The sequence below is a fragment of the Serratia sp. OS31 genome (assembly GCF_014164835.1).
GTDB classification, from domain to species: domain Bacteria; phylum Pseudomonadota; class Gammaproteobacteria; order Enterobacterales; family Enterobacteriaceae; genus Serratia; species Serratia liquefaciens_A.
Genome location: NZ_JACJFQ010000014.1, coordinates 55,834 through 113,504, shown reverse-complemented (window position 1 = coordinate 113,504; position 57,671 = coordinate 55,834). Strand labels below are relative to the sequence as shown.

At 56.1% G+C, this 57,671-nt stretch carries 48 protein-coding genes and 6 tRNA genes (1 of these 54 running past the window's edge); 24 read left to right on the top strand and 30 right to left on the bottom strand.

Annotation, left to right across the window (positions count from 1 at the left end):
• Nucleotides 1-666: 666 nt before the first annotated feature.
• The 8 genes from sucD to sdhC form a co-directional block, all read right to left on the bottom strand.
• Entirely contained in the window at nucleotides 667-1,539 is an 873-nt protein-coding gene (sucD, locus tag H5P17_RS13855) for a succinate--CoA ligase subunit alpha (RefSeq protein WP_020825678.1), read from the bottom strand.
• Nucleotides 1,539-2,705 (bottom strand): ADP-forming succinate--CoA ligase subunit beta, encoded by a 1,167-nt coding sequence (gene sucC, locus H5P17_RS13850; protein ID WP_020825677.1) that lies wholly within the window; start codon nucleotides 2,703-2,705, stop codon nucleotides 1,539-1,541. The genes sucD and sucC overlap by 1 nt, the downstream gene beginning before the upstream one ends.
• Nucleotides 2,706-2,822: 117 nt before the next feature.
• On the bottom strand, nucleotides 2,823-4,037 hold the full coding sequence (gene odhB, locus H5P17_RS13845) for a 2-oxoglutarate dehydrogenase complex dihydrolipoyllysine-residue succinyltransferase (RefSeq protein ID WP_044548916.1): 1,215 nt from the start codon (nucleotides 4,035-4,037) through the stop codon (nucleotides 2,823-2,825).
• Nucleotides 4,038-4,048: 11 nt separating this feature from the next.
• Nucleotides 4,049-6,862 (bottom strand): 2-oxoglutarate dehydrogenase E1 component, encoded by a 2,814-nt coding sequence (gene sucA / locus H5P17_RS13840; RefSeq protein WP_044548914.1) that lies wholly within the window; start codon nucleotides 6,860-6,862, stop codon nucleotides 4,049-4,051.
• A gap of 261 nt (nucleotides 6,863-7,123) precedes the next feature.
• A complete protein-coding gene (locus H5P17_RS13835) occupies nucleotides 7,124-7,840 on the bottom strand; it encodes a succinate dehydrogenase iron-sulfur subunit (RefSeq protein WP_020825674.1) in 717 nt (238 codons plus the stop codon).
• A 16-nt stretch (nucleotides 7,841-7,856) separates the two neighbouring features.
• A complete protein-coding gene (gene sdhA / locus H5P17_RS13830) occupies nucleotides 7,857-9,623 on the bottom strand; it encodes a succinate dehydrogenase flavoprotein subunit (RefSeq protein WP_020825673.1) in 1,767 nt (588 codons plus the stop codon).
• Between the two features lies 1 nt (nucleotide 9,624).
• On the bottom strand, nucleotides 9,625-9,972 hold the full coding sequence (gene sdhD / locus H5P17_RS13825; protein ID WP_020825672.1) for a succinate dehydrogenase membrane anchor subunit: 348 nt from the start codon (nucleotides 9,970-9,972) through the stop codon (nucleotides 9,625-9,627).
• Entirely contained in the window at nucleotides 9,966-10,355 is a 390-nt protein-coding gene (gene sdhC / locus H5P17_RS13820) for a succinate dehydrogenase cytochrome b556 subunit (RefSeq protein WP_020825671.1), read from the bottom strand. The genes sdhD and sdhC overlap by 7 nt, the downstream gene beginning before the upstream one ends.
• A 733-nt stretch (nucleotides 10,356-11,088) precedes the next feature.
• On the opposite strand from sdhC, the gene H5P17_RS13815 reads away from it, so the two are divergent.
• Nucleotides 11,089-12,381 (top strand): citrate synthase, encoded by a 1,293-nt coding sequence (locus H5P17_RS13815; RefSeq protein ID WP_020825670.1) that lies wholly within the window; start codon nucleotides 11,089-11,091, stop codon nucleotides 12,379-12,381.
• A gap of 56 nt (nucleotides 12,382-12,437) precedes the next feature.
• On the opposite strand, the gene nei is transcribed toward H5P17_RS13815, so the two are convergent.
• The 12 genes from nei to H5P17_RS13755 form a co-directional block, all read right to left on the bottom strand.
• The gene (gene nei, locus H5P17_RS13810) at nucleotides 12,438-13,229 is read right to left on the bottom strand and encodes an endonuclease VIII (RefSeq protein ID WP_182823500.1); all 792 of its coding nucleotides are present in this window, start codon (nucleotides 13,227-13,229) and stop codon (nucleotides 12,438-12,440) included.
• 56 nt (nucleotides 13,230-13,285) lie between these two features.
• Nucleotides 13,286-13,930 (bottom strand): pyroglutamyl-peptidase I, encoded by a 645-nt coding sequence (gene pcp, locus H5P17_RS13805; protein ID WP_182823498.1) that lies wholly within the window; start codon nucleotides 13,928-13,930, stop codon nucleotides 13,286-13,288.
• A gap of 9 nt (nucleotides 13,931-13,939) precedes the next feature.
• Nucleotides 13,940-14,959 (bottom strand): DUF979 domain-containing protein, encoded by a 1,020-nt coding sequence (locus tag H5P17_RS13800; protein WP_044548911.1) that lies wholly within the window; start codon nucleotides 14,957-14,959, stop codon nucleotides 13,940-13,942.
• Nucleotides 14,956-15,687 carry a DUF969 domain-containing protein gene (locus H5P17_RS13795; protein WP_044548910.1) on the bottom strand — a complete coding sequence of 244 codons (732 nt, stop codon included), beginning with the start codon at nucleotides 15,685-15,687 and terminating at the stop codon, nucleotides 14,956-14,958. The genes H5P17_RS13800 and H5P17_RS13795 overlap by 4 nt, the downstream gene beginning before the upstream one ends.
• 58 nt (nucleotides 15,688-15,745) lie before the next feature.
• Nucleotides 15,746-16,483: a 5-oxoprolinase subunit PxpA gene (pxpA, locus tag H5P17_RS13790; RefSeq protein ID WP_044548909.1), complete on the bottom strand. Its 738-nt coding sequence runs from the start codon at nucleotides 16,481-16,483 to the stop codon at nucleotides 15,746-15,748.
• On the bottom strand, nucleotides 16,473-17,405 hold the full coding sequence (gene pxpC / locus H5P17_RS13785) for a 5-oxoprolinase subunit PxpC (RefSeq protein ID WP_182823496.1): 933 nt from the start codon (nucleotides 17,403-17,405) through the stop codon (nucleotides 16,473-16,475). Before pxpC ends, pxpA begins: the two co-directional genes overlap by 11 nt.
• Nucleotides 17,399-18,055 (bottom strand): 5-oxoprolinase subunit PxpB, encoded by a 657-nt coding sequence (pxpB, locus tag H5P17_RS13780; RefSeq protein WP_063205875.1) that lies wholly within the window; start codon nucleotides 18,053-18,055, stop codon nucleotides 17,399-17,401. Before pxpB ends, pxpC begins: the two co-directional genes overlap by 7 nt.
• Nucleotides 18,056-18,207: 152 nt before the next feature.
• On the bottom strand, nucleotides 18,208-18,951 hold the full coding sequence (locus H5P17_RS13775; protein ID WP_044548905.1) for a type 2 GTP cyclohydrolase I: 744 nt from the start codon (nucleotides 18,949-18,951) through the stop codon (nucleotides 18,208-18,210).
• An 18-nt stretch (nucleotides 18,952-18,969) separates the two neighbouring features.
• A complete protein-coding gene (locus tag H5P17_RS13770) occupies nucleotides 18,970-19,950 on the bottom strand; it encodes an MBL fold metallo-hydrolase (protein ID WP_044548903.1) in 981 nt (326 codons plus the stop codon).
• Between the two features lie 22 nt (nucleotides 19,951-19,972).
• Nucleotides 19,973-21,403, bottom strand: coding sequence for a deoxyribodipyrimidine photo-lyase (gene phrB / locus H5P17_RS13765; RefSeq protein ID WP_182823494.1), 1,431 nt, complete (start codon nucleotides 21,401-21,403; stop codon nucleotides 19,973-19,975).
• A gap of 15 nt (nucleotides 21,404-21,418) precedes the next feature.
• Nucleotides 21,419-22,372, bottom strand: a complete 954-nt coding sequence (locus H5P17_RS13760; RefSeq protein ID WP_182823492.1) for a 2-thiouracil desulfurase family protein — start codon at nucleotides 22,370-22,372, stop codon at nucleotides 21,419-21,421.
• 143 nt (nucleotides 22,373-22,515) lie between these two features.
• Nucleotides 22,516-22,722 carry a YbfA family protein gene (locus tag H5P17_RS13755; RefSeq protein WP_182823489.1) on the bottom strand — a complete coding sequence of 69 codons (207 nt, stop codon included), beginning with the start codon at nucleotides 22,720-22,722 and terminating at the stop codon, nucleotides 22,516-22,518.
• 444 nt (nucleotides 22,723-23,166) lie between these two features.
• Between H5P17_RS13755 and H5P17_RS13750 the strand changes: the two genes are divergently transcribed.
• The 6 genes from H5P17_RS13750 (at nucleotide 23,167) to kdpE (ending at nucleotide 31,106) form a co-directional block, all read left to right on the top strand.
• Nucleotides 23,167-23,256 carry a K(+)-transporting ATPase subunit F gene (locus H5P17_RS13750; protein ID WP_004949718.1) on the top strand — a complete coding sequence of 30 codons (90 nt, stop codon included), beginning with the start codon at nucleotides 23,167-23,169 and terminating at the stop codon, nucleotides 23,254-23,256.
• A complete protein-coding gene (kdpA, locus tag H5P17_RS13745; protein WP_182823487.1) occupies nucleotides 23,256-24,944 on the top strand; it encodes a potassium-transporting ATPase subunit KdpA in 1,689 nt (562 codons plus the stop codon). The genes H5P17_RS13750 and kdpA overlap by 1 nt, the downstream gene beginning before the upstream one ends.
• Before the next feature lie 26 nt (nucleotides 24,945-24,970).
• Nucleotides 24,971-27,040 carry a potassium-transporting ATPase subunit KdpB gene (gene kdpB / locus H5P17_RS13740; protein ID WP_182823484.1) on the top strand — a complete coding sequence of 690 codons (2,070 nt, stop codon included), beginning with the start codon at nucleotides 24,971-24,973 and terminating at the stop codon, nucleotides 27,038-27,040.
• Nucleotides 27,041-27,059: 19 nt separating this feature from the next.
• On the top strand, nucleotides 27,060-27,629 hold the full coding sequence (gene kdpC / locus H5P17_RS13735) for a potassium-transporting ATPase subunit KdpC (protein WP_182823482.1): 570 nt from the start codon (nucleotides 27,060-27,062) through the stop codon (nucleotides 27,627-27,629).
• A gap of 75 nt (nucleotides 27,630-27,704) precedes the next feature.
• Nucleotides 27,705-30,398 carry a two-component system sensor histidine kinase KdpD gene (kdpD, locus tag H5P17_RS13730; RefSeq protein WP_182823481.1) on the top strand — a complete coding sequence of 898 codons (2,694 nt, stop codon included), beginning with the start codon at nucleotides 27,705-27,707 and terminating at the stop codon, nucleotides 30,396-30,398.
• 18 nt (nucleotides 30,399-30,416) lie between these two features.
• Complete coding sequence (gene kdpE / locus H5P17_RS13725) at nucleotides 30,417-31,106, top strand: two-component system response regulator KdpE (RefSeq protein ID WP_182823479.1); 690 nt, start codon at nucleotides 30,417-30,419, stop codon at nucleotides 31,104-31,106.
• Between the two features lie 69 nt (nucleotides 31,107-31,175).
• Here kdpE and H5P17_RS13720 read toward each other — a convergent pair whose 3' ends face one another.
• The 4 genes from H5P17_RS13720 to seqA all read right to left on the bottom strand — a co-directional run bounded on the left by H5P17_RS13720 (nucleotide 31,176) and on the right by seqA (nucleotide 34,586).
• Nucleotides 31,176-31,475, bottom strand: coding sequence for a DUF3861 domain-containing protein (locus tag H5P17_RS13720; protein WP_044548893.1), 300 nt, complete (start codon nucleotides 31,473-31,475; stop codon nucleotides 31,176-31,178).
• A complete protein-coding gene (locus H5P17_RS13715) occupies nucleotides 31,475-32,137 on the bottom strand; it encodes a PadR family transcriptional regulator (protein ID WP_044548892.1) in 663 nt (220 codons plus the stop codon). Before H5P17_RS13715 ends, H5P17_RS13720 begins: the two co-directional genes overlap by 1 nt.
• Nucleotides 32,138-32,325: 188 nt before the next feature.
• On the bottom strand, nucleotides 32,326-33,969 hold the full coding sequence (gene pgm / locus H5P17_RS13710) for a phosphoglucomutase (alpha-D-glucose-1,6-bisphosphate-dependent) (RefSeq protein ID WP_044552836.1): 1,644 nt from the start codon (nucleotides 33,967-33,969) through the stop codon (nucleotides 32,326-32,328).
• Between the two features lie 77 nt (nucleotides 33,970-34,046).
• On the bottom strand, nucleotides 34,047-34,586 hold the full coding sequence (gene seqA / locus H5P17_RS13705; protein WP_044548891.1) for a replication initiation negative regulator SeqA: 540 nt from the start codon (nucleotides 34,584-34,586) through the stop codon (nucleotides 34,047-34,049).
• Nucleotides 34,587-34,895: 309 nt separating this feature from the next.
• Here seqA and ybfF point away from each other — a divergent pair, with 309 nt between their 5' ends.
• The 4 genes from ybfF (at nucleotide 34,896) to fur (ending at nucleotide 37,784) form a co-directional block, all read left to right on the top strand.
• Complete coding sequence (gene ybfF / locus H5P17_RS13700) at nucleotides 34,896-35,669, top strand: esterase (protein ID WP_081835835.1); 774 nt, start codon at nucleotides 34,896-34,898, stop codon at nucleotides 35,667-35,669.
• 292 nt (nucleotides 35,670-35,961) lie between these two features.
• Nucleotides 35,962-36,249, top strand: coding sequence for a LexA regulated protein (gene ybfE / locus H5P17_RS13695; RefSeq protein WP_004949692.1), 288 nt, complete (start codon nucleotides 35,962-35,964; stop codon nucleotides 36,247-36,249).
• Between the two features lie 229 nt (nucleotides 36,250-36,478).
• Nucleotides 36,479-37,018 (top strand): flavodoxin FldA, encoded by a 540-nt coding sequence (gene fldA / locus H5P17_RS13690; RefSeq protein WP_044548890.1) that lies wholly within the window; start codon nucleotides 36,479-36,481, stop codon nucleotides 37,016-37,018.
• Nucleotides 37,019-37,337: 319 nt separating this feature from the next.
• Entirely contained in the window at nucleotides 37,338-37,784 is a 447-nt protein-coding gene (gene fur / locus H5P17_RS13685; protein ID WP_020825646.1) for a ferric iron uptake transcriptional regulator, read from the top strand.
• Nucleotides 37,785-38,131: 347 nt separating this feature from the next.
• On the opposite strand, the gene H5P17_RS13680 is transcribed toward fur, so the two are convergent.
• The 5 genes from H5P17_RS13680 to nagE all read right to left on the bottom strand — a co-directional run bounded on the left by H5P17_RS13680 (nucleotide 38,132) and on the right by nagE (nucleotide 47,086).
• Nucleotides 38,132-40,789, bottom strand: a complete 2,658-nt coding sequence (locus tag H5P17_RS13680) for a family 20 glycosylhydrolase (protein WP_182823476.1) — start codon at nucleotides 40,787-40,789, stop codon at nucleotides 38,132-38,134.
• 14 nt (nucleotides 40,790-40,803) lie between these two features.
• The gene (chiQ, locus tag H5P17_RS13675; protein ID WP_020825644.1) at nucleotides 40,804-41,130 is read right to left on the bottom strand and encodes a ChiQ/YbfN family lipoprotein; all 327 of its coding nucleotides are present in this window, start codon (nucleotides 41,128-41,130) and stop codon (nucleotides 40,804-40,806) included.
• A gap of 115 nt (nucleotides 41,131-41,245) precedes the next feature.
• On the bottom strand, nucleotides 41,246-42,649 hold the full coding sequence (locus tag H5P17_RS13670) for an OprD family outer membrane porin (protein ID WP_020825643.1): 1,404 nt from the start codon (nucleotides 42,647-42,649) through the stop codon (nucleotides 41,246-41,248).
• Nucleotides 42,650-43,223: 574 nt separating this feature from the next.
• On the bottom strand, nucleotides 43,224-44,888 hold the full coding sequence (gene glnS, locus H5P17_RS13665; RefSeq protein ID WP_182823474.1) for a glutamine--tRNA ligase: 1,665 nt from the start codon (nucleotides 44,886-44,888) through the stop codon (nucleotides 43,224-43,226).
• 251 nt (nucleotides 44,889-45,139) lie between these two features.
• Nucleotides 45,140-47,086: a PTS N-acetyl glucosamine transporter subunit IIABC gene (gene nagE, locus H5P17_RS13660; protein ID WP_182823472.1), complete on the bottom strand. Its 1,947-nt coding sequence runs from the start codon at nucleotides 47,084-47,086 to the stop codon at nucleotides 45,140-45,142.
• 335 nt (nucleotides 47,087-47,421) lie between these two features.
• On the opposite strand from nagE, the gene nagB reads away from it, so the two are divergent.
• The 12 genes from nagB (at nucleotide 47,422) to H5P17_RS13600 (ending at nucleotide 55,859) form a co-directional block, all read left to right on the top strand.
• Nucleotides 47,422-48,222: a glucosamine-6-phosphate deaminase gene (nagB, locus tag H5P17_RS13655; RefSeq protein WP_020825640.1), complete on the top strand. Its 801-nt coding sequence runs from the start codon at nucleotides 47,422-47,424 to the stop codon at nucleotides 48,220-48,222.
• Nucleotides 48,223-48,240: 18 nt separating this feature from the next.
• Nucleotides 48,241-49,380 (top strand): N-acetylglucosamine-6-phosphate deacetylase, encoded by a 1,140-nt coding sequence (gene nagA / locus H5P17_RS13650; RefSeq protein WP_182823470.1) that lies wholly within the window; start codon nucleotides 48,241-48,243, stop codon nucleotides 49,378-49,380.
• A gap of 27 nt (nucleotides 49,381-49,407) precedes the next feature.
• Complete coding sequence (locus H5P17_RS13645; protein WP_020825638.1) at nucleotides 49,408-50,628, top strand: N-acetylglucosamine repressor; 1,221 nt, start codon at nucleotides 49,408-49,410, stop codon at nucleotides 50,626-50,628.
• Nucleotides 50,629-50,695: 67 nt separating this feature from the next.
• Nucleotides 50,696-51,448: an HAD-IIA family hydrolase gene (locus H5P17_RS13640; RefSeq protein ID WP_020825637.1), complete on the top strand. Its 753-nt coding sequence runs from the start codon at nucleotides 50,696-50,698 to the stop codon at nucleotides 51,446-51,448.
• Between the two features lie 180 nt (nucleotides 51,449-51,628).
• Nucleotides 51,629-53,083 carry a glycosyl hydrolase family 18 protein gene (locus H5P17_RS13635; RefSeq protein WP_182823468.1) on the top strand — a complete coding sequence of 485 codons (1,455 nt, stop codon included), beginning with the start codon at nucleotides 51,629-51,631 and terminating at the stop codon, nucleotides 53,081-53,083.
• 289 nt (nucleotides 53,084-53,372) lie between these two features.
• A complete protein-coding gene (gene asnB / locus H5P17_RS13630; protein WP_182823466.1) occupies nucleotides 53,373-55,037 on the top strand; it encodes an asparagine synthase B in 1,665 nt (554 codons plus the stop codon).
• A 220-nt stretch (nucleotides 55,038-55,257) separates the two neighbouring features.
• Nucleotides 55,258-55,334 (top strand) — tRNA-Met (locus tag H5P17_RS13625).
• An 8-nt stretch (nucleotides 55,335-55,342) separates the two neighbouring features.
• Nucleotides 55,343-55,427: transfer RNA gene (locus H5P17_RS13620), tRNA-Leu, on the top strand.
• A 29-nt stretch (nucleotides 55,428-55,456) separates the two neighbouring features.
• A tRNA-Gln gene (locus H5P17_RS13615) sits at nucleotides 55,457-55,531 on the top strand.
• A 45-nt stretch (nucleotides 55,532-55,576) separates the two neighbouring features.
• Nucleotides 55,577-55,651: transfer RNA gene (locus H5P17_RS13610), tRNA-Gln, on the top strand.
• A gap of 37 nt (nucleotides 55,652-55,688) precedes the next feature.
• Nucleotides 55,689-55,765 (top strand) — tRNA-Met (locus tag H5P17_RS13605).
• 19 nt (nucleotides 55,766-55,784) lie between these two features.
• Nucleotides 55,785-55,859: transfer RNA gene (locus H5P17_RS13600), tRNA-Gln, on the top strand.
• 106 nt (nucleotides 55,860-55,965) lie between these two features.
• On the opposite strand, the gene ubiF is transcribed toward H5P17_RS13600, so the two are convergent.
• Complete coding sequence (gene ubiF, locus H5P17_RS13595; RefSeq protein WP_182823464.1) at nucleotides 55,966-57,147, bottom strand: 3-demethoxyubiquinol 3-hydroxylase; 1,182 nt, start codon at nucleotides 57,145-57,147, stop codon at nucleotides 55,966-55,968.
• 196 nt (nucleotides 57,148-57,343) lie between these two features.
• Here ubiF and miaB point away from each other — a divergent pair, with 196 nt between their 5' ends.
• On the top strand, nucleotides 57,344-57,671 hold the 5' portion of the coding sequence (gene miaB, locus H5P17_RS13590; RefSeq protein WP_182823462.1) for a tRNA (N6-isopentenyl adenosine(37)-C2)-methylthiotransferase MiaB. The gene runs 1,097 nt beyond the window's last position; only the first 328 of its 1,425 coding nucleotides appear in the window; its start codon is at nucleotides 57,344-57,346; its stop codon lies off the right edge, out of view.

Here is a 57,671-nt window from a genome sequence, read left to right as displayed (position 1 = left end):
ATCCAGCTTCTCCGCTTTCAACCATGCATTCGACGCGGGCCGCACTGGCCAGTGCACTAAACACACCACTGAAAACCGACAACGGGTAACAAATGCAACAAGATCAACCATCCATATTCACCATGGATGATACTCGCCCAATCCCACACAATAAATAGGTTTTTACGTGATATGGGTTAGACTTTTGGTTACAGGTCAAATTTTAGCCCAAAGAGGTACTCAGCCGTAATTTGATCTGGAACAATTTAAGCCTATCTGAATTTTATTTCCAGATTCAGCTCACAATTTCTCATAATTATCTTGTGGTTATGTTACATAATGGTTTCGTAGTCTATGTAGGTACTTTTTGTGTTAAATAGATGTGATATTTAATGGTTATCTGTATTTAAATGAAGTCTTGAGTGTGAATGATGTTAACGCTTATTAACCTGCCAATAGGACAAGCTTAGCTTATTTTTTTACTCTGATAATTGTAGGCAATAAAAAGAATAATTATCGATAAAGCCGCGCTTAAATACCCCTGCCCCATCCCCTTTTCCACTTAATTGACGCCGTTAATCCCCACCGCCACCACACTGATGCCCGGCAGCCCTTCCAGCAGGCAAAAAAAAACAGGGCCAGACGCTTGGTCTGACCCTGCTTGGATACGGACTACCGCAGGTTAAATTAGCGGTTCAGAACTGCTTTGACAGCTTCGCCGATATCGGCCAGGCTGCGCACGGTTTTAACCCCTGCCGCTTCCAGCGCTGCGAATTTCTCGTCTGCAGTGCCTTTGCCGCCGGCAATGATGGCACCGGCATGGCCCATACGCTTGCCTTTAGGCGCGGTAACGCCCGCGATGTAGCCCACGACGGGTTTGGTCACGTGTTCTTTGATGTAAGCCGCAGCTTCTTCTTCCGCGCTGCCGCCGATCTCACCGATCATGACGATCGCTTCAGTTTGCGGATCTTCCTGGAACAATTTCAGGATATCGATGAAGTTGGAGCCTGGGATCGGGTCACCGCCGATGCCCACACAGGTAGACTGGCCCAAACCGGTATCGGTGGTTTGCTTCACCGCTTCGTAGGTCAGGGTGCCGGAGCGGGATACGATGCCCACTTTGCCTGGCAGGTGGATGTGGCCTGGCATGATGCCGATTTTGCACTCGCCCGGGGTGATAACGCCTGGGCAGTTCGGGCCAATCATTCGCACGCCTGCTTCATCCAGCTTCACCTTGACGGTCAGCATATCCAGCGTCGGGATGCCTTCGGTAATAGTGATGATCAGTTTGATGCCTGCATCGATAGCTTCCAGAATGGAATCTTTACAGAACGGTGCAGGTACGTAGATCACGGACGCCGTGGCGCCGGTCGCTTCAACCGCTTCACGCACGGTGTTGAACACCGGCAGGCCCAGGTGCTGAGTGCCGCCTTTGCCCGGCGTCACGCCACCGACCATTTTGGTGCCGTAAGCGATAGCTTGTTCGGAGTGGAAGGTCCCCTGGCTACCGGTGAAACCCTGACAGATAACTTTGGTGTTCTTATCGATTAAAATGGACATTATTTACCCTCCACTGCCGCAACAACTTGCTGAGCCGCATCAGTCAGGCTGGTCGCAGCAATGATATTCAGACCGCTGTCCGCCAGTTTCTTGGCGCCCAGTTCGGCGTTATTCCCTTCCAGACGCACCACCACCGGGACGTTAACGCCCACTTCGGCTACTGCGCCGATGATACCGTCAGCGATCAGGTCGCAGCGCACGATACCACCGAAAATGTTAACCAATACCGCTTTCACCTTGTCGTCGGACAGGATGATTTTGAAGGCTTCGGTCACGCGCTCTTTGGTTGCACCGCCGCCTACGTCGAGGAAGTTGGCTGGCTCACCGCCGTGCAGTTTAACGATGTCCATGGTCCCCATCGCCAGGCCTGCGCCGTTAACCATGCAGCCGATGTTGCCGTCGAGAGCAACGTAGTTCAGCTCCCACTGTGCCGCACGGGATTCACGCTCGTCTTCCTGAGACAGGTCGCGCATTTCACGCAGCTCAGGTTGACGGAACAGTGCGTTACCGTCAGCGCCCAGTTTGCCGTCCAGACAGATCAGATCGCCCTGCTTGGTCACCACCAGCGGGTTAATCTCAACCATCGCCAGGTCGCGCTCCAGGAACAGGGTCGCCAGGCCCATGAAGATCTTGGCGAATTGGCCAACCTGCTTACCGGTCAGGCCCAGTTTGAAGGCCAGTTCACGGCCCTGGTAAGGCTGCGGGCCTGCCAGTGGGTCGATGGTCATTTTGTGGATCAGTTCCGGCGTTTCTTCCGCAACTTTCTCAATCTCAACGCCACCCTCGGTGGATGCCATGAACACCACGCGACGGCTTGCACGGTCAACTACCGCACCCAGGTACAGTTCTTTATCGATGTCGGTTGCGGCTTCTACCAGGATCTGGTGAACCGGCTGGCCCAGCGCGTCAGTCTGGTAGGTCACCAGACGCTTGCCCAGCCAGGCTTCAGCGAAAGCACGGATGTCTTCTTTGCTGTTAACGACTTTAACGCCGCCAGCTTTACCGCGGCCGCCAGCATGAACCTGACATTTAACCACCCACGGGCCGGAGCCGATTTTGGATGCGGCTTCTTCCGCTTCACGCGGTGTGGTACAGGCGTAACCGGTTGGTGCCGGCATGCCATACCGAGCAAACAGCTGTTTTGCCTGATATTCGTGTAAATTCATGATGTTCTATCCATTCAGTTCTGAAGGTTTTAGCCGAGTCATTTTGGCGGAAAACCGCATGACTTTCGTCGGCCACATAGCACAGAGTGTGGGCGCGGCGTACCGCGCCCATCAGGGTTATACGTCCAGCAGCAGACGAGCCGGATCTTCCAGCATCTCTTTAACAGTCACCAGGTAACCGACGGATTCTTTACCGTCGATCAGGCGGTGATCGTAAGACAGTGCCAGATACATCATTGGCTGGATCACAACCTGGCCTTTAACCGCCATTGGGCGATCTTTAATGGCGTGCATGCCCAGGATGGCGCTCTGCGGTGGGTTGATGATCGGGGTAGACATCAGTGAACCGAATACGCCGCCGTTGGTAATGGTGAAGTTACCGCCGGTCAGCTCTTCCACAGTCAGTTTGCCATCACGGCCCTTGACTGCCAGCTCTTTGATTTTCTTCTCGATGTCCGCCATGCTCATGGTGTCTACGTCGCGCAGAACTGGGGTCACCAGGCCACGTGGGGTAGATACCGCAATGCTGATATCGAAGTAGTTGTGGTAGACCACATCGGTGCCGTCGATGGAAGCGTTCACTTCCGGGAAGCGTTTCAGTGCTTCAACAACCGCCTTGATGTAGAAGGACATGAAGCCCAGACGTACACCGTGACGTTTTTCGAAAGCTTCACCGTACTGCTTGCGCAGGTCCATGATCGGCTGCATGTTGATTTCGTTGAAGGTAGTCAGCATCGCAGTGCTGTTCTTCGCTTCCAACAGGCGCTCGGCCACGCGTTTGCGCAGGCGGGTCATCGGCACGCGTTTTTCGCTGCGGCTGCTCAGAGCAGGCTGCGGTGCGGCTTCGACGGCGGCTGGTTTGTCGGCTTTTTTGCCGTTAGCCAGGTGCGCTTCCACGTCTTCACGGGTGATACGGCCACCCACGCCGCTGCCTTTGATGGCGGCAGCATCGAGATCGTGTTCGGCGATCAGGCGGCGGATCGCCGGGCTGAGCGCGTCATTGCTCTCTTCTTCCAGGCTGGCAGTCGCGCGCTGTGCAGGCGTGGCTTCTTTCTCCTGGCTCTTCTCAGCGGTCGGTTTGCCGGAGCTGTCGCCCGGACGGATGCGGCCTAGCAGCTGGCGAGACAGCACGGTTGCGCCCTCTTCTTCCACGATCGCATCGAGGATCCCGGCTTCACTTGCCGGAACTTCCAGAACCACTTTGTCAGTTTCGATTTCAACCAGAACTTCGTCACGCTGGACGCTGTCACCTGGTTTCTTGTGCCAGGTGGCTACGGTCGCATCCGCAACCGATTCAGGAAGGTCAGGTACCAGAATATCTACGCTACTCATTTAGCTTTCCCTTAATCTTTAACAATATTCAGCGCGTCATTAACCAGAGCCTGTTGCTGCTTCTGGTGTACGGACATATAACCGACTGCCGGTGAGGCAGAGGCTGGACGTCCGGCGTAACGTAAAGAAGCCCCGAACGGCACCACTTCACGGAAGTTGTGTTGGCTGCAGTACCAGGCGCCCTGGTTCAGCGGCTCTTCCTGACACCAGACGAAATCATGCACGTGAGCATACTTCTCCAGCACCGCCTGAACGGCCTGATGCGGGAACGGGTACAGCTGTTCGATGCGGATGATAGCCACGTCTTTCTGGTCGTTCTTGCGGCGTTGTTCCAGCAGATCGTAATAGACCTTACCGGAGCACATGACCACGCGTTTGACCGCTTTCGGATCCAGCTCGTCGATCTCACCGATCGCCGGCAGGAAGGTACCGTTAGCCAGCTCATCCAGGGATGAAGTCGCCAGCGGATGACGCAGCAGAGATTTCGGCGACATCACCACCAACGGACGACGCATACCGCGCAGCGCCTGACGACGCAGCATATGGTAAACCTGCGCCGGGGTGGACGGGATGCACACCTGCATGTTCTGCTCAGCACACAGCTGCAGGTAACGTTCCAGACGCGCAGAGGAGTGCTCTGGGCCCTGGCCTTCGTAACCGTGCGGCAGCAGCATCACCAGGCCGCACATACGACCCCATTTCTGCTCGCCGGAGCTGATGAACTGGTCGATCACCACCTGAGCGCCGTTGGCGAAGTCACCGAACTGCGCTTCCCAAATGGTCAGGGTGCGCGGTTCTGCGGTGGCATAACCATATTCGAACGCCAATACGGCTTCTTCTGACAGCACGGAGTCCCAAACTTTGAACTCGCCCTGCCCGCTGTGAACATTGGCCAGCGGAACGTAGACCGAACCGTTTTTCTGGTTGTGCACCACAGCATGACGGTGGAAGAAGGTACCGCGACCGGCGTCTTCGCCGGAAAGGCGAATCGGGATGCCTTCATCGACCATGGTGGCGTAGGCCAGCGTTTCCGCCGCGCCCCAGTCGAACGCTTTGTTACCTGCCGCCATCTCTGCCCGGTCTGCGTAGATTTTGGCTACGCGTGACTGCATTTCGATCGCTTCCGGCACGGTGCTGATGCGACGGGCCAGTTCCTGCAGGCGCTTCATCTCAACCTTGCTTGGGTACTCTTCATCCCATTCGTGGTTAAGGTACGGCGACCAGGTAAAGCTATGCAGGTTCATCGGACGCCACTCTTCAACCACGCAATCGCCGCGGTCGAGTGCATCACGATACAGGTTGACCATTTCCGTGGCATCTTCCAGGCTGGCGACTTTTTGTTCGGTCAGCACGTCAGCATAAAGCTTGCGCGGCGTTGGGTGTTTTTTGATCTTCTGGTACATCACCGGCTGGGTTGCACTTGGCTCATCGGCCTCGTTATGCCCATGGCGACGGTAGCAGACCAGATCGATCATCACGTCACGTTTGAAGGTGTTACGGAAATCCAACGCCAAGCGGGTCACAAAGGCCACCGCTTCCGGATCGTCAGCATTTACGTGGAAGATCGGCGACTGCACCATCTTGGCGATGTCAGTACAATATTCGGTAGAACGCGCATCCAACGGGTTGGAGGTAGTGAAACCAACCTGGTTGTTGATCACGATACGCACCGTGCCGCCCACTTCGTAGCCGCGAGCCTGCGACATGTTCAGGGTTTCCTGAACCACGCCCTGGCCGGTAATGGCGGCGTCACCGTGGATGGTGATTGGCAGTACCATATTGCTGCGCGCTTCGTCCAGACGGTCACGACGAGCACGAACTGAGCCCATGACCACCGGGCTGACGATCTCCAGGTGCGACGGGTTAAACGCCAGCGCCAGGTGAACCATGCCGCCTTCGGTTTCTACGTCGGAGGAGAAGCCCTGGTGATATTTAACGTCACCGGTGCCGAGGTGTTCTTTATGCTTGCCGGCAAACTCGTCGAACAGATCGGCAGGTTTTTTGCCCAGTACGTTGATCAACACGTTCAGACGGCCGCGGTGGGCCATGCCCAATACCACTTCGCGCGTACCGTTCTTACCGGCGTGACGCACCATCTCTTTGAGCATCGGTACCAGCGCATCGCCACCTTCCAGCGAGAAGCGTTTCGCCCCTGGGAATTTGGCACCGAGGTAACGCTCCAGACCTTCCGCTGCGGTCAGTTCGTTCAGGAAGCGGCGTTTCTCGTCATCGGTAAAGCTGGCGTGCCCCACCACCGATTCAATACGCTGCTGGATCCAACGTTTCTCTTCAGTGTTGGTAATGTGCATGTATTCCGCACCGATCGAGCCGCAGTAAGTCTGCTTCAGCGCGGCATACAGGTCACCCAGCTTCATGGTTTCTTTGCCGATAGCGAAAGAACCCACGTTGAAGGTTTCCTGGAAGTCGGCTTCGGTCAGGTTGTGATAGGCGGGTTCAAGGTCAGGAACTTGCTCACGCTGCCACAGACCGAGCGGATCGAGGTTGGCATGCTGATGTCCGCGGAAACGGAAGGCGTTAATCAGCTGCAGTACCTTGACCTGTTTGGCATCGGTGTCTGGGTCGTTGATGGTGGTGTTGTAACGCGCGGAGTCTTTCGCCAGGCGGCGGAAGTAGTCACGCGTTTGAGAGTGAAGCTGATCGGGTTTTACACCCGCGGTTGGTAGCTGTTGAAAAATGGAACGCCAGCTATCTTCAACGGAGCCCGGATCGGTTAAGAAGTCTTCATAGAGCTGTTCTATGTAAGACTGGTTCGCGCCCGCCAGATAGGAGGAATCCAGCCAGGCCTTCATTGCGCCGTTCTGCATCATGATCCCTTAAGCTTTGAAGCTTTAGTTTTCGCCGTGGTTAACATAATTACCGTGATGGATACGGTTTGCCGTAGAAACGGTTCACTCGACGTACTTTTACGGTACGTTCTGCTATGGACCTTGCGGTCCCTTACAAGGAACCTCTAAAAACCGGCGGGCGAACCTGGCTGCATAGTGCCGCAGCCACGGGGCAGTTTTTAGAGGCTCCCTCCTTTGTGATGTGCGCCGGAAGCTGCCCGGCGCAGCATCTCATTCCACTTATGCGCCGCGTTGCAGCAGCATAGACTTGATATGACCGATAGCACGCGTCGGGTTCAAGCCTTTAGGACATACACTGACACAATTCATAATGCTATGGCAGCGGAAAACACTGAAAGCGTCGTCTAGATCGTCTAAACGTTCTTCCGTTTCCGTGTCACGGCTGTCAATCAGGAAGCGGTATGCCGCCAGCAGGCCAGCCGGGCCAATGAATTTGTCCGGGTTCCACCAGAATGATGGGCAAGAGGTCGAACAACAAGCGCATAAAATGCACTCATAAAGTCCGTCCAGCTTGGCACGTTGCTCCGGCGATTGCAGGTGCTCACGCGCCGGCGGATTCTTGCCGTCGTTCTGCAGGTAAGGTTTGATCTTTTCATACTGGGTGTAGAACTGACCCATATCCACCACCAGATCGCGCACTACCGGCAAGCCAGGCAGCGGGCGGATCACAATCTTGTTGTTGCCTTTGCGCAGCGACGAGATCGGGGTGATGCAAGCCAGGCCGTTTTTGCCGTTCATGTTGATCCCGTCGGAACCACACACGCCTTCACGGCAGGAACGACGGAACGACAGGCTGGGATCTTTTTCTTTCAGCAGGATCAAGGCATCCAGCAACATCATGTCGCGACCTTCTTCCGCTTCCAGGCTGTAGTCCTGCATATGCGGGGCGTCATCAACATCCGGATTGTAGCGATAAATTGAAAATTCGAGTTTCATCAATCGATCTCCGCAATTAGTAAGAACGCACTTTCGGCGGGAATGCCGGGCGCAGCTTCGGTTGCATGTTCACTTCACGACGCGTCATGCTTTCCGATTGCGGCTGATACAGCGAGTGACACAGCCAGTTGGCGTCATCACGTTCCGGGAAGTCGAAGCGGCTGTGCGCGCCACGGCTTTCGGTACGGAAGTTGGCCGACACGGCGGTGGAAAACGCGGTCTCCATCAGGTTATCCAACTCCAGGCATTCGATGCGCTGGGTGTTGAACTCGCTGGAGGTATCGTCCAGACGTGCGTTCTTCAGACGTTCACGGATCACTTTCAGCTCTTCCAGGCCTTTCGCCATCGCATCGCCTTCGCGGAATACCGAGAAGTTGTGCTGCATGCAGGCTTGAAGCGCCTTACGGATTTCTACCGGATCTTCACCGGAACGGGTGTTGTTCCAGCGGTTCAGACGATCCAGCGATGCTTCTACATCAGAATCGCTGGCATCACGGCTTTCGCCCTGCTCCGCCAGAGACTCATGCAGATGCATGCCGGCGGCACGGCCGAACACCACCAGGTCCAGCAACGAGTTGCCGCCCAGACGGTTGGCGCCGTGCACCGATACGCAGGCAATTTCGCCCACGGCGAACAGGCCCGGGATCACCACGTCTTCGCCTTTTTCGTTCACGGTCAACGCCTGGCCGGTCACTTTGGTCGGAATACCGCCCATCATGTAGTGGCAGGTTGGGATGACCGGAATCGGCTCTTTCACCGGGTCGACGTGCGCGAAGGTGCGCGACAGTTCCAGAATGCCCGGCAGACGGGATTCCAGCACTTCTTTGCCCAGGTGATCCAGCTTCAGCTTGACGTGTGGGCCCCATGGACCGTCACAGCCGCGGCCTTCGCGGATTTCAATCATGATAGAACGGGCTACGACATCACGGCCCGCCAGGTCTTTGGCGTTCGGCGCATAGCGCTCCATGAAACGCTCGCCGTGTTTGTTCAGCAGATAACCGCCTTCGCCACGGCAACCTTCGGTCACCAATACTCCGGCGCCGGCGATGCCGGTCGGGTGGAACTGCCACATTTCCATGTCCTGCACCGGCACGCCGGCGCGCAGCGCCATGCCGACACCGTCGCCGGTGTTGATGTGGGCGTTGGTGGTGGACTGGTAAATGCGGCCTGCACCGCCGGTCGCCAGCACGGTGGCTTTGGCTTTGAAGTAAACCACTTCACCGGTTTCGATGCAGATAGCCGTGGTGCCGACCACTGCGCCATCCTGGTTTTTCACCAGATCCAGCGCATACCACTCGGAGAAGATAGTGGTGTGATTTTTCAGATTCTGTTGGTACAGGGTGTGCAGCAACGCGTGACCGGTACGGTCAGCTGCCGCCGCGGTGCGTGCCGCCTGTGCGCCACCGAAGTTCAGTGACTGGCCGCCAAACGGACGCTGATAAATGCGACCTTCGTCAGTACGGGAGAACGGCAGGCCCATATGCTCCAGCTCCAGAACCGCTTCCGGGCCGGTTTTACACATATATTCAATGGCGTCCTGGTCACCGATATAATCGGAACCCTTCACCGTGTCATACATATGCCATTCCCAGTTATCATCGTGGTTGTTACCCAGGGCTACGGTGATGCCACCCTGTGCAGACACGGTGTGGGAACGGGTCGGGAATACTTTGGACAGCAGGGCACAGCTGGAGCCTGCTTGAGAAATTTGCAGTGCCGCGCGCATACCTGCGCCGCCTGCACCGATAACTACAGCATCAAACTCTCTGATCGGCAGTTTCATCTTACGCACCCCACACTACGATTGTTCCGTACAGTAAATAGACCAGCAACACGACAACAATCGCCAGTTGCAACACCAGACGTACCGCCAAAGGCTTGACGTAATCCGTCAAGACCTGCCACAAACCGACCCAGGCGTGAACCAGAATCGACAGCAGCGTCAGCAGGGTGAACACTTTCGTAATAGAGGTGGCGAAAAAGCCGCGCCAGATTTCGTAGGTGAGATCCGGAGCCGTAACGAAGAAGCCCAGGATATACAGAACATACAGGGTGATGACGATAGCGGAAGCACGCAGTAACAACCAGTCGTGTACGCCGTTGCGTCCTAATGCAGAAACATTGTTTACCATACGAGGACTCCAGCCAGAACTGACAGCACGACGGTCAGACCGATCGCCACCTGGGCAGAACGGGTACCGGCAGCTAAACTCTCTTCGATATAGCCAAAATCCATTAACAAGTGGCGAATACCACCGCAAATGTGATAGGCCAGCGCCGTGAGGATGCCCCAGAATATGAATTTGACAACGAAGCTATTCATGATGGCGGCAGCCTGCATGAACCCCTCTTGGGAAGAGAGAGACAGGCCCAGCAGCCAGAGGAGGATACCCACGGCAACGAAGGTAATTACGCCAGAGACTCGGTGTAAGATGGACGCTATCGCAGTTACGGGAAACCGGATCGTTTGCAGATCCAGGTTGACAGGTCTTTGTTTTTTCACGTTTTTGCCCACACAGCTCTTATTATTTTCCTTCCTCCGGCCTGGGCGGGGATCAGACAGCGTTAAGAGCCAAAACCCTCACACGTCACGCGCTCAAACAACAACATCCTCTGTGCTTAAACGGCGCGTAGTTATAACGCTGGGTGCTCCTACTTCAGGGTATCCCGGAGACCTGGCGGCAGTATAGGAGGATCACATTCTGATTACAATTCCCATACAATCCCTTTGGTAACATTTCCCCCGAACAGTGATTTAGATCACGAATTTCACAATTGGCACAAAATTAATTATCTGATTTGACAAGAGATCAACAATTCCATTACATATAGGGGCACAAACGGTCCTATGATGCGCTATAGGTCAGCAGATACACTTCCCCCTGTGTTCAAGATATGCAACAGTGTATTTGGCAGAACCTATCCCAATGGCGGTTTTTGCCGGGCATGTTTGCAGCAGTTCGCCGCAGATTAAATAAAATAAGGCATATAAAACAGTTTATTGGGATAGGTTCAACAACCCCCGAACACGTCGTAGGTAAGATTAACAGAATATAACGAATTCCGATGAATCGTTAACAACTGGTCACCCGCCTCGTTCGCCTGGTTAGCACTCTGTACCCTACCCGCGCATTTGCGCAGTCGCTCACAGAGTTAGCGTCCGCACCATTTTTTGCGGGCAACCTGAGGAGAATTAAGGTATTTCAGTTGTTAGAGGTTTTTAAAATAAGGCGCTAAGGAGACAGTAAATGACTGATAAGAAAGCGACGCTAACCATTAACGATGGTGAAGCTCCAATCGAACTGGGCGTATTATCCCCGACACTGGGCCCCGATGTCCTCGATGTCCGCGCCCTGGGCTCCAAAGGTTATTTCACGTTTGATCCCGGCTTTACCTCTACCGCTTCCTGCGAATCCAAAATCACCTTTATCGACGGTGACAAAGGCGTGCTGCTGCACCGTGGCTTCCCGATTGAACAGCTGGCGAAAGAGTCTTCTTACCTGGAAGTGTGCTACATCCTGCTGTACGGCGAGACCCCAACCGCAGAAGAGTTCGAAACCTTCAAAACGACCGTCACCCGTCACACCATGATCCACGATCAGATCACCCATCTGTTCCGTGGCTTCCGCCGCGACTCGCACCCTATGGCGGTGCTGTGCGGCGTGACCGGTGCCCTGGCGGCGTTCTACCACGATGCGCTGGACGTCAACAACGAGCGTCACCGCGAGATCACCGCGTTCCGCCTGCTGTCCAAAATGCCTACCGTGGCGGCCATGTGTTACAAATATTCCCTGGGTCAGCCGTTCGTTTATCCACGTAACGACCTGTCCTACGCCGGTAACTTCCTGCACATGATGTTCGCGACCCCGTGTGAAGAATACGTGGTGAACCCAGTGCTGGAACGCGCAATGGATCGCATCCTGATCCTGCACGCAGACCACGAGCAGAACGCTTCCACCTCTACCGTACGTACCGCCGGTTCTTCAGGCGCTAACCCGTTTGCCTGTATCGCGGCCGGTATCGCCTCCCTGTGGGGCCCGGCACACGGCGGCGCCAACGAAGCCGCGCTGAAAATGCTGGAAGAGATCAAGACCGTTGAGCACATCCCTGAGTTTATCAAACGCGCCAAGGACAAGAACGACTCCTTCCGTCTGATGGGCTTTGGCCACCGCGTGTACAAGAACTACGACCCACGCGCCACCGTGATGCGCGAAACCTGTCACGAAGTGCTGAAAGAGCTGAACAAGAAGGACGACAACCTGCTTGAAGTGGCGATGGAGCTGGAACACATCGCGCTGAACGACCCGTACTTCATCGAGAAGAAGCTGTACCCGAACGTCGACTTCTACTCAGGCATCATTCTGAAGGCAATGGGCATTCCTTCTTCCATGTTCACCGTAATCTTCGCCATCGCCCGTACCATCGGCTGGATTGCACACTGGAACGAAATGCACGACGAAGGCATCAAGATTGCCCGTCCGCGTCAGCTGTACACCGGCTATGCCGAACGCGATTTCAAATCTCAGGTGAAAAACAAATAACGCCGCTTTACCCTACATAAAGCCGCACAAGCCGCCCGATGGGCGGCTTTTTTTTGCTATTTCTGACAGCCGGGACACCAATAAAACGGCCGCGACGACAACGAAGTACGGACAATCATCGCGCCGCAACGTTCGCAGGGTTCACCGCTACGGTGAAACACCTTGAAGCTGAATAACGCGCCGTGATGACGGTTCTCATTCACCTGCCCACGAGTCTGGTAAGACAGCCTCGGCACCGCCAGCAAGGCCTTTGCCAGCCGTTGCAAAGCCTCTGGCGACAGATCCTGCGGCTTATGCTGCGGTGCCAGTTCAGCCTGCCAGAGAATTTCTGCGCGCAGATAATTGCCCAGCCCGGCAAGAAACGCCTGATCGAGCAACATGCCGCCCAGTTGCCTGCGGCAAAACCTCGGCGACAACAGCCGCTGTTCTACCACCGTTTCCGTCAGCGTCATATCCAGCACGTCAGGGCCGATACGTTGCAAAAACGGATGCTGTTCAATTTCCTCGCGCGGCCCAAGGGTAATATCCGAAGCGCTGTACAACAGAATTGCCCGCTCCGCCGTTTCCAGCCGTACGCGCAGATCCCGTTTGGTTTTCGGCGTTTCCCCTGCGTTCACCACCTTCCACACGCCATACAATTGGTTATGGCTATAAAGCGTCAGCCCATTGGAAAAGTGGGTCAGCAATGCCTTGCCACGCGGCTCGATAGCAATGATCCGCTCACCGATTAACCGGTCGCGATAGTGTTTAAGCTGGGGAAAGGCAAAACCGACGTCGGTCAGCGGCTGGTCGATCACCGCCGCCGCCAGTGCATCTGCCGCCCGGCGAATCTCCGGTCCTTCCGGCATAGAATCACTCCTGAGTAGCCCCCGACGCGACAAACCGCGCCGGGGAAAAACGGCGATTAATGCGTCGCGCCGCCGACGACCTTCAAATCGTGTTCAACCTGCAGTGCAATGGAGATGGCCAGTTCCAGCGCGAACAACACCGTGGTTGCCGCCATGCTGGGAGCGCCAGGATGTGCGGCAGCCTGCTCCGGCAGATAAGGGATATGAATGAACCCACCCTTGATCGCCTGCTGTTTGCTTAAACGGTGCAACAAGCCGTACATCACATGGTTGCAAACGTAAGTGCCGGCCGTTTGCGATACGGAAGCCGGGATGCCCGCTTCACGCATCGCTTCGACCATCGCCTTGACCGGCAAGGTGCTGAAATAGGCCGCAGGCCCGTTTTCAACGATAGGCTCGTCTATCGGCTGCTGCCCCTGATTATCCGGAATACGCGCATCGTCGATATTGATTGCCACGCGTTCCAGCGTAATGTCAGTCCGTCCACCGGCCTGGCCGATAGCTAACACCATCACTGGCTGTACGTCATCAATCGCCTCATTGAGCGCTTCCAGCGCCGCGCCGAATACGCAGGGCAACTGGCGAGCAATAATGCGCGCGCCGGAAAGCTCCATATCATTGAGTTGCTTTACCACTTCCCACGAAGGATTAACGCGCTCGCCGCCAAAGGGCTCAAAGCCCGTGATCAACACCTTTTGCATGCGTTCTCCTTAAAGGAACATCAGGAAATAAAGCAGGAATACGTTCACCAACAGCAGCAGCACCCCGGTCGGCACCTGCGCCTTGATGACCGCATTCTTGTCCGGCAATTCCAGCAACGCCGCCGGTACAATATTAAAGTTAGCAGCCATTGGCGTCATCAGCGTGCCGCAATAGCCGGAAAACATGCCGATGGCCGCCATCACCGCCGGGTTACCGCCGTGTTGCAGCACCAGGATCGGGATGCCGATACCGGCAGTGACGATCGGGAAAGCGGCAAAGGCGTTACCCATCACCATGGTCAACAGCGCCATACCGATGGCATAAACCGCCACCGCGATAAAGCGGTTATCCACCGCCAGATACTCTTGAGTCAGATGAGAGATGGCCGTGCCAACGCCTGCGGCGGTAAACAGCAAGCCCAGCGTGGCGAGGATTTGCGGCAAAATAAACGCCCAACCGATGGAATCCAGCAGGCGGCGCGCTTCCTGAATCGGTTGCAGCGCTTTTTCATGGGTCATTTTCACCGCAATCACCAGCCCCAGCAAACAACCGGCGGTCATTGAGAACAGGGTAATCAAGGTAGCGTGGTTGCCGCTGCCGAACACCGCAGTTTGCAGTGACGGAATATTGTTGAACAGCAGAACGCCAACCACCGTCACCACCGGGATGGCCAGTGCCGGAATAAACAGCCGGTTACCCAAGCGTTTCGCGCTCTCTTCGCGCTGCTGGGGAGTCCGTTGATGATAGCTACCCAGACGCACGCCACCAAAGCCGGCGATCAACGCCATGACCACTACCACCACGCCGACGATGATATGCAGCATGCGTTTTTCGTTACTGCCCTCTCCCAGCACGTCGCCCAACAGGCTATAGGTCCAGTCACCGACCAGGAACACCACGCCGTACAACGCCCAGAACAGGCCGGTGGTAATGCGCCGTGGGTTGGCGCGATCGCGGAACGACATCACGGCGACAATCAGCAGCACCACGCCGGCCAGCCAATAGAGATATTGTTGTTGGAAAGTCATTGGGCATCTCCTTTGGCCTGCAGCGCCGCCTGATTAAGCTGCGACAATTCAGCGCTGAGCTGCTTATCCATCCGGTAAAGCCGGAACGCATGGATCAGGAAGGCAAAGATAGCGGTGGGAATGCCCCACAAGGCTATATGCAGCGGCTCGGTCTGGATACCACCGGATTCCAGCATAAAGTTGTGCATGAAGATGATCGCACCGAAGGCCACAAAAATGTCTTCGCCAAAGAACAACCCGACGTTATCCGTCGCGGCAGACATGGCGCGCAGGCGGTGGCGCGTACGCTCCGGCAGCTCGCCGTAACGGTTTTCCGCGGCCCCTTCCGCCATCGGTGCCAACAGCGGACGCACCATTTGCGGATGCCCGCCCAGGCTGGTCAGCCCCATCGCGGCCGTAATTTCGCGCACGAACAGATAGACGATCAGCAAACGTCCAGCGGTGGCGCTTTTGATCTTGGCGATCCATGCCTGTGCACGCTCTTTCAAACCGTGGCGTTCCAGCAAACCGATCACCGCCAAGGGCAGCAGCAGGATCAGCGGCAGGTTACGGGTATTCAAGAAACCCTCACCCAGTTTTTCCAGGATCACATCCAGCGGCATCAATGCCGCCAGCCCGGTGATAATGCCGGCGACAATCACCACCAGCACGGGGTTAAAGCGTAAAACAAACCCGACCACGATGGCAGCAATGCCAATCAGTGGCCAGAGGTTAACGGCCTGTTCCATAGTATTCCCTCGATAATTTCTAATAGTTTTTAGTTTGTGATGTTGTGTGTACTGCTTACTACTCAGCGCTGACGTTAATTCCCTCGACGGCAAAACGTTGGCGCAGCGTGCGCGCATATTCCAGCGCATGTTCACCGTCGCCATGCAGGCAGACGGTTTCGGCCCGAACGGCGGCCCAGGTGCCGTCCAGAGTGCGAACCCGATGGTGGCGTACCATTTCCAGCGTTTGCGCCAGCGCCTGTTCGTCGCTGGTAATCAAAGCCCCTGGCTGACCCCGTGGTACCAGCGTGCCATCGGCCTGATAACCGCGATCGGCAAAGACCTCTTGTCGCGTCGCCAAACCTTGCTTTTCACCGGCGCGGATCAGTTCGCTGCCCGCCAGCCCCACTAGGCGCAAAGCCGGATCGACTGCTTTAACCGCGCGGGCAATGGCTTCCGCCAGCGCCGGCTCCACGGCAGCCTGGTTGTACAACATGCCGTGCGGCTTCACGTGCACCATTACCCCGCCTTCTGCACGGGCGATCGCCGCCAGCGCACCGAGTTGATACACCACCTGCGCATACACCGTTTCCGGCGGCAACTGCATGCGGGTACGACCAAAGTTCTCGCGATCGGGAAAACTCGGATGCGCGCCAATCGCCACGCCGTACTGCAGCGCCCAACGCACCGACTGGCGCATGGTTTGCGCATCCCCGGCGTGAAAACCGCAGGCGATATTGGCCGAGCTGACCAATTGCAGCAGCGCCCGATCGTTAGCGCAGCCCTCGCCAAGATCGGCATTCAAATCAACGTTCATCTAACCCCCAGGCAATCTGTTGGATAAAGTGCTCCTGTTCGGCCTTGGCGCGCTGCGCCTGGGCCAGGGTACAGGGAACAAAGTGGATAGCCTCTCCCAGGCGGATCTGCGCCAAATGATAGAGATCGGCTTCGATCACGCAGGCAATGCGCGGGTAACCACCGGTAGTTTGAGCATCGGCCATCAGCACGATCGGCTGACCGTTATGCGGCACCTGAACCACGCCCGGCAGCAGGCCATGCGACAACATCTCGCGTTCGGTGGTGCGGTTCAGCGCGCTGCTGCCGTGCAAGCGGTAGCCCATGCGGTTGCTCTGCGGGCTCAGCTGCCAGGCAGTACGCCAGAAAGACTCTTTCGCCTCTTCGCTGAATTCGTCATATTCCGGCCCCGGCAAGGCCCGGATACGGTTATTGAACAACAGTTGTTTCACGCCGGTGCTTTGCTTTCGCAAGTCGCGCCCCGCTCCCAACGGCAGGCAGTCACCATCTCGCAGGTTACGTCCATCCAGCCCGCCAAAAGCGGCTTTGTTGTCGGTGCTGCGCGAACCGAGTATTTCCGGCACGGTGATACCACCGTCTATCGCCAGATAACTGCGCATGCCGCGTTTTGGCATTTTCAGCATCAGCTGCTGGCCCGCACTGACCTGATAACGCCAGCCGGTCCACAGCGGCTTGCCGTCCAGTTGCGCATCACAACCGGCGCCGGTCAGCGCGATCCAGCCTGGCCGGGTAAATTCGGCGCTAAATTGCCCGAGTGTGATTTCCAGCCCGGCGGCATTGGCATCGTTACCCACCAGCAGGTTGGCGATCTTCAACGCTGGTTCGTCGAGCGCGCCGCCCTGGCTGACGCCCAGACGACGGAAACCGTTACGGCCCAAATCCTGCACCGTGGTGTAAATGCCCGCACGCAGGATCTTCAGCATACGCCCTCCTTCTGTGGCACAAACCGCACGCTGTCGCCGGGGCGCAGCAGGGTGGGCGGCATTTCATAGGGATTAAACAGCGCCAGAGGTGTACGGCCGATCAACTGCCAGCCGCCGGGCGTCACCAGCGGATAAATACCGGTCTGACTGCCACCGATACCCACGGAGCCGGCGGCCACCGACAGGCGCGGTTCGGCACGGCGCGGCGTTGCCAACTTGTCCGGCATGCCGCCCATGTAGGAGAAACCAGGTTGAAAACCGAGGAAATAGACCACGTAATCCGCAGAGGAGTGGCATTCCACTACCTGCTGCGGAGTCATGCCGGTGTGGCGCGCTACCTCATCCAGATCGGGCCCGTCCTGGCCGCCATAGATCACCGGAATATCCACCTGACGCGATTCCGGCACCAGGATCTGCTCGCTGTCCCAACCTTGTTGCAACAGCGCTAACATCATTTCGGCGTCGGCCTGCGGCGTCTTCAGCAGCAGCGTAAGGTTGTTCATGCCGGGCACCACTTCGCGCACGTCGGGATGATGATTCAGCTTTTCGGCCAGCGCCCAAATCCGCTGCTGGCTTGGCAGCGTCACCGGCGGCGACAGTTCAAGCACTACCGCGCGTTCACCTAACAGGTAACATCGTGCTCGTTGCACCCTTTTCTCCTTATTATTATCGCGATGAAAACACATCAGTTATGCGCGACAGCGCTCCGGCTGTCAATAGAACAACCTTCGAGAAAATAAGGGATTAGGCTATTAAAAGGATTCAGCCTCGGTATAAACCGGGCTGGATCCTGGCAGGGAAATCAGGCGGGATTCGGGATATCGATAAAGGTCACATCAAAACCATGCTGCTCGGCCAGCCATTCCCCCAGCGCCTTGACGCCGCCGCGCTCAGTGGCGTGATGGCCGGCGGCAAAAAAGTGAATGCCCATTTCGCGCGCGCTGTGAATGGTTTGCTCGGAAACCTCTCCGGTAATGAAGGCATCGACGCCAAATCGCGCCGCGCTGTCGATAAAGCCCTGACCGCCACCGGTGCACCAGGCCACACGGCGGATATGCGCCGGAGCGTTATCACCACAGTGCAGTACGGCCCGACCGAGGCGGCTCTCGATACGCTGCTGCAATTGTTCGCCGGTCAGCGGCTGCTCGAATTCGCCGTGCGGCACCAGCGGTTCCACTTCGCCAATCACCCGGATGCCCAGTTGATGCGCCAACTGAGCGTTGTTGCCCAACACCGGATGCGCGTCCAGCGGCAGGTGATAAGCGAACAGGTTGATATCATTGCTCAACAGCGTTTTCAGGCGATTGCGCTTCATGCCACGTACCGACGGCGCCTCGTTTTTCCAGAAATAGCCGTGATGCACCACCACGGCGTCGGCCTGATGTTCCACTGCCGCATCCAGCAGCGCCTGGCAGGCGGTAACGCCGGTAACGATGCGCTGCACATGGGGCCGCCCTTCCACCTGCAAACCATTGGGACCGTAATCCTGAAACGCGACGGTATTCAGTTCGGTGTTGATCAACTTTTCAAGATCGAGGTTACGCATAAAAATTCTCTCTTCAATTCAAAATGTCTGCCGGTCGCCCTGCTCCATCAGGATGAACTTCACGCCCAGATCGTTGCCCTGATCCAACTGCTGTTTGATGGTCGCGCGTACGTCTTCCCCCTGCTTCAGACTGGGTTTGATATGGCTGATGACCACCGGGAGATCCTTCAGCGAGCCTTCTCCCCCGCTGTACTGGGTCAAGTTTTTCAACTCCTTCAACAGCCACGCCGGCGTCAGGTGCCCGTAGAGGTTTTTATCTTCAACTTCGTTGGGATAGGAGCTTTCGATGATCATCCCCTTGAGCTTTTTCTGCTCGATGAGCGGCCCCAACGCGCGCCAGGCGCTGTCGAGATTACGTGATTGCTCAAGCGCATCCGAGCCGGTATCGCCGAAATAGGCGAAAGAGCCGCTGCGATCGGAAATCAGTAGCATCGAAGAAGGATAACGATCGTGGCTGAGCGGATACATTACGCCGCTCAACCCCGTCACGCCCAGCGTCACGCGCTGCTGAGGTCGCACCGTTTGCAGCCGGTAGGTTCCCAACCGCGATCCGTTGCCGGAATCGGTGAAATTGGGCCAGGCCTTCCAGTTAAAGTAATGATTGCGCAGGGTCAGAATGGTATCGGCCTGGGCATAGATATTCTTCTTGCTGTCCTCTGGCGAACCAATAATCAACCCCGCCACGTGGTCCAGATGACCATGGCTGATAAAGTAAGCGCCAATCAGTTGGCGGAATACATAACCCTGCGGAGTATAAGGAGCCGCCAGTTCAGGCGTCACCTGCGGGAAACTGCCTTTTTCCAGCCCTTTGGCGATACCCGGTAACAACGAGCCGGCATCCAGCGCCAGATACTGCGGCTGGTTGTCGCTGCGGATCAGATAAGAGGTCAGATTGCCGTCGCTGACGCCGCCATCCACGCCCAGCGCCACCACGTCAAAACCGGCCAGCGCCAGGGCTGAATAGCCGCTCAGGCACAGGGCCAGCACCTTTTTCATCATTATTTCGCTCCTTGCTGTTGCCTTAGTATTCCCCGCGCTTCGCCGCCTCAAAGGCCGCCAGCGTTTCCAGCCGCGCCTGCTTGTGGTCGACAATCGGCAGCGGATAATCCAGCACGCGCTGCTGTTGTTCTGCCCAGCGATGGGGTTGATGGATAGCATTGTCCGGTACATCCGCCAGCTCGGGCAACCATTTACGGATAAAAGTGCCTTGCGGATCAAAACGTTCGCCCTGAGTGGTCGGGTTAAATATGCGGAAATACGGCGCGGCGTCGGTACCGGTGGAGGCCGCCCACTGCCAACCACCGTTGTTGGCCGCTAGATCGCCGTCCAGCAGTTGCGACATGAAATAGCGCTCACCTTCGCGCCAGTCGATCAGTAAGTCTTTCACCAAAAAACTGGCGCTGATCATGCGTAACCGGTTATGCATCCAGCCGGTTTTATTCAACTGGCGCATAGCGGCATCAACGATCGGGTAGCCTGTGGCGCCCTGCTGCCAGGCCAGCAGCAGCTCGCGGTCGTTCCGCCAGCGTACCTTATCCGTCCAATCGATAAAGGGACGGTGCTTGCATAACGCAGGATAGGCCACCATCAAATGCCGATAAAACTCGCGCCAGATCAGTTCATTCAGCCAGCCAAAAGCGCCGCCGTCGGGATTTTCCAGCACCTGTGGGCATTCAGCGCGCAGGCGGTTAAAGCATTGGCGCGGTGATAACGCCCCTATCGCTAGATAGGGTGACAGGCTGCTGGTACCGTCAATGGCTGGCAGATCGCGCTGCTTAAGATAATCTTGCACCTGCTCCCGGCAAAAAGTACGTAATCGCTGCAAAGCCGCCTCTTCCCCGCTTGGAAAATCTCCTGCCGGCTCTGCCGGTGGATAATCGAATGCCCCGGGTGCGGCAGGGGCGGGCAGTGCGCCACCACCTCGCGGTTTGGGTGCGGGAACAGAGCGGATGTCGGATTCGGTCAGACGCTGGATAAAGGCTTTACGGAATGGCGTATAGACTTTATACATTTCGCCACCGCCAGTTTGCACACTTCCCGGCGGCAGCAGCAGGCTGTCGTCAAAACTCTGGCAAACCACCTGCCCGACTAAACGCTGTTCCAGCCGTTGGTCGCGCTGGCGTTCGTTGATTTCGTACTGGCGATTGTAAAACAGCGTATCCACCCGTTCCTGTGCGCAGTACGCCACCAGCCAATCCACTGAAGCTGAGAAGTCGTCGCATTGGTGATAGCTAAGGGGAATGCCGCGCTCGGCCAGGGCCTGCTGCACCTGTAGCAAACCCGCATGGATAAACGCCGCCTGACGCGGCGCCATTTCGTGCTGCCTCCATTGTTGCGGCGTGGCGATAAATACCGCCAGAACCCGAGCTTCGGGATCGCTACAGGCGGCGTGCAGGGCTTTGTTGTCGGTGATACGCAAATCGTTACGCAACCAGACCAGATGCGTGGTCATAAAACTCCTTGTCAATCAGTGGCCATAACGCAGGCGCAGCGCCTCGGGATAGGGCTCGAAATAGCGTTGGTCGGCCAGATAACGATCGGGGTATTCGGCCATGTAATGTTTAAGCAGGGTTATCGGTGCCAACAACGGCTGCATGCCCTGCCGATAACGATCGATCAACTGCGCCAGTTCCTGACGCTGTGCAGAACTCAGGTGATTGCGGAAATACCCCTGCACGTGCATCAATACGTTGGTGTGGTTACGGCGGGTGGCCTTGTGCGCCAGCAGTTTCATCAGGCGGCTGCGGTATTCGAGGGTGAAGGCTTCCAGCGAATCCCATTTGTCGATGCCTGCCACAAAACGCCCCAGTTCCCGGTATTCCTGCTGCGAATGGGCCAACAGCGACAGTTTATAGCGGCTGTGAAAGGCGATCAGCCCGCCACGGCTCAAGCCTTTACGCCATAACATGTTTAACTCATACAGCGCATAAACGCGCTCGACAAAGTTTTCCCGTAGCGTTGCGTCGTTCAGCCGCCCGTCCTCTTCCACCGGCAGCCAAGGCATTTGCCGCAGCAGCTCGGCGGTGAACAGCCCAACGCCGCTTTTACGCGCGCCGCCACCGTTCTCATCATACAGACGGACCCGCTCCATGCCGCAGCTTGGCGAATTGGCGCAAACAATGTAACCGCACAGGTGCTGCAAAGCAGCAATACGCTGCTCGGAAAACTGCTGCATCCGCTCGGTTACGTCGATGCTGTCGTCATTGCTGTGGCGCAACGCCACGTGATGTTGTTTTTTGATCAACCGCAGCGCCGGGCGCGGGGTCGGCAAGCCGATGGCCATTTCCGGACAAATCGGCTCAAAACGCACAAAGGGCGCCAGTTGTTCTACCGCAAAGGCCAGGCGTTTATGACCACCGTCAAAACGTACCGTCTCGCCAAGCAGGCAAGCGCTGATACCGACCGGAATTTTGTCACTCATTGATAGGCTCCCGCAGCGTTGGATGTGACTAAAAGTGTAGAAGATTTCGCGCTATGACACGAACGCTATCGACACCATGCCCGAACCGCAGCCATAAAAAAACCCCCGCTGGAAAGCGAGGGTTTTCGTTGGGCAGCGTGCGATCAGTAGAAATCGCAGGACACCAGTTCCGCCTGTTGCAGCCAGACCGGCTTATCGCTGGTTTTTGACCAGACGCGGTGCAAATAGCTGTAAAAACGGGCGCGGTCGCTGCGGAACAGCATTACCGGTAAAGCCAACACACCTGCCAGGATCACTGCGCTGCGGCGCAGGAGAATCCGATGCAATGAATAAGCGTGATAAGTAGACATGCGAACCTCCTCAAAAACGCCTGGCCGTTGATTTGCTGCGAAACAGCGCTGGCGTAAACAATAGAAACAAGACCATTTGGTAACTGGACAAAATTTTAGCGCAATTGATGAAAGTTTACTACTCATCCGACCACTAAATTGCACAAAAAAATCGCAAATAATTCGCCAAATCCGTAATTTTGTTACACCCAGGTTAATAATTAACTAACCATTGGTTACATTGTGGTTATTTGCAGCCTGTTTACGCAAACCTTCATCTTCACGCCTAGGAATATGAGCCCAATCGCGCTACGCCCCCTAAAATCGAGGCTAAAAAGCCATTTTCTGCTGTAATTTCAGCCATTTTTATACTTTTTTTACACCGGCCAACGCTATTTTTTCATCTTCTTTCTACCGCCCTCCCTACACTCGCTCAATCAAAAACTACACCTCTGGAGGTGTCCTGTGAGTATCAGCGTTATTGGTGGTGCGCTGTTGGTTCTGCTGCTGTTGGGCTATCTGGTTTATGCCCTGTTCAACGCGGAGGATTTCTGATGGCAGCTTCAGCCTTTTTATTGATTGCCAGCTTCCTGCTGGTGCTTCTGCTGCTGGCGCGACCGCTGGGCGGTTTCCTGGCACGCCTGATTGAAGGGGAGCCGCTGCCCGCGCTACGTAGGTTGGAAGCCGGCATTTGGCGCTGCTGTGGCACAACCCCTACCGAAATGAACTGGTGGCAATACGCACTGGCGATCCTTTGGTTTAACCTGCTTGGTCTGGTGCTGCTGTTCGCATTGCTGATGGCGCAAGGCTCACTGCCGCTTAACCCGCAGGGCTTCCCCGGCCTGTCCTGGGATCTGGCATTCAATACCGCGGTCAGCTTTGTCACCAACACCAACTGGCAAGCCTACAGCGGTGAAAGCACCCTCAGCTATCTCAGCCAAATGGCCGGGCTGGCGGTGCAGAACTTCTTGTCCGCCGCGACCGGCATCGCCGTGGCCTTTGCATTGATCCGCGCCTTCACCCGCCGTTCCAGCGCCACTATCGGCAACGCCTGGATCGACATGTTCCGCGTGACGCTGTATGTGCTGCTGCCGATTTCGCTATTGATCGCTTTATTCTTCGTCAGCCAGGGTACGTTGCAAAACTTCCTGCCTTACCTGCACATCAACACGCTGGAAGGCGCGCAGCAGACGCTACCGATGGGGCCCGTGGCCTCTCAGGAAGCAATCAAGATGCTCGGCACCAACGGCGGCGGTTTCTTCGGCGCAAACTCGGCTCACCCGTTCGAAAACCCGACCGTGCTGACTAACTTTGTGCAAATGCTGGCGATCTTCCTGATCCCCTGCGCATTGTGCTTTGCCTTCGGTCAGACCGCCGGTGAAAACCGCCAGGGCCACGCGCTGATCTGGGCGATGGCGTTGATCTTCGTGGTTGCCGTGGTGGTGGTGATGTTCGCCGAACTGGCGGGCAACCCTCATCTGGGCGAACTTGGCAGTGCCAGCAACATCAATATGGAAGGCAAGGAGTCGCGCTTTGGCATTCTCGCCACCAGCCTGTTCTCGGTGGTGACCACCGCGGCCTCCTGCGGCGCAGTCAATGCGATGCATGACTCCTTCACCGCGCTGGGCGGCATGGTGCCAATGTGGCTGATGCAGATTGGTGAAGTGGTGTTTGGCGGTGTGGGCTCGGGCCTGTACGGCATGCTGTTGTTCGTCCTGCTGACGGTGTTCATTGCCGGGCTGATGATCGGGCGTACGCCGGAATACCTGGGCAAAAAGATCGACGTCTACGACATGAAAATGACCGCTCTGGCGATCCTGGTCACGCCAACGCTGGTGCTGTTGGGCACGGCGCTGGCCATCGCCACCGACGCCGGTCGCGCAGGCATCCTTAACCCTGGCGCGCACGGCTTTAGCGAAGTGCTGTATGCGCTGTCTTCCGCCGCCAACAACAACGGCAGCGCCTTTGCCGGCCTGAGCGTCAATACGCCGTTCTACAACCTGCTGCTGGCCTTCGCCATGTTCGTCGGCCGCTTTGGCGTGATCCTGCCGGTGCTGGCCATTGCCGGTTCGCTGTGCGCAAAGAAACGTCAGCCGGCGGGCAACGGGACTCTGCCAACCTACGGACCGCTGTTTATCGGTCTGCTGATCGGCACCGTGCTGCTGGTGGGCGCATTGACCTTCGTACCGGCGCTGGCGCTGGGACCGGTGGCCGAACATTTGCAACTTTGGCTGGCCAAATAACAGAGCTCATAGAGAGAGATTAAGAGATGACTCGCAAACAACGTGCGCTGTTTGAACCGGCACTGGTCCGTACCGCGCTGATCGATGCGCTGAAAAAACTCGATCCGCGAACCCAATGGCGTAACCCGGTAATGTTCGTGGTGTATATCGGCAGCATCCTGACCACGGCCATCTGGCTGGCGATCCTCACCCGGCAGACCGACGGCAGCGCGGCTTTCACCGGCAGTATCGCGCTGTGGCTGTGGTTCACCGTGCTGTTCGCCAACTTTGCCGAAGCGCTGGCCGAAGGGCGCAGCAAAGCCCAGGCGGAAAGCCTCAGGGGCACCAAGAAAACCAGTTGGGCGAAAAAATTGGCCGGGCCGCGCCGTGATGGCGCCACCGAAAAAGTGTCCGCCGAAAGCCTGCGCAAGGGTGACATCGTACTGGTGGAAACCGGCGATACCATCCCCTGCGACGGCGAAGTGCTGGAAGGTGGAGCCTCCGTGGACGAAAGCGCCATTACCGGCGAATCCGCACCGGTGATCCGCGAATCCGGCGGTGACTTCTCGTCGGTAACCGGCGGTACCCGCGTGCTGTCCGACTGGCTGGTGGTACAGTGCAGCGTTAACCCGGGCGAAACCTTCCTCGACAGGATGATCGCCATGGTGGAAGGCGCCAAGCGGCGTAAAACCCCGAACGAAGTGGCGTTGACCATTCTGCTGGTTGCACTGACTATCGTGTTCGTGCTGGCGACCGCGACACTGTTTCCGTTCTCGCAGTACAGCGTGGACGCCGCCAACGGCGGTTCGGTAGTCACCATCACCGTGCTGGTGGCGCTGCTGGTCTGCCTGATCCCTACCACCATCGGTGGGTTGCTGTCCGCCATTGGCGTGGCCGGGATGAGCCGAATGCTGGGGGCCAACGTGATCGCCACCAGCGGGCGCGCGGTGGAAGCCGCCGGTGACGTTGATGTACTGCTGCTGGATAAAACTGGCACCATTACGCTGGGTAACCGTCAGGCCTCCGAGTTCTTGCCTGCGCCGGGCGTGAAGGAACAAGATCTGGCCGACGCGGCCCAGCTGTCATCCCTGGCGGACGAAACGCCGGAAGGCCGCAGCATCGTGGTGCTGGCGAAGCAACGCTTCAACCTGCGCGAACGTGACCTGCAGGCGCTGAACGCCACCTTCGTGCCTTTCTCCGCCCAAACGCGAATGAGCGGCGTCAATGTGCAGGACCGCATGATCCGCAAAGGGGCTGTGGACGCCATCCGTCGCCACGTGGAGTCCAATCAGGGCCACTTCCCGCAGGCAGTGGACGATTTGGTCGCCAGCGTGGCACGCACCGGCGGTACGCCGCTGGTGGTAGCAGAAGGGCCGCGCGTATTGGGCGTGGTAGCGCTGAAGGATATCGTCAAGGGCGGTATTAAAGAGCGTTTCGCCGAGCTGCGTAAAATGGGCATCAAAACGGTGATGATCACCGGTGATAACCCACTGACCGCCGCGGCGATCGCCGCCGAAGCCGGGGTAGACGACTTCCTGTCGGAAGCGACGCCGGAAGCCAAGCTGGCGTTGATTCGCCAATATCAGGCAGAAGGCCGTTTGGTAGCGATGACCGGTGACGGCACCAACGACGCCCCAGCGCTGGCTCAGGCTGACGTGGCGGTGGCGATGAACTCGGGCACTCAGGCCGCCAAAGAGGCGGGCAATATGGTCGATCTGGACTCTAACCCGACCAAGTTGATTGAAGTTGTGCACATCGGCAAACAAATGCTGATGACGCGCGGTTCACTGACCACCTTCAGTATCGCCAACGACGTGGCCAAGTATTTCGCCATTATCCCGGCGGCGTTTGCGGCAACCTATCCGCAGCTTAACGCCCTGAACGTGATGCATTTGCACTCCCCAGCCTCCGCCATTATGTCGGCGGTTATCTTCAACGCCCTGGTGATCGTATTCCTGATCCCGCTGGCGCTGAAAGGGGTGAGCTATAAACCGATGAGCGCCGCTGCGCTGTTGCGACGCAACCTGTGGCTCTATGGTGTGGGCGGTCTGTTGGTGCCTTTTGTCGGCATCAAGCTGATCGACCTGATCCTGGTCGCCTTGCACATCGCCGGTTAATCATTGAGAGGAAATGAAAATGTCTTATTTACGCCCTTCGTTGGTGATGTTGATCCTGCTGACGTTAATTACCGGTATCGCTTATCCGTTACTGACGACCGGACTTTCGCAACTGCTGTTTTCCGGCGCGGCCAACGGCTCGCTGCTGTATCAGGGCGATAAGGTGGTCGGCTCCGCGTTAATCGGCCAAAACTTTACCAAACCCGAGTATTTCTGGGGCCGCCCTTCTGCCACCGGTGATTCGGCCTATAATGCGATGGCGTCTGCCGGCAGCAACCTGGCCGCCACCAACCCGGCGCTGGATAAAGCCATCGCCGAGCGTGCCGCGCAGTTGCGTCTGGCCAACCCGGCAATGAAAGGCCCGATCCCGGTCGATCTGCTGACCGCCTCGGGGAGCGGACTGGATCCGCAGATTTCCCTCGCGGCAGCGCAATATCAACTGGCACGGGTTGCCGCCGCTCGTCAGCTGTCGCCGGAGCAAATCGCCAAGCTGATTGATCAAAGCACCGATCAGGCCACCCCCAACTTTATGGGCGAGTCGGTGGTAAACGTGCTGAAATTGAACCTGGCGCTAGACGCATTGAAATAATGCCCCGCGAGTTAAAGGATAAGTATCGGGTTCGGCGTGCCGAACCCGCTTTACGTTGCTGCAAAAGGAACTCCGATGGTGGATGAGGAACAACAGCGCCCTGACCCTGACAGCCTGCTGGCGCTGGCCAACGAAAAGCCCCGCGGCCGGTTGAAAGTTTTCTTCGGCGCCTGCGCCGGGGTGGGCAAAACCTACGCCATGCTGCAGGAAGCCCAGCGGTTGCGCAGCCAGGGGCTGGACGTGCTGGTCGGCGTGGTGGAAACCCACGGCCGCAGCGAAACCGCAGCCCTGCTGAACGGGTTGGATCTGCTGGCGCAAAAACGCATCCAGCATCGCGGACGCTTAGTACAAGAGTTTGACCTCGATGCCGCGCTGGCACGCCATCCTGCACTGATCCTGATGGATGAGCTGGCGCACAGTAACGCCTACGGTTCGCGCCACCCCAAACGCTGGCAGGATGTGGAAGAGCTGTTGGACGCCGGCATTGACGTGCTGACCACCGTCAATGTTCAACATCTGGAAAGCCTGAACGACGTGGTTGGCGGCGTGACCGGTGTGCGTGTGCGCGAAACGGTGCCCGATCACGTGTTCGACGAAGCCACCGAGGTGGTGCTGGTCGACCTGCCGCCAGACGATCTGCGTCAGCGATTAAATGAAGGCAAGGTGTACATTCCCGGCCAGGCCGAGCGCGCCATCGAGCACTTTTTCCGCAAGGGCAATCTGATCGCGCTGCGCGAACTGGCGCTGCGTCGCACCGCCGACCGGGTCGATGACCAGATGCGTGCCTTCCGCGATACTCAGGGCCGTGAACGCGTATGGCATACCCGCGACAGCATTCTGCTGTGCGTCGGTCATAACAGCGGCAATGAGAAACTGGTGCGTATCGCGGCACGGCTGGCGGCCCGGTTGGGTTGCCACTGGCACGCGGTGTATGTAGAAACACCGAAGCTGCACCGCTTGCCGGAGAATCAACGCCGGGCGATCCTGCGGGCGCTGCGGCTGGCGCAGGAACTGGGCGCCGAGACCGCTACCCTGTCTGAACCTTATGAAGAACGCGCGGTATTACGCTACGCCCGCGAACATAATCTGGGCAAAATCATTATCGGTCGTCGCAGCGAGCAACGCTGGAAACTGCGCGGCAGCTTTGCCGATCGCCTCGGCCGCCTGGGGCCCGATCTCGATCTGGTGATCGTCGCGCTGGAAAACGACACCCCTGCGCCGCAGGGGAAAGAGCATGACGGGCGCAATTTCACCGAAAAGTGGCGCATGCAATTACGCGGCTGCGCCGTGGCCGTCGCACTCTGCGCCCTGATCACCCTGCTCTCCCAGTGGCTGTTGCCGGGCTTTGACCAGGCCAACCTGGTGATGGTGTATCTGCTCGGCGTGGCGATCGTGGCGCTGTTCTTCGGCCGTTGGCCTTCGGTACTGGCCGCGGTGATTAACGTCGCCAGCTTTGATCTGTTTTTCGTCCAACCTGAATGGTCGTTTGCCGTCAGCGATATGCAGTATCTGCTGACCTTCGGCGTCATGCTGATCGTCGGTATCACCATCGGCAACCTGACCGCCGGGGTACGTTACCAGGCCCGAGTCGCCCGTTATCGCGAGCAGAGGGCTCGCCATCTGTATGAAATCTCCCGCGGACTGAGCCAGGCACTGACCACCGAAGACATCGCCAAAACCAGCCGCCACTTCCTCACCAGCAGCTTTCAGGCCAAAACCGTGCTGTTGTTGCCGCAGGAAGACGGCAAGCTGCAGCAAATGGTCGGGGAAACGGGTGGATTGCTGTCGGTGGATGAAGCCATCGCCCGTTGGAGTTTCGACAAGGGCATGCCGGCCGGCGCCGGTACCGACACCTTGCCGGGCGTACCTTACCAACTGCTGCCGCTCACCACGTCGAAGCAAACCTTCGGCCTGTTGGCCATCGAACCCAGCAACCTGCGCCAACTGATGGTGCCGGAACAACAACGGCTGTTGCAGACCTTTGCGGTACTGATTGCCAGCGCGCTGGAGCGATTGCATCTGGCACGCAGCGCCGAGGAAGCCAAACTGGACGCCGAGCGGGAACAACTGCGCAACTCGCTGCTGGCGGCGCTGTCCCACGATTTACGCACGCCGCTGACGGTGCTGTTCGGCCAGGCGGAAATTCTGACGCTCGATCTGGCAGCGGAAGGCTCCAACCATGCCCCGCAGGCCAGTCAGATCCGCCAGCAGGTGCTGAGCACCACCCGTCTGGTGAACAACCTGCTGGATATGGCACGCATTCAATCCGGCGGCTTTAACCTGCGTAAAGAGTGGCAGTCGCTGGAGGAGATCGTCGGCGCTTCGCTGCACATGCTGGAACCGCTGATGACCCAACACCAGATCAAGGTTGAGCTGCCGCCGGAGCTGATATTGGTCAACTGCGACGGCAGCCTGCTGGAGCGGGTTTTCACTAACCTGTTGGAAAATGCCAATAAATACGCCGGTATCGATGCTACTATCGGCATTCGCGCCCATACGTTGCCCGACTGGCTGGAAGTCGAAGTCTGGGACGATGGTCCGGGCATTCCTGAAGGGAAGAAGCAGCTTATTTTCGATAAGTTTTCCCGCGGCAATAAAGAATCGGCCATTCCCGGCGTAGGTTTGGGGTTAGCGATTTGCCGTGCCATTATTGAAGTGCACGGTGGCCGCATTTGGGCGGAAAACGGCGCTAACGGCGGTGCCAGCTTCCGCTTTGTGCTGCCGCTGGAAAAACCGCCGGAAATAGACAGTGAAGCCTTTGATCTCTAACCAAACTCTGGGAGCCTTGTGAGCAGCACGCCAACCAATATTCTGATTGTCGAAGATGAAAAAGAGATCCGGCGCTTCGTCCGCACCGCCCTTGAGAGCGAGGGCCTGCGGGTGTTTGAAAGTGAAACGCTGCAACGCGGGCTGATTGAAGCCGGCACGCGCAAACCGGATCTGATTATTCTCGATTTAGGGTTGCCGGACGGTGACGGGCTAAACTATATCCGCGATTTGCGCCAATGGAGCGCCATTCCGGTGATTGTGCTGTCGGCGCGCAATGCCGAAGAAGACAAGATTGCCGCGCTGGACGCCGGGGCCGACGACTATCTCAGCAAGCCGTTTGGCATCGGCGAACTGCTGGCCCGCGTGCGGGTCGCCTTGCGCCGCCATTCAGGCAGCCGGCAGGAAAGTCCGCTGGTCAGCTTTTCTGAAATCACCGTCGATCTGATCAACCGCCGGGTATTGCGCCAGGGTGAAGACTTGCATCTGACACCGATAGAGTTTCGCCTGCTGGCCGAACTGCTGGCCAATTCCGGTAAGGTGATCACCCAGCGCCAGCTATTGAGCCATGTCTGGGGGCCGAATTACGTAGAACACAGCCACTATCTGCGTATTTATATGGGACATCTGCGACAAAAGCTGGAGGCCGATCCGGCCCGGCCAAAACACTTGCTGACCGAAACCGGCGTCGGTTACCGCTTTATGCCTTGAGGTTAACGGGCGCAGCATGCGGTTAAGCTGATGCAATATTCGATTAAACGGGTGCAGCATGCGGCACCCCTACACGTTTTGGCCTTTCTTCAGCCCCACCATAAATTCCTTGAACGCCTCGCGCAGCGGGGCAAACACCGGGTGCTTGCGGTTTTCGATCATCACTTCAGAGAACAGCTTCAAGCCGACGGCGAAGGCCGCGCTGTTATTCTCGCCAAAATTCAGATCTTCACGCGCTTTGATACGCTCAACGATGCCAAGAATATCGTCGTGGTTTTCCACCTCAAAACTCAACGGCGTTTTATCGACGGGCTCGCCTTGACGATCGCTCAGGGCTTCGACGGTAATGCGAAAACGGTGGCCGGGCATCAGTCGTTCTCCTTATCTGTCTCTGTCGGGGCAATGTTCATTTCACTTTCGATTGCCGCCACCGCGGTGAGCAGCGCTGCATTGATGCGTTCTACCTGCTGTGGCGAAAGATCGGCGCGCATCACATTGCCGCGTAACAAACTGCGCAGGCGATTCATGGCGTCGGAGATGCCTTCCGCCAGATTGCCATGATGATGGTGGCCGCGACCGGCACCCGCCAAACGCGCCAGGATCACATCGACGACGGCCTGATGTTTTTGCAATTCTTCCTGGCCCAGCTCGGTGATCTGATAGCTTTTACGGCCGTTGCCGCTGGTGATCGGCTCGAGGAAATCCTGCTCCTCCAGCAACGTCAGGGTCGGATAAATCACCCCTGGGCTTGGCACATAGAGACCTGAAGACGCCTCGTCGATCGCCTTGATCAGTTCGTAACCGTGGCTCGGTTTGCGCGCCACCAGAGCCAGCAGCACCAGCCGCAGATCGCCGTGTTCAAACATGCGGTGACGGCCGCCGCGACCGCCGCGCCCTCCCCGACCATGCTCTTCACCATGATCGCCGCCAAAATGATGGCGACCGCCACGACGGCGATGGTGATGTTCATGCCCTTCTTCGCTGTCATGGCGGCAACCGTGACGACGGTGTAAATCTAAACGGTGAAACATAGGGTAGCCCTCTCAATGGATAATCAGTTGTCGAAGTGACTTAGATATATCTAATTCACTTCGATATATCTAATCTAGATCGATATATCTAAATGCGCAAGAGGGGAAAAGTGAAAAAGATATATCTAAATCGCAGGCATAAAAAAAGCGCTGTAAAAACAGCGCTTTTTTATCACGGGGAAGCAGCGTTACTTGGCAGAAGCCAGCACTTCGCTGACGATTTCTACCGCTTCATGCTCGATCTTTTCACGGTGCTCAGCGCCGAGGAAGCTCTCACAATAAATCTTGTAGGCTTCTTCGGTACCAGAAGGACGTGCCGCGAACCAGCCGTTGTCGGTCATCACTTTCAGGCCGCCAATCGATGCGCCGTTACCCGGTGCCGCCGTCAAACGTGCGGTAATAGGATCACCCGCCAGGGTATCGGCCTTGACCATTTCCGGTGACAGCTTGGACAACGCCGCTTTTTGGGCGGAAGTGGCCGGTGCCTGAATACGGTTGTAGCTTGGTGCGCCAAAGCGTTTAGCCAGATCGTCGTAGTGGTGCTGCGGATTTTCGCCGGTCACTGCGGTGATTTCCGCTGCCAACAGGCACATGATGATACCGTCTTTATCAGTAGACCACGGAGTGGCGTTGAAACGCAGGAACGAGGCCCCTGCGCTCTCTTCGCCACCAAAACCCAGGCTACCGTCATACAAACCATCAACGAACCATTTGAAGCCCACCGGCACTTCCACCAGCTTGCGGCCCAAATCAGCCACCACGCGGTCAATCATCGCGCTGGAAACCAGCGTTTTCCCCACCGCCACGTCAGCACTCCACTGTGGACGATGCTGGAACAGGTAGTTGATGGCCACGGCCAGATAATGGTTTGGGTTCATCAGCCCCGCCGGCGTCACAATGCCGTGGCGGTCGTAGTCCGGATCGTTGGCAAAGGCCAGGTCGAACTTGTCGCGCAGCGCCAGCAGGCCGCCCATCGCCGGGACTGAGGAGCAGTCCATGCGGATCACGCCGTCGTGATCGAGGTGCATAAAGCGGAAGGTCTGATCGATAGCATCGTTCACCAGCGTCAGATCCAGCTTGTAATGCTCGGCAATACGCTGCCAGTAAGCAATGCCGGAGCCGCCGAGCGGATCAACGCCCAGCTTCAGGCCGGCACGCTGGATCGCAGGCATATCAACCACGTCCACCAGCCCTTCAACATACGGTTGCACCAGGTCTTGTGCATGCACACGGCCGCTGGCCCAGGCCTTATCCAGCGATTGACGCTGAACGCCTTTCAACTGCAGAGACAGCAGTTCATTGGCGCGCTTTTCAATCACCGAGGTCAGGTTAGTGTCTGCCGGGCCGCCGTTGGTCGGGTTATATTTGATGCCGCCATCTTCAGGGGGATTGTGGGACGGGGTGATCACGATGCCGTCGGCCAATGCCCCACCGTTACGGTTATGGCACAGGATGGCATGGGAGACCGCAGGCGTTGGCGTGAAGCCGTTATTTTCCTGCACGATCACATCAACGCCGTTGGCGCTCAATACTTCCAGCACCGAAATGAAAGCCGGTTCCGACAGCGCGTGGGTATCTTTCCCCACGTAGCATGGGCCGGTCACCCCTTGCTGGTGACGCACTTCGGCAATTGCCTGGGCGATAGCGAGAATGTGGGCTTCATTAAAGCTGTGGCGCAACGCGCTGCCGCGATGGCCTGAGGTTCCGAACTTGACCGCGTGTGCGGCGTTGCCCGCTTCCGGTTGCAGTACGTAGTACTGCGACGTCAGCTGGGCTACGTTGATCAAATCGCTTTGCTGAGCCGGCTGCCCGGCACGTGGGTTATTCGCCATCGACATATCTCCCTAATCCCTGTCCTGCGGCCTGGCAATATGTCGCTCACGGCCACCATGACGGGCTGTTCGCTAAATTAGATAGTGCCGCAAACTTTTTCAGTCAGTTCCGTCGGGAACTGCATAGCCTGCATGATGTGTTCAACCATGCTGCGTTTGCGACCGGTATTGGTATTGGTGATCACCCAGTAAGGCGTGCCCGGAACGTGCTTTGGCTTGGTGTGCGTTCCATTCGCCAACAGGGTTTGCTGATCGCCGGCGAAATAGGTACGGGTACGGCCATGCAACGCATCGGTGGCGCTGGCAAAGCCGGCCGCATCGAGGGTATACAGGGTGGAAAGCACCAGCATAAAACGGTTTACCGCTTTGTTCTGCTCGGCGTACTCATCCGACAGCAACAGCTCACGCACGGCACGCACGCGATCGCGAGGGCGCGATACAGCAACGATTTTTTCCTGTTCGGCGGTCTGTGCGCTGGCGGCCGGCGCTGCACGTAGCGGCTGGCCGGCGGTAAATTTCAACATACGGCGCAAAATATCGGACGCGCTCTCACCAATATGTTGCGTGTGGCTGGCAATATAACGGTAGAGCTCTTCGTCGACTTCAATAGTTTTCATCTTTATCCAGTACTGTTTTTTTCTACTTAGAACCTGAAGCCAGATCCGGCATTCAAGCCATGGGATTATAAGGTTAAAAGCGCAGGAGCGAACATAACAATGTGCCCCAATACGGCAAAAGCAGACTAATACCTATAGCCCGCCGGACACCGACGCTGCCAAACCTGCACCTTACCATGAAAAATCCGCGTTTTATCCTATGGATTTTAAGTTGCAGCAAGTACAGCGAACAACGCTGCCGCTTGAAAAGCGACGGGTTTATTCATCGAGTGTTTTAATCATGATAACCTAATCTGAATCTCTCTCAGTATGAACTTCGCCATGAAATTACATTATCAACTGCTGGCCACCGAGTCGGATGCATTGCCGGTGATCCTGATCCACGGACTGTTTGGCAATTTGGATAATCTGGGCGTGCTGGCGCGCGATCTGAATCAGCGCCACAGCGTAATTAAAGTCGATCTGCGCAACCACGGCCTGTCACCGCGTTCGGAGGTAATGACCTACCCGGAAATGGCACAGGATCTGCTGACGTTGCTGGATGATTTGCAGTTGGAGAAAGTCATTGTCATTGGCCACTCGATGGGCGGCAAAGCGGCCATGGCGCTGACGGCAATCGCCCCGGAGCGCGTGGAGAAGCTGATCATCATTGACGTTGCGCCGGTGGACTATCAAACGCGCCGCCACGACGAAATTTTTGTCGCGTTGCAGGCGGTGAGCGCCGCCGGCATTACCCAACGCCAGCAGGCGGCGGAATTGATGCGCGGCTACCTGAAAGAGGAAGGCGTGATCCAGTTCCTGCTGAAATCCTTCCACCAGGGCGAATGGCGTTTCAATCTGCCAGTGCTGATCGAAGAGTACGAGAACATCACCGGCTGGCAGGAAGTACCGGCCTGGCCTCACCCGACGCTGTTTATCCGCGGCGGCCTGTCGCCTTACGTGCAGGACAGCTATCGCGAAGATATTGCCCGTCAATTCCCGCAGGCTCGCGCTCACGTCGTTGCCGGTACCGGACACTGGGTTCATGCGGAAAAACCGGAGGCGGTGTTGCGCGCCATTCACCGTTTTCTCGGCGAAGCCTGAGTCGCGCCAGGCCCAACAAATGGGCCGTTTCTCTGCCAAAGTCACCGTCTGATGAAAAAACGCGCTAAAGATAACGGCTTAGCGCGTTTTCAGCTCAGTTAAGCATTGTCGTCGCTCTATCTGCTGGGGTAATATGGCGCGCTATAATTTTGCCGCCGTGCCAAGCGTGTTCGCTAACGTCAGGCTGGGGGTGAATTTGGGTTAGGGTTTATTGGCCCGAAGTGTGTTAACCGAACCGTCCGGAAGCGTGTAAGCGCTTTTTGATGCAAACTCCCTTGCAGTACCGCTACCTATGGCAAAAGAACAAACGGATCGCACGACGCTGGATCTGTTCGCAGATGAACGCCGTCCGGGGCGCCCGAAAACCAACCCGCTCTCCCGAGATGAACAGCTTAGAATCAATAAGCGTAATCAGCTTCGACGCGATAAAGTCCGTGGCTTACGGCGTGTGGAACTGAAGATCAACGCGGATGCGGTGGACGCCCTGAACAAACTGGCGGAACAGCGTAATATCAGCCGCAGCGAGCTTATTGAGCAAATGCTGCTGGCACAACTGGCGGACGAGCAGCCAGAACATTGATCATTGCAGCCGCACATGCGGCGCGGCGTTAAGGATGACGCCCGATCAACACCGCTTTATTCCACCCGGCATCGCATTAAAGTGATAAATACCCGGGGTAAATTTCTGGCATGATACGCACTTACCGGTAAGAGATAACCTCTTGCCATGGCATCATTTTAATCGGTGTTATCGTAGTCAACGCTAACATCGTGAATGCAATTTATTGAATTTAAAGGTTATACGCGATATGGCTAATGTAGGCATTTTCTTTGGCAGCGACACTGGCAATACCGAAAACATTGCCAAGATGATCCAGAAAATTCTTCAGCAGCAGTTTGGCAAAGAGGTGTCTGAAATTCATGACATCGCCAAAAGCAGCAAAGAAGATCTGGAAGCTTTCGATATCCTGCTGCTCGGTATCCCGACCTGGTACTACGGTGAAGCCCAGTGCGATTGGGATGACTTCTTCCCAACGCTGGAAGAAATTGACTTCAACGGCAAGCTGGTTGCGCTGTTCGGCTGTGGCGATCAGGAAGACTACGCAGAGTATTTCTGTGATGCGATGGGTACCATTCGCGACATCATCGAACCACGTGGCGCCGCTATCGTAGGCCACTGGCCGACCAAAGGTTACCACTTTGAAGCCTCCAAAGGCTTGGCCAACGACAGTCATTTCATCGGCCTGGCCATTGACGAAGATCGCCAACCTGAGCTGACCAACGAACGTGTCGAAGGCTGGGTAAAACAAATCGTCGAAGAGCTGAGCCTGGCCGAAATCGTCGGGTAACGCCAAAGGTTGAACAAAAGCCCTGCAAAGTGCATAGTGTGCCGGCAGGGCCATCATTGGCAGTACTGATTACTGCAATAGAAGCTACAGATTTGTAACTTCCCACACCGTCAAGGTAGACTGAGTTTTCGGTTTATCCCATTCATCAAGACGTTGCATGTATAACATGCAATTGTGCAATTATAGCTTTGTTAACAACCGGCGGTTTCCATTTAGAGCAACCGGTTCTATAATGAGACGCAATTAACTCTTTGTGCCGACCGATGCCACAGGCGAGAACGCCTCAACTTGATTAGCATAGTAACAGGACTGAATCCGCATGACTGACAACAACACCGCATTGAAGAAGGCCGGCCTAAAAGTCACGCTTCCGCGACTCAAAATCCTGGAAGTACTGCAAAATCCGGAATGCCATCACGTCAGTGCGGAAGATCTGTACAAAAAACTGATAGATATGGGCGAAGAAATTGGCCTGGCTACAGTTTACCGCGTACTGAACCAATTTGATGATGCCGGCATTGTGACCCGTCACAACTTCGAAGGCGGCAAGTCCGTGTTCGAGCTGACCCAGCAGCATCACCACGATCACCTGATTTGCCTGGACTGCGGCAAAGTGATCGAATTTAGCGATGAGTCTATCGAAGTGCGTCAGCGTGATATCGCCAAACAGCACGGCATCAAGCTCACCAACCACAGCCTGTACCTGTACGGCCATTGTGAAACCGGTGACTGCCGCGAAGACGACACCCTGCACGACAAAAAATAATGTCCTAACCGGCATTGAGAACCGCCTTAACGGCGGTTTTTTTGTGCCTGCGATAATAGGATAAAAAATCCCCGGACAGGCCGGGGAAAGTTCACAGCGTTAAATACAACAATTGCAGCGGCACTTCTCTACAGCACTTCTCTCGTTCCCCACCTGGACACCTTCAGCGTCAACTCACCCGCCGACACGCGGATAAGTAAACTCGTTACAGCTTATATTCAAGCAACAATAGGCTATCGAAAAATAACCTCCAGACCGGGTCTGAACACACCACGCAGCAGCACGCCGGTCGCGGCTACGGTTGTTAGATAACGGCCCGCCTGCGAACAGCGGGCCAGGTCTCAGATTTACACTTTCTCGGCGCGGCTGTAACGCTTGCCATCCGGGCTCACCGCGCGGATTTGCACTTCACCGCTAACCTCAGGCTTGGCCTTAGCATCATAACGTTGCCATTGCTTGCCACCGTCGGTGGAATACTCGATGCCCAGACCCGGCAGCGAAATATTGGCTTCCAGCTTGCCCCCCACCACTCGGGCGCCTGGCACCGGCAACCGGTAGCTCACGCCACCTTTGTCCAGTTTTGCCAGCTCACGCTGACCGAGCAGGTTGGCGAAGCGCAGCCAATCCCGGTCCAGTTTCCTGGTATCGATGAAGTGGGTTTCGCCGCCTTTATACTCCCGGCCCGCCCGGTAATCCTGCTCCCAATCTGCCCGGTGCCATGCGCGCTCGGCCACCGACAACGAACGAGGGAAGATCATGTACTCCATTTGTTCGTCGGTACGCTGGGTTTCGCTCCACATCTGCGCGGAAATACCGTAAGCCCCCGGCCAGGGTTTGTCGCTCTTGGCGGTAAAGTGATTACCGTCGCGATCAACCGAGGTTTCGGCGTTTTGCGGCAAGTTGTTTGGCGCAAAGCTGAACATTTTCTGCTCGTCGCTGAAACGCGTTCCCCAGTAGTAACCGCGCTCGTCCGGGTTCACCTCATACGGGAAGTCCATGTAGACATAATCCGGGTTTGAGAGGATCAGCTCGTATCCCTTGTTGGACCAGTCGTTGGCACTGTCGAACCCGCCCCAATACAGCGTATCCCAGAAGTTAACCCCGACACGTTGGGTAGCAAAGGCCTTGGCGTTTTTCGCATCTTTCAGGCCATCCTGCCAGGCTTGCATTCTGTCGATGCCGTGCGCTTTTACCAATTGGCTGACTTCCACCCCGAAGTAGCTTGGCAGATGCTCCATATCGGCGACCTTGCCCTCTTTGATCATCGCCTGGCAGACCTGAGATTTCGCCCATGGCTTGTCTTCTTTGCTCTGATCAATGATGCCTTTGCCGGCTTCCGGCTTGTTCACATCGGTATAACCGGCGCCCAACCTGATATTTTTCGCCTCATCCCCGCCAAAGTGCCAGGTGCTCAACGGTTGTCCGGCCTCTTTATGCATCTGGGCAATCTCGCCGATCACCTTGTCGACAAAGCGCTTGGACGAATCCAGGCAAGGATTGAGGTAGCTTTGGCGGTTAAAGTACTGCACCGAGGTGGTGTTAGAGGTATCGGTTGGATCCACCAATCGGAACTCGTTGGCTTCTTGTTCTTTACCGGCGGCATGCAGTTTCTTATAGCGAGCTTCCATTGAGACCACCGCCGCACGGGCATGCGCCGGCATATCGATTTCCGGGATCACTTCAATCTGGCGCGCCTTGGCGTATTTGATGATGTCGATGTAATCCTGGCGAGAGAAGAAGCCGCCGTAAACCTCGGGACCCTGGCCATACTGCGGCAACAGGCAGGTGGTTTCACTCAGATCGTGGCAACGCTGCCCCCCGACCTCGGTCAGCTCCGGCAAGCCCGGAATGGCAATACGCCAGCCTTCGTCATCACTCAGATGGAAATGGAATTTATTGAGTTTGTACGCCGCCATTTGGTCCAGCAGGCGCAACACCGCATCTTTCTGGTGGAAGTTACGCGCCACATCCAGGAAGATGCCGCGATACTGGAAGCGCGGCGCATCTTTGGCCTCCAGCGTGGCGATTTTGGCACTGCCGTCGGTAGGTACCAATGACAGAATCGACTGCAAGCCATAAAACACCCCGGCCTGATCGAAGCCGATGACTCGCGCTTCCTGATTGCCTATTTTCAGCTCATAGGCTCCCGGCACCGCCAGTTCACCTTTGAATTTTCCTGGTTGAATATCGGTTTTGATCGGATAACCGGCTGCGTTACTGGTTATTCCCAACAGCGCGAAACGCTGGGCTACGGCATCTGCCGCCGGTTTGGATAATGCGCTCAGCTCCAACACAACGCCTTTACTCAGATCCACATCCTGCGCATGCACTTTAACCTGCAGCGGCGTTGGCACTACCTGACCGCGTAACGACGCGGTGGGTAAAGTTTTTAGCTCGGCGTTTTTCGTGAAGCGCGAGGCCGGCGTCATCAGGATGTTATTGTCGTCTTTGGTGCGCTTCCACTGGTCGCCGGTGAACGGCGCAACGAACTGGTTCAGATCTTCGGTATCGGTATTGATCAGAATTTTGGGCTTGGCATCGCCCGAAGTGGCATACCAGCGTGGCACGAAGTCAGTTTTAAACAGTTGCCAGTATTCAGTAATAATCGGGATTTCTACTGTTTTCCCCGCTGGGAAACCGATAAATTTATCGGTAGGCTCCAGCTTGTACAGATCACCGGTCAGGTGAGCTATCTTGAACTGATCGTTATCCACCCGCAGGGTCTGACGGGCGCTGTGGAAGTAAATCGCCCAGTCCTGACCTTTGATCTCCTGATTGTCGTTGGTCAGGCCAATCAGCAGCTTGTTGCAGGCCGCCCAATCGGCCCCCAGCTTGCCGCAATCCAGGCCGTTTTCGGCGGCCCGGTTATCGACCATTTTCAAATTCAGTTTCAGCTGGCTCAGTTGATCCACCAGCGGTTGATTGGCCATCGCGTTCCCCACGCTGCCAAATAATCCAACGGTTGCCGTCAACGCGGCAAGCGCGCTCAATTTGAATTTATTCATTTTCAGCATCATCCTTAATTGTTGTTATCGCGGATCTCTTTCCAAATCTGGCCACATTTGGCGTCATAAGCCTGGCCGTTACCGCTGTGAACCGCTTGAATACAGTTTTGATAATCCATCACCCGCACCGTTTCTTTCTCGGCGAACTGTTGATGCTGCTTCTCTTGTTTCAGTACGTTCAACACCGCCTGGCATGACTGCAGTTTTTCCGGTGAGCCCTCTGCGGTGTTGATGCAGGCGCTGTAGGCCTGTTTCAATTTGGCATCTTCCGGCGGTGCCGCCGGCTGTACGCAGGCGCTCAGCGTAGCTACCGCAGCCAACATCATCATGATTTTTTTCATCGTTTTATTCCCGTTAAATGACCCCGGCGCTGCCGCCGGGGAAGATACCGGTCATCTTTCAAGCTGCAGCGTTGCTAGCTGCACTGGCTGCAACCTGAAAGCTGTAAGGTATGTTTTAGAAAATGGTGAATGGCGCGATAACCATGAATTTGACGTCTTTCTCGTCCTGGAAGATGTTGCCGTAACCCCCGCCCCAGCTTGGGATATTGGTGTGGTTGTCGTATTGGGTGTAGTGCAGTTTCAGCAGCGTGCCTTTGGCGCGACCTTCCTGAATGGTGTACATGGCATCCAGGCTCCAGGCGCTCTCTTTCAGGCGCTGGCTCTGATCGTACATAGGGTTGGTGCTCGGTTTGGCGTCCCAGGCGTAAACGTAAGAACCGCCCACCGCCATGCCCGGCAGGTTCCAGTTGCTCAGGTCGTACATCACCCCGGCATAAACCGCTTTTTCGCCGTTGGCGTTAAAGTCGGAACGGTTATCCCACCACACGTCGAGGCGGCCGTTAGAAGAAGCGTAGGTTGGCGTCATGCGTTGCAGGAAGTAGCCCTGGTTGCCTTCGGCTTTGACCATGGTGCCTTCCAGGCGCCAGTTGAACTGGCCGGTGGTGTAACCAAAGGTCAGTGCTTGCAGCCAGGCCAGACCGTCGTAAATGCTGTTCGGGTCGTTCTTGTCGTTAATGCGGTCTTCGGTGCCGTAGAACTGGTAGCTGGTGGTCAGCGGGTTGCCCACCAGATCGAATTTATAAGACGCCTTGGTGAAGTACTGATTCACATAGCCCTGGGCTTGGCCGAATGCCGCCTCCAGCACCAAATCGTTTTTGAAGTCGTATTTGGCACCCAGCGAGTGCAGGTAGGAGACACCGGTTTTTTTATCGTTCTGGCGGAAGTCGTCCATCTCGATGTGCCATGGCGCTTTATATTTATTGGTCCACATGTAAGAGAAGCTCAACTCACCGGCATCGCCGTAGTCAAACTTGGCGCCGGCCTCTGCGCCCTGATAGGTGCCTGGCATAAAGCTCCAATGCGGCGCCAACAGAGTTTGGCCACTTGGCTGGATATAACCGCCACGTGCCCAGACGGGGCCATATTTGAATTTACCGGCGGCTTTATACAGGCTGATGCCGCCTTTGTCGCCGGAGTAGTCTTCATCATAGGTACGGTTTTTGGAGGAGAACGCGATTTCATTCGGGTGGCCGCTGGCGCTGGATTCAGCCAGCTCGATGGCGGTAAAGGCGCCCACGTCCAGGCCGAACATGTCCCAGGCATAGCCCGAGGCAAAATCCAGGCTCAGGTTGGCCGTCGAATGCGACAAGTTGGTGGTGTATTTATTGTAATCGTCACTGGTCGGATTGAGATCTTTACGGTCACGCTCACGTTGCCAGTAGTAAACACCGCCGGTCATCGTGGAGTCATCGATAAATCCTGCGGCTTTCGCCTCAGGGGCCATGGCAAACCCTGTTCCCAACAGCGCACCCGCGACTGCGAGCGCCAGCGTTTTACGCTGAGCACCGTGCGTACCCATAATGAAATTCCTCTTTGACTTAACTTTAAAAGTTGCAGCCGCCCGTGTTCACCACTGCCCTGCACGACTGCCAATAAAAAACCCAACCGGGTAAAAAATATTGCCGATGGGCTAAATTCCCACAGCACTTATTGCTACAGACAGACTATTTTTCGCGACGCGAATTATCAAATGAAATATCAGAGAGATTTGTCAAAGTATGACAAAGAGCACATATCGATGAGATTTTGTTACGTGGGTATGCAAAGAGGATGTCGAATAAAAAATTCAATAAAATCAGAATAAACAATGATACGAGGTCAACAGGAGACGATTAATGGTTTCAGCCGAATCAAAAAAGTCAGCCAGAAGAAAAAATATGAGAGCGCTCTCCAGATGACATTAATTCGCATCACGAATATATAAGACAATGTTATATGAGCGATGATTTATATCAAGAAATTACTGTTACAACGGCCAGATAAAAATTTAAAAGAGGATTGAAGGAACAACATCGCAGCGGAAGGGGGAAATGGCGCAGACATAAAAAAAGCGCAACCGAAGTTGCGCTCTTGGGGTGTTAGCCGTTGATCAATCAGACACCCAGTTTAGCCCAGGTGTCGCGCAGGCCAACGGTGCGGTTAAACACCAGGTGCTCAGTCGAGGAGTAACGGTTATCGGCACAGAAATAACCTTCTCGCTCGAACTGATAGGCCTTTTCCGGCTGTGCGGCAGCCAGGCTAGGCTCCACGAAGCCGTGCTTGATAACCAGCGACTCCGGGTTGATGGTGGCGAGGAAGTCCTCTGCCGCAGCCGGATTCGGCACGCTGAACAGACGGTCGTACACGCGAATTTCCGCCGGCAATGCATGCTCAGCAGACACCCAGTGGATCACGCCCTTCACCTTGCGGCCATCGGCAGGATCTTTGCTCAAAGTGTCCGCATCGTAGCTGCAGAAGATGGTGGTGATCTCGCCTTCAGCATCTTTCTCGACGCGTTCAGCCTTGATCACGTAGGCATTGCGCAGACGCACTTCTTTCCCCAGTACCAGACGCTTGTACTGCTTGTTGGCTTCATCGCGGAAGTCAGCACGGTCGATATAAACCTCGCGGCTGAACGGCACCTCACGGCTGCCCATTTCCGGCTTGTTCGGGTGGTTAGGCATGGTCACCATTTCCACGCCGGAGGTCATATTTTCGATGACAACCTTCACCGGATCCAGCACGGCCATCGCACGCGGCGCGTTTTCGTTCAGCTCTTCACGAATGCAGGCTTCGAGCGCCATCATTTCGACGTTGTTTTCCTGCTTGGTCACGCCGATACGCTGGCAGAACTCGCGGATGGACGCAGCGGTATAGCCACGGCGACGCAGGCCGGAAACGGTCGGCATACGCGGGTCATCCCAGCCCTCAACGATTTTCTCGGTCACCAACTGGTTCAGCTTGCGCTTAGACATGATGGCGTACTCGAGATTAAGGCGTGAGAATTCGTACTGACGCGGATGACAAGGGATGGTGATGTTGTCCAACACCCAGTCATACAGACGACGGTTGTCCTGGAACTCCAGCGTACACAGCGAATGGGTGATCCCTTCCAGCGCATCGGAAATGCAGTGGGTGAAATCGTACATCGGGTAGATGCACCATTTGTTGCCGGTCTGGTGGTGTTCCGCGAACTTGATGCGGTACAGCACAGGATCGCGCATCACGATAAACGGCGAAGCCATGTCGATCTTGGCACGCAGGCAGGCGCTACCTTCGGCGAATTCGCCGTTGCGCATTTTTTCAAACAGCGCCAGGTTCTCTTCCACGCTACGACCGCGGTACGGACTGTCTTTGCCCGGCGAGGTCAGGCTGCCGCGATATTCGCGGATTTGCTCAGGCGACAGCTCGTCGACGTAGGCCAGCCCTTTGTTAATCAGCTCTACCGCATACTGGTGCAGCTGATCGAAGTAATCTGAGGAGTAACGGACGTTGCCGCTCCACTCAAAGCCCAGCCACTCCACGTCGTGTTTGATCGACTCAACGAACTCGATATCTTCTTTCACCGGGTTGGTGTCATCGAAACGCAGGTTGCACTGGCCCTGGTAGTCACGGGCAATGCCGAAGTTCAGGCAAATGGATTTTGCATGGCCGATATGCAGATAGCCATTCGGCTCCGGCGGGAAACGGGTATGTACCGACGCGTGTTTCCCTGACGCCAGATCTTCATCGACGATCTGACGGATAAAATTGGTTGGGCGGGCTTCAGCCTCACTCATTTCACTATTCCTCAATGCAAAGCGCTACACATAACCGCCTATGATCCAACAAGCCACGCCCGGAAACAACCGTTTGTTTCACGAAAAATGCGGGACGTTGCACCACGACAGATCGCAGCACCACAACGGGGCAGCTTTCGTTACCTGTCGCCCATAAAAAAGCGGGAAGAGATTGCTCTCTTCCCGCCAAAGGTAGGGTGCGTTCCGTCATGACTCGTTAAACACCCCAGGTACTACTCAGGTAAATCGGTTTACTTTTGGATCTCGAACAGTTTGGTCTGGCCTGCGACCACAGAACCGGTCGCCAGCGCCGACAGACCGGCGTAATCGTCAGCGTTGCTGACCACTACCGGGCTTATCATCGAGCGGGCGTTGGCGTTCAGGAAGTCCAGATCCAGTTCAAGGATTGGCTGGCCGGCTTTCACCTCTGCGCCCTCTTCAACCAGACGCTTGAAGCCCTGACCGTTCAATGCCACGGTGTCGATACCCATGTGCACCACAATTTCCGCACCCTTGTCGGTTTCCAGACAGAAAGCGTGGTTGGTGTTGAAGATTTTCACGATGGTGCCGTCAGCCGGCGCCACGACGGTTTTATCCGTTGGGCGAATCGCCAGACCGTCGCCTACCGCTTTGCTGGCAAAGGCTTCGTCAGGCACCTGATCCAGCGCCACCACTTCACCGGTGACCGGAGCCACCAGCGACTCGAAGGCCACTTTCGGCGCGTTAGGCACCGCTTGAGATTTAACTGCGGTCACACCGGCTGCCGGTGCCACTTCTGCCGCAGGAACCGGGCCGGCTGCGATAACCGCACGCATGCCGTCGGCAATGGCTTCCGCTTTAGAACCCACAATCACCTGAACGGTTTGCTTGTTCAGTTTCACCACGCCGGAAGCACCCAGACGTTTACAGCTTGCATCGAGCACTTTCGAAGAATCTTTCACGCTCAGACGCAGACGGGTAATGCAGGCATCAATGCCGGTCAGGTTGTCTGAACCGCCGATGGCACCGATATAGCTACGAGACAGAGCGCGCAGACCTTCATCGGTATTGCTGTTGGCTTCCGGTGCGACGATATCGTCAGACGCATCTTCGCGACCCGGCGTTTTCAGGTTGAACGCACGGATAATGACGGAGAACAGAACGAAGTAGACCGCGAAGGCGACCAGACCCATCAGGACCAGCATCCAGACGTTTTTACTGGCGGCCGGCAGGTTGTACATCAACACATAGTCGATGGCGCCTGCAGAGAAGGAGAAGCCGGCGTGAATACCCAGCAGGGTGGCTACAAACAGGCTGATACCGGTCAAAATGGCATGGACCAGATACAGCAGCGGAGCCAGGAACATGAACAGGAATTCAAGCGGCTCGGTCACGCCGGTCAGGAACGCGGTCAGTGCCACAGACAGCAACATACCGCCAACCATTGGGCGACGCTCTTTCGGCGCAGCGAAATACATGGCCAGTGCCGCACCCGGCAAACCGAACATCATGATTGGGAAGAAGCCGGACATGAACATCCCGGCAGTGCCGTCGCCCGCGTAGAAGCGGTTGATGTCACCGTGGAAGATGGTGCCCGCGGCATTGGTGAATTCACCAATCTGGAACCAGGCGATGGTGTTCAATACCTGATGCAAGCCGGTTGGGATCAGCAGACGGTTAACGAAACCGAAGATGCCGGAACCCACCGCACCCATGGACACAATCCATTCACCGCCGGCGTGGATGGCATTCTGAACCGGTGGCCAGATGTAACCAAAGATCGCCGCAAGGATTAAACAGAAAAAGCCGGTGGCGATAGGAACGAAACGTTTACCGCCGAAGAAGGAAAGGAACTCAGGCAGTTTGATGCCGGACCAGCGGTTATAAACCGCCCCGCCCACCAGACCGGTAATAATACCGGCCAGCACGCCCATATTGATCGCCGGGTTGATGGTGACCATCGCTTTGGTCAGGATGAAGTAACCTACCGCACCCGCCAGTGCGGCTGAACCGGCATTGTCTTTCGACCAGGTTGCTGCCACACCGATAGCGAAAATTAACGCCAAATTATCAAAGATTGATCCACCGGCCTGTGCGATGAACGAAATATTGAGTAAGTCGGGCTGGCCGAAGCGGAGCAAAAGCGCCGCCACGGGCAGTACTGCGATTGGCAGTTGCAACGACCTGCCCAATCTTTGGAAAAAGCCGAGTATGTTCACCTTAATATTCCCCCTAATGCCCTTTTATGGGCTTTATCATATTTTACGCTAGCGCCATCACACACTGCGATTAACTCTGGACGAACGACAACAAAGTGGAGTGTAAAAAAATTATTTCGTATCGCAAATTAAAACCTCCTTTTTTGTGATTTATATCACCAAAAAGCAGTCTTAAGCTGCCACATTGCTAGCCATCACACAAAACTTATTTTATCATTAAAAAAATCATCGAACCTGACGCATCACGTGAGAATCATAAACCTGGGTTAGGCTTAAGACTCTCGTTCAGGCACGAACCAGTATAGCTTTAGTTTACTTACCCCAAGAGGTGTTAGATGAGACTTATCCCACTGAAAGATACTGCACAAGTCGGCAAATGGGCCGCACGCCATATCGTCCAGCGCATCAACGCATTCAAGCCTACTGCGGAGCGTCCGTTTGTGCTCGGCCTGCCAACCGGTGGTACTCCGCTGGAAGCGTACAAACATCTGATTGCGATGCACAAAGCAGGTGAAGTAAGCTTTAAGCATGTGGTGACTTTCAACATGGATGAATACGTTGGCCTGCCGCAGGAACACCCGGAAAGCTATCATACCTTCATGTACCGTAATTTCTTTGATCACGTTGATATCCCACGCGAAAATATCAACCTGCTGAATGGTAATGCACCGGACGTTGACGCCGAGTGCCGCCAGTACGAAGCGAAAATCAAATCCTACGGCAAGATCAACCTGTTCATGGGTGGCGTTGGCATCGACGGTCATATCGCGTTTAACGAGCCGGCTTCATCTCTGGCCTCGCGCACTCGCATCAAAACCCTGACCGAAGATACCCGCATCGCCAACTCCCGCTTCTTTGGCGGCGACGTTAGCCTGGTACCGAAGTTTGCACTGACCGTGGGCGTGGGCACGCTGCTCGACGCAGAGGAAGTGATGATTCTGGTGACCGGCCACGCCAAGGCTCAGGCGCTGGAAGCCGCTGTGGAAGGCAACATCAACCACATGTGGACCATCAGTTGCCTGCAGCTGCATGCCAAGGCCGTTGTGGTGTGCGATGAGCCATCCACCATGGAGCTGAAAGTCAAAACCGTTAAGTATTTCCGCGAATTAGAAGCGGAAAGCGTGAAGAGTCTTTAATTCCTGCAGGGGGCTACGATGTTCGCTTTAACCCACGGCCGTATTTTTACCGGCCACGACGTACTTGACGACCATGCAGTGGTAATCGCTGATGGCCTGATTGAACGAGTTTGCCCGCTGGCTGAACTGCCGGCCGGCATTGAAACGCGCGATCTGGGTGGCGCTATCCTGGCCCCCGGTTTGATCGACGTGCAGCTTAACGGCTGCGGCGGCGTTCAATTTAACGACTCGCTGGACGCCATTTCGGAAGAGACGCTGGAAATTATGCAGCGTGCCAACGAAAAATCCGGCTGTACCAGCTATCTGCCGACGCTGATCACCAGCAGCGACGAATTTATGAAGCACAGCATCGAAGTGATGCGCGCTTATCTGAAAAAGCACCAGAACCAGGCGCTGGGTCTGCACCTTGAAGGGCCGTACCTTAGCCCGTTGAAAAAAGGCACCCATAACCCGGCGTTTATCCGCAAGCCAACCCAAGAGATGATCGACTATCTGTGCGCGAATGCCGATGTGATCACCAAGGTGACGCTGGCGCCGGAAATGGTAGAGCCGCACTTTATCAAGCAACTGACCGACGCCGGCATCGTGGTGTCCGCCGGTCACTCGAACGCGACTTACGAACAGGCCCGCACCGGTTTTGCTGCCGGCATTACCTTCGCCACTCACCTGTATAACGCCATGCCGTATATCACCGGGCGCGAACCGGGGCTGATGGGGGCGATTTTCGACACGCCTGAAGTCTATACCGGCATTATCGCCGACGGCCATCACGTGGCCTGGGCGAGTATCCGTAACGCCAAACGCATGAAAGGTGATAAATTGGTGCTGGTCACCGACGCCACCGCCCCGGCGGGTGCTGATATTGACCAATTTATTTTCGCCGGTAAAACAATATACTATCGCGATGGGCTGTGCGTGGACGAGAACGGCACCCTGAGCGGATCTGCGCTGACCATGATTGACGCGTTGAAAAACAGCGTTGAACATGTCGGCATCGCGTTAGATGAAGCGCTGCGTATGGCGACACTCTATCCGGCGCGTGCTATCGGCGTAGACAATCGTTTAGGTACGATCGAAGCCGGTAAGGTGGCAAACCTGACCGCGTTTACCCGCGACTTTAGCATCACCAAAACGCTCGTTAACGGTAACGAGGTTTAATTTCATGAACAGCGAGTAAAATTATTGATGAGTACTGGCGGACAGGCACAGATAGGGAACGTTGACTTAGTCAAACAACTCAACGGCGCGGCGGTTTACCGCCTGATCGACCAACAGGGTCCGATCTCGCGCATTCAAATAGCCGAACTGAGCCAGCTAGCGCCCGCCAGCGTCACTAAAATTACTCGCCAGCTGTTGGAGCGCGGGCTGATCAAAGAAGTCGATCAGCAAGCCTCTACCGGCGGCCGCCGCGCCATTTCCATTGTCTCCGAAACCCGGCATTTCCACACCGTGGCCGTACGCCTCGGTCGCCACGATGCCACCATCACCCTGTACGACATGAGCGGAAAATCGCTCGGTGAAGAGCACTACCCGCTGCCGGAAAGGACCCAGGAAACACTGGAAAATGCGTTGTTCACCGCCATTGCGCAGTTTATCGAAGACTACCAACGCAAGCTGCGCGAACTGATCGCCATCGCGGTGATCCTGCCCGGTCTGGTTGACCCGGCGCTCGGTGTGGTGCGCTACATGCCACACATCAGCGTCAGCAACTGGCCGCTGGTAGACAACCTGCAGCAACGCTTTAACGTCACCAGCTTCGTCGGCCATGACATCCGCAGCCTGGCTTTGGCCGAACACTATTTTGGCGCCACCCGCGACTGTGAAGACTCCATTCTGGTACGTCTGCACCGCGGCACCGGTGCCGGCATTATCGTCAACGGCCAGATTTTCCTGGGCAATAACGGCAACGTCGGCGAAATCGGCCATATTCAGATCGACCCGCTGGGGGAACGCTGCCACTGCGGCAACTTCGGCTGTCTGGAAACCGTCGCCGCCAATGCCGCGATTGAACACCGCGTGCGCCAGTTACTGACTCAGGGCTACCCCAGCAAGCTGACACTCGACGACTGCAGCATCTCCGCCATCTGCAAGGCCGCCAACCGCGGTGACCTGCTGGCCAGCGAAGTGATCGAGCACGTCGGCCGCTACCTCGGCAAAGCCGTGGCCATTGCCATTAACCTGTTTAATCCGCAGAAAGTGGTGATCGCCGGTGAAATTACCGAGGCAGAAAAAGTGCTGCTGCCGGCGATCCAAAGCTGCATCAATACTCAGGTGCTGAAAGACTTCCGCAAGAACCTGCCGGTGGTCACCTCCGAACTCAATCATCGCTCGGCGATCGGGGCTTTCGCCCTGGCCAAGCGGGCAATGCTCAACGGCGTGCTATTGCAGCGATTGCTGGAAAGCTGATCCGCCGCCTAAGGCAGGTGTGTTATCTTCGCGTTTTGCCTGCCGCCAATCATGAGAAACAGCAACAATGACAATCAAAAACGTTATATGTGATATCGACGGCGTGCTGCTGCATGACAACACGCCGGTTCCCGGCGCCGATCTTTTCCTGGCGCGCATTCAGGAACAGGGCATGCCGCTGGTGGTGCTGACCAACTACCCGTCGCAGACCGCACAGGATCTGGCGAACCGCTTCTCCGCCGCCGGGCTTGAAGTCCCGGAAAGCGCGTTTTATACCTCCGCGATGGCCACCGCCGATTTCCTGCGCCGTCAGGAAGGCAAAAAGGCCTACGTGGTGGGCGAAGGCGCGCTGATCCACGAATTGTATAAAGCCGGCTTCACCATTACCGACATCAACCCGGACTTCGTGATTGTCGGGGAAACCCGCTCCTATAACTGGGACATGATGCATAAGGCCGCCTACTTCGTGAATAACGGCGCGCGCTTTATCGCGACCAACCCGGATACTCACGGCCATGGCTTTGTGCCTGCCTGCGGCGCGCTGTGCGCCCCGATCGAGAAAATCACCGGCCGTAAGCCGTTTTACGTCGGCAAACCCAGCCCATGGATCATCCGCGCCGCGCTCAACAAAATGCAGGCGCATTCGGAAGAGACGGTCATCGTCGGCGACAACCTGCGCACCGATATCCTGGCGGGCTTCCAGGCAGGTCTGGAAACCGTGCTGGTGTTGTCCGGCGTCTCGACGTTGAACGATGTCGAAACCATGCCGTTCCGCCCGAGCTACATCTTCCCTTCCGTTGCCGATATCAATATTTTCTAATCGCTGAGGTGGCCATCGCGGCCACCCTTAATTTTCGCGCCAATTTGAATTTAATTTATTATTGGCCGGGAAAGGTTTCACCCCACCCTCGTTAAAAATCCGCACTATGTATTTACGCCCCGCCAATACCCGCTATTGCCGGCGTGTGGAATTAATCTTACCTAAAATAACGAGGTTACTATGAGCTCCGATAATATTATCAATGCACAAGCTGCAGATGACGCAGCCGCCATGCCGGATATGTCGAATAAAAAAATCATGATGGGCTTTTGGCACAACTGGGCCGCCGGCGCCAGTGACGGTTATCAGCAGGGTCAATTCGCCAATATGAACCTGACCGATATCCCGGCCGAATATAACGTGGTGGCCGTAGCCTTTATGAAGGGCGTGGGTATCCCCACCTTCAAGCCTTACAACCTGTCCGATACCGAGTTCCGCCGCCAGGTCGGTGTACTGAACAGCCAGGGCCGCGCGGTACTGATTTCCCTCGGCGGCGCCGATGCGCATATCGAATTGAAAACCGGCGATGAAGACAAGCTGACCAATGAAATTATCCGTCTGGTGGAAACCTACGGTTTTGACGGTCTGGATATCGATCTGGAACAGGCCGCCATTGGTGCCGCCAATAATAAAACCGTTTTGCCTGCCGCACTGAAAAAAGTAAAAGCGCATTATGCCGCCGAAGGTAAAAACTTTATTGTCAGCATGGCGCCAGAATTCCCTTATTTGCGCACCAACGGGACTTACCTGGATTATATTACCGCGCTCGAAGGGTTTTATGATTTTATTGCACCGCAATATTATAACCAGGGCGGTGACGGTATCTGGGTTGACGAAGCCAATGGCGGCAAAGGCGCCTGGATCACCCAGAATAACGACGCGATGAAAGAAGACTTCTTGTATTACCTGACCGAAAGCCTGGTCACCGGCACCCGCGGCTACACCAAAATCCCGGCATCCAAATTTGTGATCGGTTTACCCACCAATAATGACGCCGCCGCCACCGGTTATGTGGTCGACAAGCAGGCGGTCTATAACGCTTTCGCGCGCCTTGACGCCAAAAACTTGTCGATCAAGGGCCTGATGACCTGGTCAGTGAACTGGGATAATGGCAAGAGCAAGGCCGGCGTGGCCTATAACTGGGAATTCAAAACTCGTTATGCCGCGCTGATCCAGGGCGGGGTCACCCCGCCGCCGGGAAAGCCTGAAGCGCCTACCGCGCTGAACGCCAGCGCGATTACCGCAACGTCGTTGACGCTGAATTGGGCTGCAGCAAGCAGCGCCAAACCGATTAGCCACTATACGGTTTACCGTAACGGCAACGCCATCGGCCAGACCGGCGGCCTGTCGCTGCAGGACAGCGGCCTGACGGCAGCCACTCAGTACAGCTATTTTGTCACCGCCACCGACAACCAAGGCAATACTTCGCTGCCTAGCGGTGCGCTGGCAGTTAAAACCTCGGACGGTGGTACGCCTCCCGATCCGGGCGTGGCCGAGTGGCAGAACAATCACAGCTACAAGGCCGGTGATTTGGTGACGTATAAGGGCAAGAAATACACCTGCCTGCAGGCCCACACTTCCAATGCAGGATGGACGCCGGATGCGGCCTTCACCCTGTGGCAGTTGACCGCCTGATAGTCGGCAATGAGTTGCCGGTAAAATTATCCGGCAACTCATCCATAGATTGAAAAATTGAATATTCATTAATTTTAATGGCTGCTAACTGAATATCCGCTAATTTTAGCCCCCTCCCAAACAACTATTTTTCGGCGCAGCGCTAAAACACTTGCATCCCCTGCCGGTTTTGACGCATTTTCATAAACACAACGCAGCAAAACCGCGCCATCACTGATGAAGCGACCATGCTGCCTATAACAGCAAATACAACATCACAGTCTAAAAAAGTCGTTAGGAGAGTCGGTATATGTGTTCTATTTTCGGTGTGCTCGATCTGAAGTCCGATCCCGTTGAACTGCGTAAAAAAGCGCTGGAGCTGTCCCGTCTGATGCGCCACCGCGGCCCGGATTGGTCCGGTGTTTACGCCAGCGATAAAGCCATTCTGGTGCATGAGCGCCTGTCGATTGTCGACGTCAACAATGGCGCCCAACCGCTGTACAACGCTGCGCACACCCACGTTCTGGCCGTTAACGGCGAGATCTACAACCACCAGGCGCTGCGCCAGCAATTTAGCGATCGCTACGAATTCCAGACCGGCTCCGACTGTGAAGTGATCCTGGCGCTGTACCAGGAGAAAGGCCCTGACTTCCTCGACGAGCTGCAAGGCATGTTCGCCTTCGCACTGTACGATTCAGAGAAAGACGCTTACCTGATTGGCCGCGACCATCTGGGCATTATCCCGCTTTACATGGGACACGATGAATTCGGCAACCTTTATGTCGCCTCTGAAATGAAAGCGCTGGTGCCGGTTTGCCGCACCATTAAAGAATTCCCGGCGGGCAGCTACCTGTGGAGCCAGGACGGCGAGATCCGTGAATATTATCAACGTGACTGGTTCGATTACGACAACGTTAAAGACAACGTGACCGACGCCAATGCCCTGCGCAACGCGCTGGAAGACTCGGTGAAAAGCCACCTGATGTCCGACGTACCCTACGGCGTACTGCTATCCGGCGGTCTGGATTCTTCCGTGATATCCGCCATTACCAAAAAGTACGCGGCACGCCGTGTAGAAGATCAAGAACGCAGCGAAGCCTGGTGGCCGCAGTTGCACTCCTTCGCCGTGGGTCTGGAGGGTTCACCGGATCTGCGCGCCGCGCAGGAAGTGGCAAACCACCTGGGCACCGTGCACCATGAGATCCACTTCACCGTACAGGAAGGTCTGGACGCCATTCGCGACGTGATTTATCACATCGAAACCTATGACGTTACCACCATTCGCGCTTCCACCCCGATGTACCTGATGTCACGCAAAATCAAAGCGATGGGCATCAAGATGGTGCTGTCTGGCGAAGGCGCGGACGAAGTGTTCGGCGGCTACCTGTACTTCCATAAAGCGCCGGATGCCCGTGAGTTCCACGACGAAACCGTACGTAAACTGTTAGCGCTACATATGTTTGACTGCGCGCGCGCCAACAAGGCGATGTCCGCCTGGGGTGTGGAAGCCCGCGTGCCCTTCCTGGATAAAAAATTCCTCGACGTGGCAATGCGCATCAATCCTAAGGACAAAATGTGCGGCAATGGCAAAATGGAAAAACATATCCTGCGCGAATGTTTTGAATCCTATCTGCCGGCCAGCGTCGCCTGGCGCCAGAAAGAGCAGTTCTCCGACGGCGTGGGTTACAGCTGGATTGACACGCTGAAAGAGGTCGCTGCCAAGCAGATCAGCGATCAACAGCTCGAAACCGCACGTTTCCGTTTCCCGTACAACACGCCAAGCTCCAAAGAAGGCTACCTGTATCGCGAAATTTTCGAAGAGCTGTTCCCGCTGCCAAGCGCGGCAGAATGCGTGCCTGGCGGCCCGTCAGTGGCCTGTTCCTCAGCCAAAGCCATCGAATGGGACGAGTCATTCAAGAAAATGGACGATCCTTCTGGTCGTGCAGTCGGCGTTCACCAGTCCGCCTACAAATAATCACGCCGGGTTTTCTCCCCAAGGCGGGCCTCCGGGCCCGCCTTTTTGCTGATGTTTTCAACCATTAATTGCCTGAACTGATGCTTTTATCGCCATACTGTTCACAACCCAGACAAACGACACATCCAGCCGCTTTTTCGGGAAAAAACTTGTTGACGCAAAACGGCCATATACGCATAATGCGCCCCGCAACGCCGATGAAGGTTGCGCGAAAAAAGATGGCTACGTAGCTCAGCTGGTTAGAGCACATCACTCATAATGATGGGGTCACAGGTTCAAATCCCGTCGTAGCCACCATCTTTTTTGCGGGAGTGGCGAAATTGGTAGACGCACTAGATTTAGGTTCTAGCGCCGCAAGGTGTGCGAGTTCAAGTCTCGCCTCCCGCACCATTTCTTTTCATCGAGTTGCAGGCAACAGGTGGGGTATCGCCAAGCGGTAAGGCACCGGTTTTTGATACCGGCATTCCCTGGTTCGAATCCAGGTACCCCAGCCATCTTTTTTAGGATGGGGATGTTGCAAAAAAAGTTAAACGTGTTGATGGGGTATCGCCAAGCGGTAAGGCACTGGTTTTTGATACCAGCATTCCCTGGTTCGAATCCAGGTACCCCAGCCATCAACACTGTTGACTTTTAAAGTAAAATATTGAAAATGGCTACGTAGCTCAGCTGGTTAGAGCACATCACTCATAATGATGGGGTCACAGGTTCAAATCCCGTCGTAGCCACCATATTTTACTGTTACACCATTGGGGTGTCGCCAAGCGGTAAGGCTCTGGTTTCTGATACCAGCATACCCAGGTTCGAATCCTGGCACCCCAGCCACATTTAGAAAAGCCCGCTTCGGCGGGCTTTTTGCTATCTGAAATTTGGCGAGACCGAATGAATAAGGGCACGACATTGAACTGCGCCCTTGTAGGATAAGGGCCGCCTACAGCCCCAGCGCGTATTTCAGCGCATGTTCCTTCAACTTGCCCGCCCGCTGGGCCGCCATCAACGCAATATTGCGCACCACGCAAAGCGGCGACAAATTATTGCTGAAAGCGGTATAAAACAGATCCATACCACTTTGCATCAGCAAGTTATCGGTGCGGCGACGACGCTGATAACGCATCAGCACCGCTTCGCTGCTCCAGTCTTCGCCCAACTCGCGTGCATCACACAAAACCGCCAGCAAGGCCTCTACGTCACGATACCCCAGGTTTACCCCCTGCCCTGCTAACGGGTTGATGGTATGTGCCGCGTCACCGAGCAACACCAACCCCGGCAACACGTAGCGTTGCGCATGGCGGCGCGCTAACGGGAAAGATCCGGCCGCGTGCACCTTCACTTCCCCTAAGCGGGCAGGAAAGGCTTCGGCGATCTCTTTCTCAAGCTGCGCTGGCGGCATAGCCTGCAACTGGCGGATACGCTGCGGGCTGTCGTACCACACCAGCGAGGCCCATTGATCGTACAACGGCAGGAAAGCCCGGGGCCCGGAAGGGAAAAACTGTTGCCAGGTCGTATCCTGCTGCGGCGCGCCGGTATCGACGGTGATCAGCATGCAGGACTGGCGGTACTGCCAGCCGCTGGTACCGATAGCCGCCAGATTGCGCACCTGCGAGTTGGCCCCATCGGCCCCCACTACCAGACGCGCCTGTAGCGTCTGTGAGGAGTCCAGCGTCACTTGCCAATGGTCATTAACCCGTTTTAACGATCGCAGCCTGGCGGGGCAGCAGAGCGTCAGGTTGTCGCACTGCTCCAGCTGTTGCCACAGCGCCAGTTGCAAAATACGGTTTTCCACCATAAACCCCAGCTCCGGCAGGCCGAGCGAGGCGGCGTCAAACGCTACCCGTGAAGAGGCCCACTCCCAGGTTTCCAATCGGCGGTAAGGCGCCGAGCGCATCGCTTGCACCGCCGGCCAGGCACCGAGTTGTTTCAGCAGCCCCACCGAGGTGCAGCCGATGGCGGAAATACGCAGATCCGGCGGGCTTTGCGCATCGAACGCCTGCGGCGCCTGATGTTCCAGCAAGGCCACCGACCAGCCGGCCTGCGCCAGCCCCAATGCGGCGGCCGCGCCGACCATCCCGCCGCCTACCACCACGGCGTCATACCCTTTTTGAGATACGTTCATATTGGCTATGTTTTCTTAGTGAATTATCGCCATTCCCACCGGCATGGCGTTTGGCACCAGTGTAACGGATTTTTAATTTGGCTTCAGGTCGCATGCCGTTTTCCCCGCGCTGGTCACAACGGCGTCAAATGTTTACAATAAGCGCCCTGCATGTCGCGTATCGCAACTTTCGTCCGCACTGAGTAATGGCAAGTCAATGACCAAAAAACTACATATCAAAACCTGGGGCTGCCAGATGAATGAATATGATTCATCGAAAATGGCGGACTTACTGGGAAGCACACACGGTTACCAATGGACCGACAACGCTGAAGAAGCGGACGTGCTGCTGCTGAATACCTGCTCGATCCGCGAGAAAGCGCAGGAAAAAGTTTTCGCCATGTTAGGGCGTTGGAAACTGCTGAAAGAAAAAAACCCGTCGCTGATCATCGGCGTCGGTGGCTGCGTGGCCTCACAGGAAGGCGAACACATTCGCAGCCGTGCGCCTTGCGTCGACGTCGTGTTCGGGCCGCAGACCCTGCACC

What these genes read in the sequence shown, in the direction of transcription:
- sucD (WP_020825678.1), bottom strand. Translation starts at nt 1,539, where the DNA reads ATGTCCATTTTAATCGATAAGAACACCAAAGTTATCTGTCAGGGTTTC.
- sucC (WP_020825677.1), bottom strand. Translation starts at nt 2,705, where the DNA reads ATGAATTTACACGAATATCAGGCAAAACAGCTGTTTGCTCGGTATGGC.
- odhB (WP_044548916.1), bottom strand. Translation starts at nt 4,037, where the DNA reads ATGAGTAGCGTAGATATTCTGGTACCTGACCTTCCTGAATCGGTTGCG.
- sucA (WP_044548914.1), bottom strand. Translation starts at nt 6,862, where the DNA reads ATGCAGAACGGCGCAATGAAGGCCTGGCTGGATTCCTCCTATCTGGCG.
- H5P17_RS13835 (WP_020825674.1), bottom strand. Translation starts at nt 7,840, where the DNA reads ATGAAACTCGAATTTTCAATTTATCGCTACAATCCGGATGTTGATGAC.
- sdhA (WP_020825673.1), bottom strand. Translation starts at nt 9,623, where the DNA reads ATGAAACTGCCGATCAGAGAGTTTGATGCTGTAGTTATCGGTGCAGGC.
- sdhD (WP_020825672.1), bottom strand. Translation starts at nt 9,972, where the DNA reads ATGGTAAACAATGTTTCTGCATTAGGACGCAACGGCGTACACGACTGG.
- H5P17_RS13815 (WP_020825670.1), top strand. Translation starts at nt 11,089, where the DNA reads ATGACTGATAAGAAAGCGACGCTAACCATTAACGATGGTGAAGCTCCA.
- nei (WP_182823500.1), bottom strand. Translation starts at nt 13,229, where the DNA reads ATGCCGGAAGGACCGGAGATTCGCCGGGCGGCAGATGCACTGGCGGCG.
- pcp (WP_182823498.1), bottom strand. Translation starts at nt 13,930, where the DNA reads ATGCAAAAGGTGTTGATCACGGGCTTTGAGCCCTTTGGCGGCGAGCGC.
- H5P17_RS13800 (WP_044548911.1), bottom strand. Translation starts at nt 14,959, where the DNA reads ATGACTTTCCAACAACAATATCTCTATTGGCTGGCCGGCGTGGTGCTG.
- H5P17_RS13795 (WP_044548910.1), bottom strand. Translation starts at nt 15,687, where the DNA reads ATGGAACAGGCCGTTAACCTCTGGCCACTGATTGGCATTGCTGCCATC.
- pxpA (WP_044548909.1), bottom strand. Translation starts at nt 16,483, where the DNA reads ATGAACGTTGATTTGAATGCCGATCTTGGCGAGGGCTGCGCTAACGAT.
- pxpC (WP_182823496.1), bottom strand. Translation starts at nt 17,405, where the DNA reads ATGCTGAAGATCCTGCGTGCGGGCATTTACACCACGGTGCAGGATTTG.
- H5P17_RS13775 (WP_044548905.1), bottom strand. Translation starts at nt 18,951, where the DNA reads ATGCGTAACCTCGATCTTGAAAAGTTGATCAACACCGAACTGAATACC.
- H5P17_RS13770 (WP_044548903.1), bottom strand. Translation starts at nt 19,950, where the DNA reads ATGATGAAAAAGGTGCTGGCCCTGTGCCTGAGCGGCTATTCAGCCCTG.
- phrB (WP_182823494.1), bottom strand. Translation starts at nt 21,403, where the DNA reads ATGACCACGCATCTGGTCTGGTTGCGTAACGATTTGCGTATCACCGAC.
- H5P17_RS13760 (WP_182823492.1), bottom strand. Translation starts at nt 22,372, where the DNA reads ATGAGTGACAAAATTCCGGTCGGTATCAGCGCTTGCCTGCTTGGCGAG.
- H5P17_RS13755 (WP_182823489.1), bottom strand. Translation starts at nt 22,722, where the DNA reads ATGTCTACTTATCACGCTTATTCATTGCATCGGATTCTCCTGCGCCGC.
- kdpA (WP_182823487.1), top strand. Translation starts at nt 23,256, where the DNA reads ATGGCAGCTTCAGCCTTTTTATTGATTGCCAGCTTCCTGCTGGTGCTT.
- kdpB (WP_182823484.1), top strand. Translation starts at nt 24,971, where the DNA reads ATGACTCGCAAACAACGTGCGCTGTTTGAACCGGCACTGGTCCGTACC.
- kdpC (WP_182823482.1), top strand. Translation starts at nt 27,060, where the DNA reads ATGTCTTATTTACGCCCTTCGTTGGTGATGTTGATCCTGCTGACGTTA.
- kdpD (WP_182823481.1), top strand. Translation starts at nt 27,705, where the DNA reads ATGGTGGATGAGGAACAACAGCGCCCTGACCCTGACAGCCTGCTGGCG.
- H5P17_RS13720 (WP_044548893.1), bottom strand. Translation starts at nt 31,475, where the DNA reads ATGCCCGGCCACCGTTTTCGCATTACCGTCGAAGCCCTGAGCGATCGT.
- H5P17_RS13715 (WP_044548892.1), bottom strand. Translation starts at nt 32,137, where the DNA reads ATGTTTCACCGTTTAGATTTACACCGTCGTCACGGTTGCCGCCATGAC.
- pgm (WP_044552836.1), bottom strand. Translation starts at nt 33,969, where the DNA reads ATGGCGAATAACCCACGTGCCGGGCAGCCGGCTCAGCAAAGCGATTTG.
- seqA (WP_044548891.1), bottom strand. Translation starts at nt 34,586, where the DNA reads ATGAAAACTATTGAAGTCGACGAAGAGCTCTACCGTTATATTGCCAGC.
- ybfF (WP_081835835.1), top strand. Translation starts at nt 34,896, where the DNA reads ATGAACTTCGCCATGAAATTACATTATCAACTGCTGGCCACCGAGTCG.
- ybfE (WP_004949692.1), top strand. Translation starts at nt 35,962, where the DNA reads ATGGCAAAAGAACAAACGGATCGCACGACGCTGGATCTGTTCGCAGAT.
- fldA (WP_044548890.1), top strand. Translation starts at nt 36,479, where the DNA reads ATGGCTAATGTAGGCATTTTCTTTGGCAGCGACACTGGCAATACCGAA.
- fur (WP_020825646.1), top strand. Translation starts at nt 37,338, where the DNA reads ATGACTGACAACAACACCGCATTGAAGAAGGCCGGCCTAAAAGTCACG.
- H5P17_RS13680 (WP_182823476.1), bottom strand. Translation starts at nt 40,789, where the DNA reads ATGAATAAATTCAAATTGAGCGCGCTTGCCGCGTTGACGGCAACCGTT.
- chiQ (WP_020825644.1), bottom strand. Translation starts at nt 41,130, where the DNA reads ATGAAAAAAATCATGATGATGTTGGCTGCGGTAGCTACGCTGAGCGCC.
- H5P17_RS13670 (WP_020825643.1), bottom strand. Translation starts at nt 42,649, where the DNA reads ATGGGTACGCACGGTGCTCAGCGTAAAACGCTGGCGCTCGCAGTCGCG.
- glnS (WP_182823474.1), bottom strand. Translation starts at nt 44,888, where the DNA reads ATGAGTGAGGCTGAAGCCCGCCCAACCAATTTTATCCGTCAGATCGTC.
- nagB (WP_020825640.1), top strand. Translation starts at nt 47,422, where the DNA reads ATGAGACTTATCCCACTGAAAGATACTGCACAAGTCGGCAAATGGGCC.
- nagA (WP_182823470.1), top strand. Translation starts at nt 48,241, where the DNA reads ATGTTCGCTTTAACCCACGGCCGTATTTTTACCGGCCACGACGTACTT.
- H5P17_RS13645 (WP_020825638.1), top strand. Translation starts at nt 49,408, where the DNA reads ATGAGTACTGGCGGACAGGCACAGATAGGGAACGTTGACTTAGTCAAA.
- H5P17_RS13640 (WP_020825637.1), top strand. Translation starts at nt 50,696, where the DNA reads ATGACAATCAAAAACGTTATATGTGATATCGACGGCGTGCTGCTGCAT.
- H5P17_RS13635 (WP_182823468.1), top strand. Translation starts at nt 51,629, where the DNA reads ATGAGCTCCGATAATATTATCAATGCACAAGCTGCAGATGACGCAGCC.
- asnB (WP_182823466.1), top strand. Translation starts at nt 53,373, where the DNA reads ATGTGTTCTATTTTCGGTGTGCTCGATCTGAAGTCCGATCCCGTTGAA.
- ubiF (WP_182823464.1), bottom strand. Translation starts at nt 57,147, where the DNA reads ATGAACGTATCTCAAAAAGGGTATGACGCCGTGGTGGTAGGCGGCGGG.